50 protein-coding genes, 1 tRNA gene and 1 pseudogene (1 of these 52 running past the window's edge) are annotated in these 57055 nt (G+C 71.3%); 39 read left to right on the top strand and 13 right to left on the bottom strand.

From position 1 onward, the window contains the following. Positions 1-351, top strand: the final stretch of a protein-coding gene (locus ACIPM1_RS30035; protein WP_402439894.1) for a transposase. 417 nt of this gene lie to the left of the window's left edge; the window shows 351 of its 768 coding nt (coding positions 418-768); its start codon lies off the left edge, out of view; its stop codon occupies positions 349-351. Positions 352-448: 97 nt separating this feature from the next. Here the strand turns inward: ACIPM1_RS30035 and ACIPM1_RS30030 are convergent, their stop codons facing one another. After that, complete coding sequence (locus ACIPM1_RS30030; protein ID WP_402439891.1) at positions 449-1750, bottom strand: hypothetical protein; 1302 nt, start codon at positions 1748-1750, stop codon at positions 449-451. Between the two features lie 296 nt (positions 1751-2046). Between ACIPM1_RS30030 and ACIPM1_RS30025 the strand changes: the two genes are divergently transcribed. Together ACIPM1_RS30025 and ACIPM1_RS30020 are read left to right on the top strand one after the other, a co-directional pair. Then, positions 2047-2760 (top strand): hypothetical protein, encoded by a 714-nt coding sequence (locus tag ACIPM1_RS30025; protein WP_402439888.1) that lies wholly within the window; start codon positions 2047-2049, stop codon positions 2758-2760. Positions 2761-2832: 72 nt separating this feature from the next. Next, a complete protein-coding gene (locus ACIPM1_RS30020; RefSeq protein WP_402439885.1) occupies positions 2833-3777 on the top strand; it encodes an ISAs1 family transposase in 945 nt (314 codons plus the stop codon). Positions 3778-4184: 407 nt separating this feature from the next. Here the strand turns inward: ACIPM1_RS30020 and ACIPM1_RS30015 are convergent. Next, a tRNA-Arg gene (locus ACIPM1_RS30015) sits at positions 4185-4256 on the bottom strand. Between the two features lie 132 nt (positions 4257-4388). Here ACIPM1_RS30015 and ACIPM1_RS30010 point away from each other — a divergent pair. The 25 genes and pseudogenes from ACIPM1_RS30010 to ACIPM1_RS29890 all read left to right on the top strand — a co-directional run. Further along, positions 4389-4877 (top strand): annotated as a pseudogene (locus ACIPM1_RS30010) (response regulator); the annotation flags it as partial. A gap of 541 nt (positions 4878-5418) precedes the next feature. Beyond that, a complete protein-coding gene (gene nrtL / locus ACIPM1_RS30005; protein ID WP_402439883.1) occupies positions 5419-6621 on the top strand; it encodes an ArgS-related anticodon-binding protein NrtL in 1203 nt (400 codons plus the stop codon). 18 nt (positions 6622-6639) lie between these two features. Further along, positions 6640-8031, top strand: coding sequence for a diaminopimelate decarboxylase (gene lysA, locus ACIPM1_RS30000; protein WP_402439880.1), 1392 nt, complete (start codon positions 6640-6642; stop codon positions 8029-8031). Between the two features lie 421 nt (positions 8032-8452). Then, the gene (locus ACIPM1_RS29995; RefSeq protein WP_356191974.1) at positions 8453-9745 is read left to right on the top strand and encodes a homoserine dehydrogenase; all 1293 of its coding nucleotides are present in this window, start codon (positions 8453-8455) and stop codon (positions 9743-9745) included. A 6-nt stretch (positions 9746-9751) separates the two neighbouring features. Next, the gene (thrC, locus tag ACIPM1_RS29990; protein WP_356191976.1) at positions 9752-10810 is read left to right on the top strand and encodes a threonine synthase; all 1059 of its coding nucleotides are present in this window, start codon (positions 9752-9754) and stop codon (positions 10808-10810) included. 494 nt (positions 10811-11304) lie between these two features. Further along, the gene (gene thrB, locus ACIPM1_RS29985) at positions 11305-12234 is read left to right on the top strand and encodes a homoserine kinase (RefSeq protein WP_356191978.1); all 930 of its coding nucleotides are present in this window, start codon (positions 11305-11307) and stop codon (positions 12232-12234) included. Positions 12235-12643: 409 nt separating this feature from the next. After that, positions 12644-14665, top strand: coding sequence for a transcription termination factor Rho (gene rho, locus ACIPM1_RS29980; protein WP_402439876.1), 2022 nt, complete (start codon positions 12644-12646; stop codon positions 14663-14665). Positions 14666-15153: 488 nt separating this feature from the next. After that, a complete protein-coding gene (locus ACIPM1_RS29975; protein WP_402439874.1) occupies positions 15154-16290 on the top strand; it encodes an LCP family protein in 1137 nt (378 codons plus the stop codon). A gap of 150 nt (positions 16291-16440) precedes the next feature. Further along, positions 16441-16662: a 50S ribosomal protein L31 gene (gene rpmE / locus ACIPM1_RS29970; protein WP_040248322.1), complete on the top strand. Its 222-nt coding sequence runs from the start codon at positions 16441-16443 to the stop codon at positions 16660-16662. A gap of 110 nt (positions 16663-16772) precedes the next feature. Then, entirely contained in the window at positions 16773-17840 is a 1068-nt protein-coding gene (prfA, locus tag ACIPM1_RS29965; protein WP_402439871.1) for a peptide chain release factor 1, read from the top strand. 106 nt (positions 17841-17946) lie between these two features. Continuing rightward, the gene (prmC, locus tag ACIPM1_RS29960; protein WP_402439869.1) at positions 17947-18786 is read left to right on the top strand and encodes a peptide chain release factor N(5)-glutamine methyltransferase; all 840 of its coding nucleotides are present in this window, start codon (positions 17947-17949) and stop codon (positions 18784-18786) included. A 52-nt stretch (positions 18787-18838) separates the two neighbouring features. Continuing rightward, positions 18839-19486: an L-threonylcarbamoyladenylate synthase gene (locus ACIPM1_RS29955; protein WP_356191991.1), complete on the top strand. Its 648-nt coding sequence runs from the start codon at positions 18839-18841 to the stop codon at positions 19484-19486. 52 nt (positions 19487-19538) lie between these two features. Beyond that, a complete protein-coding gene (locus ACIPM1_RS29950; RefSeq protein ID WP_402439866.1) occupies positions 19539-20222 on the top strand; it encodes a protein-tyrosine-phosphatase in 684 nt (227 codons plus the stop codon). A gap of 69 nt (positions 20223-20291) precedes the next feature. Then, complete coding sequence (gene glyA / locus ACIPM1_RS29945; RefSeq protein ID WP_402439864.1) at positions 20292-21530, top strand: serine hydroxymethyltransferase; 1239 nt, start codon at positions 20292-20294, stop codon at positions 21528-21530. A gap of 129 nt (positions 21531-21659) precedes the next feature. Continuing rightward, a complete protein-coding gene (locus ACIPM1_RS29940; RefSeq protein ID WP_402439862.1) occupies positions 21660-23033 on the top strand; it encodes an MraY family glycosyltransferase in 1374 nt (457 codons plus the stop codon). Positions 23034-23335: 302 nt separating this feature from the next. Then, complete coding sequence (locus ACIPM1_RS29935; protein WP_402439860.1) at positions 23336-23773, top strand: hypothetical protein; 438 nt, start codon at positions 23336-23338, stop codon at positions 23771-23773. 273 nt (positions 23774-24046) lie between these two features. Further along, entirely contained in the window at positions 24047-24817 is a 771-nt protein-coding gene (atpB, locus tag ACIPM1_RS29930) for a F0F1 ATP synthase subunit A (protein ID WP_402439858.1), read from the top strand. A gap of 77 nt (positions 24818-24894) precedes the next feature. Next, positions 24895-25131: an ATP synthase F0 subunit C gene (gene atpE, locus ACIPM1_RS29925; protein WP_159535807.1), complete on the top strand. Its 237-nt coding sequence runs from the start codon at positions 24895-24897 to the stop codon at positions 25129-25131. Between the two features lie 39 nt (positions 25132-25170). Beyond that, the gene (locus ACIPM1_RS29920; RefSeq protein WP_356192005.1) at positions 25171-25719 is read left to right on the top strand and encodes a F0F1 ATP synthase subunit B; all 549 of its coding nucleotides are present in this window, start codon (positions 25171-25173) and stop codon (positions 25717-25719) included. Then, positions 25716-26531 (top strand): F0F1 ATP synthase subunit delta, encoded by an 816-nt coding sequence (locus tag ACIPM1_RS29915; RefSeq protein ID WP_402439855.1) that lies wholly within the window; start codon positions 25716-25718, stop codon positions 26529-26531. Before ACIPM1_RS29920 ends, ACIPM1_RS29915 begins: the two co-directional genes overlap by 4 nt. A gap of 132 nt (positions 26532-26663) precedes the next feature. Next, complete coding sequence (gene atpA, locus ACIPM1_RS29910; RefSeq protein WP_356192010.1) at positions 26664-28256, top strand: F0F1 ATP synthase subunit alpha; 1593 nt, start codon at positions 26664-26666, stop codon at positions 28254-28256. A gap of 21 nt (positions 28257-28277) precedes the next feature. Continuing rightward, positions 28278-29195 carry a F0F1 ATP synthase subunit gamma gene (locus ACIPM1_RS29905; protein WP_402439853.1) on the top strand — a complete coding sequence of 306 codons (918 nt, stop codon included), beginning with the start codon at positions 28278-28280 and terminating at the stop codon, positions 29193-29195. Continuing rightward, positions 29196-30632, top strand: coding sequence for a F0F1 ATP synthase subunit beta (gene atpD, locus ACIPM1_RS29900; protein WP_402439851.1), 1437 nt, complete (start codon positions 29196-29198; stop codon positions 30630-30632). A 143-nt stretch (positions 30633-30775) separates the two neighbouring features. Beyond that, complete coding sequence (locus tag ACIPM1_RS29895; protein WP_356192017.1) at positions 30776-31153, top strand: F0F1 ATP synthase subunit epsilon; 378 nt, start codon at positions 30776-30778, stop codon at positions 31151-31153. A gap of 129 nt (positions 31154-31282) precedes the next feature. Further along, complete coding sequence (locus ACIPM1_RS29890; protein ID WP_402439849.1) at positions 31283-31729, top strand: DUF2550 domain-containing protein; 447 nt, start codon at positions 31283-31285, stop codon at positions 31727-31729. A 30-nt stretch (positions 31730-31759) separates the two neighbouring features. Here the strand turns inward: ACIPM1_RS29890 and ACIPM1_RS29885 are convergent, their stop codons facing one another. Then, entirely contained in the window at positions 31760-33583 is a 1824-nt protein-coding gene (locus ACIPM1_RS29885; protein WP_402439847.1) for a glycosyl hydrolase family 18 protein, read from the bottom strand. Positions 33584-33784: 201 nt separating this feature from the next. On the opposite strand from ACIPM1_RS29885, the gene ACIPM1_RS29880 reads away from it, so the two are divergent. The 4 genes from ACIPM1_RS29880 (at position 33785) to ACIPM1_RS29865 (ending at position 36688) form a co-directional block, all read left to right on the top strand. Next, entirely contained in the window at positions 33785-34480 is a 696-nt protein-coding gene (locus ACIPM1_RS29880) for a response regulator transcription factor (RefSeq protein ID WP_402439845.1), read from the top strand. Further along, on the top strand, positions 34477-35940 hold the full coding sequence (locus tag ACIPM1_RS29875) for an ATP-binding protein (RefSeq protein ID WP_402439843.1): 1464 nt from the start codon (positions 34477-34479) through the stop codon (positions 35938-35940). Before ACIPM1_RS29880 ends, ACIPM1_RS29875 begins: the two co-directional genes overlap by 4 nt. 65 nt (positions 35941-36005) lie before the next feature. Continuing rightward, complete coding sequence (locus tag ACIPM1_RS29870; protein ID WP_402439841.1) at positions 36006-36419, top strand: hypothetical protein; 414 nt, start codon at positions 36006-36008, stop codon at positions 36417-36419. Further along, positions 36419-36688 (top strand): hypothetical protein, encoded by a 270-nt coding sequence (locus tag ACIPM1_RS29865; RefSeq protein ID WP_402439839.1) that lies wholly within the window; start codon positions 36419-36421, stop codon positions 36686-36688. Before ACIPM1_RS29870 ends, ACIPM1_RS29865 begins: the two co-directional genes overlap by 1 nt. A 39-nt stretch (positions 36689-36727) precedes the next feature. Here ACIPM1_RS29865 and ACIPM1_RS29860 read toward each other — a convergent pair whose 3' ends face one another. After that, positions 36728-37300, bottom strand: coding sequence for a cob(I)yrinic acid a,c-diamide adenosyltransferase (locus ACIPM1_RS29860; protein WP_402439837.1), 573 nt, complete (start codon positions 37298-37300; stop codon positions 36728-36730). A gap of 238 nt (positions 37301-37538) precedes the next feature. Between ACIPM1_RS29860 and ACIPM1_RS29855 the strand changes: the two genes are divergently transcribed. From ACIPM1_RS29855 to ACIPM1_RS29845, 3 genes are all read left to right on the top strand, one after another. Then, positions 37539-38387 carry a 3-hydroxyacyl-CoA dehydrogenase family protein gene (locus tag ACIPM1_RS29855; RefSeq protein ID WP_356192027.1) on the top strand — a complete coding sequence of 283 codons (849 nt, stop codon included), beginning with the start codon at positions 37539-37541 and terminating at the stop codon, positions 38385-38387. Between the two features lie 148 nt (positions 38388-38535). Further along, positions 38536-38859, top strand: a complete 324-nt coding sequence (locus ACIPM1_RS29850; RefSeq protein ID WP_030596935.1) for an STAS domain-containing protein — start codon at positions 38536-38538, stop codon at positions 38857-38859. A gap of 312 nt (positions 38860-39171) precedes the next feature. Then, a complete protein-coding gene (locus ACIPM1_RS29845) occupies positions 39172-41799 on the top strand; it encodes an ATP-binding protein (protein WP_402439834.1) in 2628 nt (875 codons plus the stop codon). A 177-nt stretch (positions 41800-41976) separates the two neighbouring features. Here ACIPM1_RS29845 and nucS read toward each other — a convergent pair whose 3' ends face one another. Beyond that, a complete protein-coding gene (gene nucS, locus ACIPM1_RS29840) occupies positions 41977-42648 on the bottom strand; it encodes an endonuclease NucS (RefSeq protein ID WP_402439832.1) in 672 nt (223 codons plus the stop codon). A gap of 301 nt (positions 42649-42949) precedes the next feature. Between nucS and ACIPM1_RS29835 the strand changes: the two genes are divergently transcribed. Then, positions 42950-43342 carry an SCO5389 family protein gene (locus tag ACIPM1_RS29835; protein WP_356195164.1) on the top strand — a complete coding sequence of 131 codons (393 nt, stop codon included), beginning with the start codon at positions 42950-42952 and terminating at the stop codon, positions 43340-43342. Positions 43343-43426: 84 nt separating this feature from the next. Here the strand turns inward: ACIPM1_RS29835 and ACIPM1_RS29830 are convergent, their stop codons facing one another. Next, entirely contained in the window at positions 43427-44455 is a 1029-nt protein-coding gene (locus tag ACIPM1_RS29830; protein WP_402439830.1) for an LLM class flavin-dependent oxidoreductase, read from the bottom strand. 232 nt (positions 44456-44687) lie between these two features. On the opposite strand from ACIPM1_RS29830, the gene ACIPM1_RS29825 reads away from it, so the two are divergent. Beyond that, positions 44688-45029 (top strand): ATP/GTP-binding protein, encoded by a 342-nt coding sequence (locus tag ACIPM1_RS29825; RefSeq protein ID WP_402439828.1) that lies wholly within the window; start codon positions 44688-44690, stop codon positions 45027-45029. 8 nt (positions 45030-45037) lie between these two features. On the opposite strand, the gene ACIPM1_RS29820 is transcribed toward ACIPM1_RS29825, so the two are convergent. The 7 genes from ACIPM1_RS29820 to mce form a co-directional block, all read right to left on the bottom strand. Then, positions 45038-45907, bottom strand: coding sequence for an ABC transporter permease (locus ACIPM1_RS29820; protein ID WP_402439826.1), 870 nt, complete (start codon positions 45905-45907; stop codon positions 45038-45040). Further along, positions 45904-47031 (bottom strand): ABC transporter ATP-binding protein, encoded by a 1128-nt coding sequence (locus tag ACIPM1_RS29815; protein ID WP_402439824.1) that lies wholly within the window; start codon positions 47029-47031, stop codon positions 45904-45906. The genes ACIPM1_RS29820 and ACIPM1_RS29815 overlap by 4 nt, the downstream gene beginning before the upstream one ends. A 125-nt stretch (positions 47032-47156) precedes the next feature. Next, on the bottom strand, positions 47157-47927 hold the full coding sequence (locus ACIPM1_RS29810; protein ID WP_402439822.1) for an ABC transporter permease subunit: 771 nt from the start codon (positions 47925-47927) through the stop codon (positions 47157-47159). Positions 47928-47930: 3 nt separating this feature from the next. Further along, complete coding sequence (locus ACIPM1_RS29805; RefSeq protein ID WP_402439820.1) at positions 47931-48881, bottom strand: ABC transporter ATP-binding protein; 951 nt, start codon at positions 48879-48881, stop codon at positions 47931-47933. Positions 48882-48966: 85 nt separating this feature from the next. Continuing rightward, entirely contained in the window at positions 48967-49902 is a 936-nt protein-coding gene (locus ACIPM1_RS29800; RefSeq protein ID WP_402439818.1) for a cellulose-binding protein, read from the bottom strand. 183 nt (positions 49903-50085) lie between these two features. After that, positions 50086-53934 (bottom strand): polarized growth protein Scy, encoded by a 3849-nt coding sequence (gene scy, locus ACIPM1_RS29795; protein WP_402439816.1) that lies wholly within the window; start codon positions 53932-53934, stop codon positions 50086-50088. A gap of 210 nt (positions 53935-54144) precedes the next feature. Then, entirely contained in the window at positions 54145-54585 is a 441-nt protein-coding gene (gene mce, locus ACIPM1_RS29790; RefSeq protein WP_356195143.1) for a methylmalonyl-CoA epimerase, read from the bottom strand. A 148-nt stretch (positions 54586-54733) separates the two neighbouring features. Between mce and ACIPM1_RS29785 the strand changes: the two genes are divergently transcribed. Both ACIPM1_RS29785 and meaB read left to right on the top strand, forming a co-directional pair. Further along, complete coding sequence (locus tag ACIPM1_RS29785; RefSeq protein WP_402439814.1) at positions 54734-55933, top strand: acetyl-CoA C-acetyltransferase; 1200 nt, start codon at positions 54734-54736, stop codon at positions 55931-55933. 33 nt (positions 55934-55966) lie between these two features. Beyond that, positions 55967-56923 (top strand): methylmalonyl Co-A mutase-associated GTPase MeaB, encoded by a 957-nt coding sequence (gene meaB / locus ACIPM1_RS29780; protein ID WP_356195169.1) that lies wholly within the window; start codon positions 55967-55969, stop codon positions 56921-56923. Positions 56924-57055 lie beyond the last annotated feature (132 nt).

The following is a 57055-nucleotide window of genomic DNA, read 5'->3' as shown; positions in this document are numbered from 1 at the left end:
ACCCGGCTGGTGGTCGTGGTCGGCCGGCCGCTGCGGGGGAACCGGAACGACTGCCGGGCCTGGGCCGAGTCCGGCGCCAAGGCCGCCGTCGGGAGCACCACCACGATCGCCGACGGCGGCTATCCGGGCACCGGCCTGGTCATCCCGCACCGCCGCCGCAAGGGCAAGGAACTCCCGGCATGGAAGCAGGCCCACAACAGGAGCCACAAGCGGGTGAGAGCCCGCGTCGAGCACGCCTTCGCCCGCATGAAGACCTGGAAGATCCTGCGCGATTGCCGCCTACGCGGTGACGGCGTCCACCACGCGATATCCGGCATCGCCCACATGCACAACCTCATGCTCGCCGAGTAGGCGCCCGGTCGTCGCGACGGCAGGGACGGCCCCGACCGCGAGAACGATCATTTACGGGACAGCCCTTAGTCTCGTGCTCCGAATGGGCATGTACTCCTTACCCCGCCTGGACAACTGCATGGACTTTGGGGGCGAGCCATGCCCATTCGGAGTGATTCTTGATCTTTTCAAATACTACTGTCGGTGCTTTGGCCTCTCGGAGCATGCATAGAATGAACAGCCAATACACAGACTCGGCAAGGACGTACTTCTGTGCTCCACCCTGGTCGGGACGCCTTCCGTAATGATGGCCAATATCATCACGATTTGACTTGATGACCTGTGACCACTTTTCGACATCGCCCACTAGGTCAATGAACTTCTCACCCGCGAGTTCTCGACAGTGCTTCAGTGCGCCGGGCAGTTTGACGCCCTTATAGTTTATCCGGTCCCGCGCGAACGCCTCGATTGCGGCTACGCGACTGAAGATTCTGTCCTCCATGAACAGGCCTTCTCGGTACTTGCTGGCCATCACCCTGCCAAGCGTGGAGCGATGACGCTTGGCGGCTGTCATCCAGTCCGCGAGACCTTTGATGCCTCCGAGGTCATCGAAGGTGAAGAGCATTTCATGGGGGTGGATGACCCCCGGCTTCTTGCTCGTGTAGCGAGCCATCCAGTCTGCGTAGAAGTCAATGCGGTCCCGATACTCTGAGCCTGCGACGTTCAATACGATGTCGGGGTGGAGGAATCGGACGCTGTCGTACTCCGCCGTGCGGCCGGTGGCGATGCTGATGAGATCTTGAGCGTCGCTCATGTGTGCCAGCGCGTCCGAGGTGGAAACTTTCCCGGGGAATGTCAGATTGATCTCACGCCATTCTACGATCTTTTGTTCCGTTCCGGTGTGGGGTTCTTCTGTCACGCCGTGGTGAATATTTACGGTAATTCCGCTTGTGAGGGTTGCGGACATCTTGGGTTGGAGAGTGGCACGCAGGATTGCGACGGGCTTCCCGTTCTTTCCGTCTCCTAGCTCGTTCGGGGGGATGTAGTCGCTGCGCACCCCTCGATTTCCGATCCATTGGGTGAGGTAGCGAGGTCGTGTAGTAACCTGATCGCAGTCGGGTTCTTCGTTGTCGGTGTACCAAGCGCCTCTGAAGATCTGTTGAACCCGTATCTTCTCTGCCTCACCGTTTCTCAGGAATGACCGGAAACAGTCCTCTAAGGTGAACGACTTTCCATCCGCTAGCCCGTGGATGCGTGGATAAATGCCGTCCTCGCCGATGCGTGAATCAAGGGCTCCGATCAGGTGCAGTTCTGCCCCGTGCGTTTCGGAGTTCTTGAGAGTGCCGGGTACCTTGCTCCCCTTGTTGTCAGGGAGCCACCACTGCCCGCGCACTTCGAATTCATCCGTGTCCTCTGTCATCAATCTGGCCTCTCGTGCTCGTTACCTGGGGTGGCGAGTGAGCGTAGAGAGGCGCAGAGGACAGGGCAAGCAGATTGACGGCGGAGACGGTTCCGCGGTGCGGACGCGGCAGACGACGCGAGGGGGCGTGTCCAGGGCTTCGGCATAGTCGGCGGGCGTCCGTTTCGTGATCACTTGAGATGACGAGAGGGAGAGCGGGCGGTTCCTGCTCATGTCCGTTGCGCCTCGGAGCCCTTGCGTCTCCCCCCGCATCGTCGGGTGGAGCGAGCCGACTGTGCTAGGAGATGATCCCGTGCGTGGCTGAAGAGGCAGATACAGATGCGGACGACGCTTGTGCATGGGCTGAGCGACTGGGTTGGGCGTTCGGGCTTATAGCGGAGGATCCGGCTGCGAGAGGTGCAGCGCTCGTCCATCTGGCGGAGGCCCAGAGGAAGGTCACGGACGCGCTCGCCCGGTCCAACGAGATGTGGCTGCTGACGCGGCCCCTGGGAGCGGACGAGCAGTGCCGGGAGCCGGCCTTTCTGCAGGCGCGCCGGAGGCATCAGCAAGCCCAGAGGCGTTCGTTGCCTGATGGGGTGTGGGGTGGTCCTGTGGGCGGGGATCTGGCGGCGTGGCCGGGGCTGCCCTATGTGTTGCTCTTCCTGGAGTGGGAGGCGAGGTACCCGCTGGAGTGGACGCAGCATGCGAAGGCGTGGGGTACGAAGCAGAGCCTGATCCGGGAGGTGGCCCGTGTTCGCCAGGAGGAGGCGGTCAAGGCGAAGCTCACTGACCTGGTCGAGATCGTCGTCCACCGGGCGTATCGCTGCAAGGATCGCGAATACGTGCGGGTTGCCCGGGCTGTCGACAGCGCTGACCTGCGGGGCAGGCTCGATCGGGCAGCCGATTCGGACAGTCCGTGGGCCCGGTGCCACGCCGGGTATGTGCTCTGGCTCCTTGACCGCCCTGACCTGCTGAACACCCGTCGTGTCTGGCAGACCTGGGTGGCAGGCGAGGCTGCGGCGTTGCTGTGACCCGGGGGACGATGCGGGGAAGGTTCCCGTGATCATGGAGTGCTCTACGCCCCGTGACCTGCCTGGAAGACCGTGCCTGCCGACGCATCATCCCTGATTCCGCCTGCCCTTGACCGGCTCCGCGAGCAGGCCGACGTCGGGCCTGGGGAGGTGCTCGGCCTGCTGGAGCGGCTGGCTCAGGTGCCGGATCCGCGCGATCCGCGCGGCGTGCGCCATGCCCTGGCCGTCGTGCTCACGCTGACCGCGTGCGCGGTGCTGACCGGCGCGACCTCGCTGCTGGCGGTCGGCGAGTGGATCGCGGACGCGCCGCCGCACGTGCTGGAGCGACTCGGCGTGCGCCCCGATCCAGTACTGCCCCGGAGGCTGGTGCCTTCGGAGGCGACGGTCCGCCGGCTGCTCGCCCGCATCGACGGTGACGCCCTGGACCGGGCGGTGGGCGGATGGCTTGCCGACCGCCGGCCCGAGAGCACCGGGCTGCGCGGACTGTCCGTGGACGGCAAGTCCCTGCGCGGTGCGGCGAAGGCCCAGGGGCGGAGGATCCACCTGCTCGCCGCGGTGGAGCACACCACCGGGCTGGTCCTGGCCCAGCTCGACGTCGGCGAGAAGACCGGTGAGGTCACACGCTTCCAGCCGCTGCTGGACACCGTCGCCGACCTGGCCGCAACCGTGGTCACCAGCGACGCGCTCCATACGCAACGCGAGCACGCCGCCTACCTCCTGGGCCGCGGGGCCCATTACATCGCGATCGTCAAGGGCAACCGGAAGAAGCTGTGCAAGCAGCTGAAGTCCCTTCCCTGGAAGGACATCCCGTTCCAGGGCCGCACCCGGGGCGCCGGCCACGGCCGCGCGGAGACCCGCCGGATCAAGGTCGCCACCGTGAACAACTTGCTCTTCCCCGGCGCCCGCCAGGCTGCCCAGATCAAGCGCCGCCGCACCGACCGCAAGACTGGCAAGACCACCATCACGACCGTTTACACGGTGACCAGCCTGACTGCCGAGCAGGCCACCCCCGTCTAACTCGCGAGACTGATCCGCGACCACTGGAAGATCGAGGCCCTGCACCACGTCCGCGACACCACCTTCGCCGAGGACGCCTCCCAGCTGCGGACCGGCAACGCACCCCGCGCGATGGCGACCTGGCGCAACCTCGCCGTCGGCGCCCTCCGGCTGAGCGGCGTCAAGAACATCGCTGCCGGCCTCCGTCGCAACGCACGCGACGCCCGCCGACCACTCGCACTCCTCGGCCTCGCATGATCACAAAACGGGCGCCCGCCGACTACGCCGAAGCCCTGGGGGCGTGTCGGAGGTGTGTCGCGAACGCTGAGAGACAACGAGAGAGGGCGGGAGTCAGTGAGACTGACTCCCGCCCTCTTCTGTCGGCATCCGCCCTGGTCAGCGCTTGATCCTTGCTGATCCTCGGCGAGTGCCCCCGGCAGGATTCGAACCTGCGCACACGGCTCCGGAGGCCGTTGCTCTATCCCCTGAGCTACGGGGGCGTGTCGGGTGCGCTGTGTGCGCGGCGACGGGTAGAACACTACCAGCTCCGTGGGGGTGGTCATGAACGTTTTCCGCTCTGCTCACCTCGGGGGTGTGTCGGTGCGGGGTGGGGTCCCTCGCGGGGGTTGGAAGTGGGGAAAAGCCGGACGCGGTGGCCGGTCCGGACCTACTCTCGAGTTGTGCCAGACGCTTCGGGGCGGGTGCTTGTTGTGGACGACAACAAGGTCATCCGGCAGCTGATCAGGGTCAATCTCGAGCTGGAGGGGCTCGAGGTCGTGACCGCGGCGGATGGTGCCGAGTGCCTTGATCTCGTGCATCAGGTGCGGCCCGATGTCGTCACCCTCGATGTCGTCATGCCGCGACTCGACGGGCTCCGTACCGCCGCTCGGCTCCGTGCCGATCCGCGGACGCGGGATCTCCCGCTCGCCATCGTCAGCGCCTGTACGCAGTCGGAGGTCGAGGCCGGTCTCGACGTCGGGATCGACGCCTTTCTCGCCAAGCCCTTCGAGCCTTCCGAACTTGTGCGGACCGTTTGGGAGTTGATCGGGCGGCGGGGGAGGGGGATCAGTGCGGCTCCCCACGGGGGGTCTGGGGCTGCGGTGGGTGCCGTGGGTGCTGGTGCCGGTGGGACTTCTGGGGAGTTCGTTTCCGGCGAGTTCGTTTCTGGCGAGTTCGTTACCGGTGCCCGTCCTCTCCACCCCGCTCCCCTCGACTCCGGTGACTGCCATGAGGGGGAGGGCTCACACGGCACCTGCGACACCCATGACAGTCAAGAGGGCCACGACAGTCATGAGGCCCCGCACGCTCAGCAGGCCGGGCCCGTCGTCGGCGGCTGACGCTCCGCCGGGCCGGTCGGCCGCCGGCTGGTCGTCGGGCGCTTCGGCGGTGGCGCCCTCTCGGCGTCCCATACCGCCGCTCGCCCCGCGTCAACGTTCGTCCCCACCCGACCCACCTTCTCCCCGGGGCGACGTTCGTCCCGCGCCCACCCCGTCCCACAGCAACCCTTGCCCCGGCCGCCCTCGTCCCACATCACCGCCTGCCCCGGGCCGCCCCGCCCCCTCCGCACTCCACCCCCTCCGCGAACCGCCCCACGTCCACATAGCGGACCCTCGGCCAAATCGGCTCGCATACCCACCCCCCTCCTCCCCTACGCTTGTCCCCGTGACCCCCGTCGAGCTCTCCCGTACCGTGCTGGGCGCGGTGCGTCGTGCTGTCGAGGACGGGGAGCTGCGGGTGGCCGTGCCGGAGCGGGCCCTCGTGACCGTTCCCGGGCCCGGCGGGTGCGGTGACTACGCCACCAACGTCGCCCTTCAGCTCGCCCGCCCGGCCGGAGAGCCGCCCCTGCGGGTCGCCGAGATCCTCCGGACCCGCCTCGTCGGCCTCGACGGCATCACCGACGTGACCGTCACCGGGCCCGGGTTCCTCAACATCAGTCTGCGGAGCTCCGCGTCCACGCGGCTCGTCGAGGAGATCCTGCGGCGCGGGCCCCGGTACGGACACGCCGACCAGCTCACCGGGCAGCTGTACCAGCTCCACTGTCCCCAGGACGTACGCGCCGTCGTCGTCACGGACGTGGTCGCGCGGCTGCTTCGTTCGCAGGGCGCCCTGCTGCGGAGCAGTTGCGAGGGCCCGCCGCTGCCGGCGTGGGAGGCCGTGCTCGGGGTCGATCTGGATCTCTGGAGGCGGAGCGGTGACCCGCCCTCCCCTCTCGACGTCAACATCCGTCCCGTTCCAGCACCCGCCGACCCCGTTCCCCTCGGGCGGGACGCCGGGCGGTGGGCGCTGCTCCATCCCGGAGCCCACGACCGGCCGCGCATCGGCGACCAGCACCTCGTCCAGCGTGAGAGCAACCCTCTCTTCCGCGTCCGGTACGCCTGTGCCCGCACCCGGGCCCTCAGCCGCAACGCCGCCGACCTCGGCTTCTCCTCCCAGCCCGGCCCGCTGGTCTCTCGGGCGACGACCGACGGAACCGCCTTCGAGCCGCCGGCTTCGTCCACCAGCGACACCACCTCCGACGCCGACGTCGCCACCTTCCGCACCACCTCCGACGCCGACGTCGCCACCTTCCGCACCCCCTCCGAGCCCACCGCCGTCCCAGCGGCCGCCGCGGTTCTTCTCACCGCCCTCGCCGACCATCCCCGGGTCCTGGCCCAGGCGGCGGCGCACCGGGCGCCCGACCGGCTCGCCCGGCATCTCGTGAGCGTCGCGGACGCCGTGCTGCCGTTCCTGCCCGGCGTGCTGCCGCTGGGGGAGGAGAAACCCTCGGCCGCCCACCGTGCCCGGCTCGCGCTTGCCGAAGCCGCCGGGGCGGTGCTCGCCGGTGGCCTGTCCCTGTTCGGCATCGACGCACCCGAACATCTCTGAGAGAGCGCACTACACGTCATGAGCCGTTCCGCACACCCCGCCGGGCCCCGTCACGCCGATGTCCTGCCCGAGGGCCACTACTCCGCCCCGCCGGCCGACCTCAACGCCCTCGACCCCAAGGTGTGGGCCCAGACCGTCGCCCGTGACGAGGACGGGGTCGCGACCGTCGGCGGCGTTCCCGTCACCCGCCTGGCCGAGGAGTTCGGTACGCCCGCCTACTTCCTCGACGAGGCCGACTTCCGGGCCCGGGCGCGTGCCTGGCGCACCGCCTTCGGCCACGACGCCGACGTCTTCTACGCGGGCAAGGCGTTCCTGTCCCGCGCGGTGGTGCGGTGGCTGGACGAGGAGGGGCTCAACCTGGACGTCTGCTCCGGCGGCGAACTCGCCACCGCCCTCTCCGCCGGCATGGACCCCGACCGCATCGCCTACCACGGCAACAACAAGTCCGAGCAGGAGATCCGGCGCGCGATCGAGGTCGGCGTCGGCCGGATCGTCCTCGACTCCTTCCAGGAGATCGTGCGGGTCGCGCACATCGCGCAGTCCCTCGGCAAGCGCCAGCGGGTGCAGATCCGGGTCACGGTCGGCGTCGAGGCGCACACCCACGAGTTCATCGCCACGGCCCACGAGGACCAGAAGTTCGGCATTCCGCTCGCCGGCGGCCGTGCCGCCGAGGCGGTGAGCCGCGCCCTCCAGCTCGACGGGCTCGAACTGATCGGCATCCACAGCCACATCGGATCGCAGATCTTCGACACCTCGGGGTTCGAGGTGGCGGCCCACCGGGTCGTGGGGCTGCTGAAGGACATCCGGGACGAGCACGGCATCGAGCTGCCCGAGATCGACCTCGGCGGCGGCCTCGGCATCGCCTACACCAGCGACGACGATCCGCGCGAGCCGCACGAGATCGCGAAGGCGCTCAACGAGATCGTCTCCCGCGAGTGCGACGCGGCCCGGCTGCGCACCCCCCGCATCTCCGTCGAGCCCGGCCGCGCCATCGTCGGCCCGACCGCCTTCACGCTCTACGAGGTCGGCACCATCAAGCCGCTCGAGGGCCTGCGCACCTACGTCTCCGTCGACGGCGGGATGTCCGACAACATCCGGACCGCGCTGTACGACGCCGCCTACAGCGTCGCCCTGGTCTCGCGTTCCTCCGACGCCGAGCCCATGCTCGTCCGGGTCGTCGGCAAGCACTGCGAGAGCGGCGACATCGTCGTGCGGGACGCGTTCCTGCCCGCCGACCTGGCGCCGGGCGACCTCATCGCCGTACCCGCCACCGGGGCGTACTGCCGTTCCATGGCGAGCAACTACAACCACGTGCCGCGTCCGCCGGTCGTCGCCGTCTCCGACGGTGCGGCCAGGGTGATCGTCCGCCGCGAGACGGAGGAGGACGTGCTGCGTCTCGACGTCGGGTGACGGCCCCGGTGGCGGCTCCGTTCGGTGCGGGCCCCGCTCGGATGGGGACACCGCCCGGGTAAGGCCCCGCTCGGGTGGAGGCCCCGCTGGGGTGGGGACACCGCCCGGGTAAGGCCCCGCTCGGGTGGAGGCCCCGCTGGGGTGGGGACACCGCCCGGGTAAGGCCCCGCTCGGGCGGGTCCAGCCGGTAGACGCTCCGGGACGGAGACGAAGACGGAGACCATGACGAAGGCGAAGACGAAGGCGAAGACGGAGACCGGGAAACCGAAGAATTTCCCGTTCGGGAAGGTCCCGGAAGATCTCCTGTCGAGCGACCCTGCGAAAATGAAATAAACGTCTCACGATCCGGACAAAAGATAGAAACTCCGGTCCGGTGAGTGAGACTGGTCCAACCGTAGACGGTGAGAGGAAACGAGGTCGGATGATGCGTACGCGTCCGCTGAAGGTGGCGCTGCTGGGCTGTGGGGTTGTCGGCTCAGAGGTGGCGCGCATCATGACGACGCACGCCGACGACCTCGCCGCCCGTATCGGGGCCCCCGTGGAGCTCGCGGGGGTCGCCGTGCGCCGGCCCTCCAAGGTGCGCGAGGGAATCGACCCGGACCTCATCACCACCGACGCCACCGCCCTCGTCAAACGCGGCGACATCGACGTCGTGGTCGAGGTGATCGGCGGCATCGAGCCCGCCCGGACCCTCATCACCACCGCCTTCGAGCACGGCGCCTCCGTCGTCTCCGCCAACAAGGCCCTGCTCGCCCAGGACGGGGCCGCCCTGCACGCGGCGGCGCAGGAGCACGGCAAGGACCTCTACTACGAGGCCGCCGTCGCCGGCGCCATCCCGCTGATCCGGCCGCTGCGCGAGTCCCTCGCCGGCGACAAGGTGAACCGGGTGCTCGGCATCGTCAACGGCACCACCAACTTCATCCTCGACAAGATGGACTCCACGGGCGCCGGGTACCAGGAGGCCCTCGACGAGGCCACCGCCCTCGGCTACGCGGAGGCGGACCCCACCGCCGACGTCGAGGCCTTCGACGCCGCCGCCAAGGCCGCCATCCTGGCCGGGATCGCCTTCCACACGCGCGTCCGGCTCGACGACGTCTACCGCGAGGGCATGACCGAGGTCACCACCGCCGACTTCGCCTCCGCCAGGGAGATGGGCTGCACCATCAAGCTGCTCGCCATCTGCGAGCGGGCGCGGGACGGCGCCTCCGTCACCGCGCGCGTGCATCCCGCGATGATCCCGCTCAGCCACCCGCTGGCCTCCGTGCGCGGCGCCTACAACGCGGTGTTCGTCGAGTCGGACGCCGCCGGGCAGCTGATGTTCTACGGGCCCGGCGCCGGTGGTTCGCCCACCGCCTCCGCCGTGCTCGGCGACCTCGTCGCCGTCTGCCGCAACCGGCTCAGCGGCGCGACCGGCCCCGGCGACTCCGCGTACGCGGCCCTGCCCGTCTCGCCCATGGGCGACGCGGTCACGCGCTACCACATCAGCCTCGACGTCGCCGACAAACCGGGCGTCCTCGCCCAGGTCGCCACCGTGTTCGCCGAGCACGGCGTGTCCATCGACACGGTCCGCCAGCAGGGCAAGGACGGCGAGGCCTCCCTCGTCGTCGTCACCCACCGTGCGTCCGACGCCTCCCTGAACGGGACCGTCGAGGCGCTGCGCAGCCTCGACACCGTGCGGGGTGTCGCCAGCATCATGCGGGTTGAAGGAGAGTAACCAGCAATGACCCACCAGTGGCGCGGAATCATCGAGGAGTACCGGGACCGGCTGCCGGTGTCCGACAGCACGCCGGTCGTGACGCTCCGTGAAGGCGGTACGCCCCTCGTCCCCGCTCAGGTGCTCTCCGAGCGCACCGGCTGCGAGGTCCACCTCAAGGTCGAGGGCGCCAACCCGACCGGCTCCTTCAAGGACCGGGGCATGACCATGGCCATCAGCCGGGCGAAGGAGGAGGGGGCGAAGGCCGTCATCTGCGCCTCCACCGGCAACACCTCCGCCTCCGCCGCCGCGTACGCGGTACGGGCCGGCATGGTCTCCGCCGTCCTCGTCCCGCAGGGCAAGATCGCGCTCGGCAAGATGGGCCAGGCCCTCGTGCACGGCGCCAAGATCCTCCAGGTCGACGGCAACTTCGACGACTGCCTCACGCTGGCCCGCTCCCTCAGCGACAACTACCCCGTCGCGCTGGTCAATTCGGTCAACCCGGTACGCATCGAGGGCCAGAAGACGGCCGCCTTCGAGATCGTCGACATGCTCGGCGACGCGCCCGACATCCACGTCCTGCCGGTCGGCAACGCGGGCAACATCACCGCCTACTGGAAGGGCTACCGGGAGTACGCCGCCGACGGGGTGTCGCAGCGCACGCCGCGGATGTGGGGCTTCCAGGCCTCCGGCAGCGCCCCGATCGTGCGCGGCGAGGTGGTCAAGGACCCCGCGACCATCGCCACCGCGATCCGGATCGGCAACCCGGCCTCGTGGACGTACGCCCTCGCGGCGCGCGACGAGTCGGGCGGCCTCATCGACGAGGTGACGGACCGTGAGATCCTGCGCGCCTACCGCCTGTTGGCGGCCCAGGAGGGCGTCTTCGTCGAGCCGGCGTCCGCCGCGTCCGTGGCCGGCCTGCTGAAGGCCGCCGAGCAGGGCAAGGTCGACCCGGGCCAGCGCATCGTGTGCACCGTCACCGGGAACGGCCTGAAGGACCCCGACTGGGCCGTCGCCGGCGCCCCGCAGCCGGTCACCGTCCCGGTCGACGCGGCGACGGCGGCCGAGCGCCTGGGTCTCGCCTGACCCGCGTGGTCCGGTCCGTCCGGAAACGTTCCCTCCGGCCCCCGCGGGCCGGAAACGCCCCGTCCGGACGGCCGGGCCTGAACGCCCGGTCAGTACGCCCCGCTCGCCCCGGCCGGTGCGGCCGACCGCGCGGCCGGTGCGTGCCGCCGGTCCGCACGGCCGCTCCGCACGGGCGTGTACGACCGGTCCGCGCTGGTCCGTGCGGGTCCGCGCGCCCGGTGCCGCCCGGTCGCGCGACCCCGGGAGGTCCGGGCGCGTCCTCGTCCGGGGACGCCCCGGCAGGGGTGCACGGGGGGCTTACGACACGCATCGTGCGCCTCCTGTGCGCCCTATGTCGCCACAGAACCTTCCTTCGATAGGCTGTACTCAACCCGCCCGCCGCATATGCCCTCACAGGGCGCGCGGCCCCGCGCCGTTTGTGCGGTCCGAGGGTCCCCACACTCCCGTATCCATCGAATTCCATTCGACCGCAGCTCAAGGAGAGTCATCGAGCGATGGCCGGTCCAGCGTTCCGCGCCGCCGCCGTCCGGGTGCGCGTCCCCGCCACCAGCGCCAACCTCGGCCCGGGCTTCGACGCCCTCGGCCTCGCGCTGGGGCTCTACGACGACGTGGTCGTCCGGGTGGCCGACTCCGGGCTGCACATCGACATCGCGGGCGAGGGCAGCGAGACGCTGCCCCGCGACGAGCGGCACCTGCTCGTACGCTCCCTGCGCACCGCCTTCGACGTCCTCGGCGGGCAGCCGCGCGGCCTGGAGATCGTCTGCGCCAACCGCATCCCGCACGGCCGCGGCCTCGGCTCCTCCTCCGCCGCCATCTGCGCCGGCATCGTCGCCGCCCGCGCGGTGACGATAGGCGGCGAGGCCAGGCTCGACGACGCGGCCCTGCTCGAACTGGCCACCGAGATCGAGGGACACCCCGACAACGTCGCGGCCTGTCTGCTGGGCGGGTTCACTCTGTCCTGGATGGAGGGGGGAGCGGCCCGCGCCATCAGGATGGAGCCCTCCGATTCCATCGTTCCGGTGGTTTTCGTGCCCGGGAAGCCGGTGCTGACCGAGACCGCGCGCGGCCTGCTGCCGCGCACCGTGCCGCACGTCGACGCGGCCGTCAACGCGGGCCGCGCGGCGCTGCTCGTCGAGGCCCTCACCCACCGCCCCGAACTGCTGCTCCCGGCCACCGAGGACCGCCTCCACCAGGAGTACCGCGCCCCGGCCATGCCGGAGAGCGCGGCGCTGGTGGAGCGGCTGCGGGCGGACGGCATCCCCGCGGTGATCTCCGGCGCCGGGCCCACGGTCATGGCGCTGGCCGACGCGGACACCGCCGACAAGGTGGAGCGTCTCGCGGGCGCGGACTGGGCCGCCAACCGGCTGAACCTCGACCTGCAGGGAGCGGGCGTGCTGCCGCTCACCGCTGCCGGCATGGATTGAAAAACGGGCGCTTGCCGGATTTCGAGAGGGGGAATGTTTGTTGGATCCGGTAGTGTTAACCTCAAGTCTGCACCCGACCCCACCATGGCGAGGTGCTTCGTGTCCCCGTCCGGGACAGACATTCTTCCGGGAGCCCCCCAAGCCGCACTGTGTGGTGTACGTCGTACCTGGGCAGTACGTCGTACGGCGACACTGAGCGGTCCGCCGGGCACGCTCCGGAATCGGTGCGACCGCGCCACGTGACACTGGGTGCCACGGCTCGTCGGGGAAGCGCCATCACCTGAAATCTCTTCCGCCGCTTTGGCGGACCACCGCCCCGGCACGGTCCATACAGCAAGGACCTAAGCCGGACAGCACAACCGGTCGCCGAGCCAGACAGGCCGACGTCCGCTCCAGGGAAGGACCCTTCGTGAGCGACACCACCGATCTGATGGGCGCACGTGTCGAGGAGACCGCTGCCGCGCCCTCCACGGACGCCTCCGCGCCTGCCGGTGCCGGCTCCCGGCGGCGCCGCGGTACCGGCCTCGAGGGCATGGTGCTGGCCGAGCTGCAGCAGGTCGCATCCGGCCTCGGCATCAGGGGCACCGCGCGGATGCGCAAGAGCCAGCTGATCGAGGTCATCAAGGAGGCGCAGGCGGGTGGGGGCGCCGCCCCCGCGAAGGCCACTGCCCCCGCCGCGGACGGCGAGACCAAGCCGAAGCGCCGGGCCACCTCCCGCACCCGTACGGGCGACGAGGCCGCCGCGGAGAAGAAGAGCGCGGCCGAGGCGCCCGCCGACAAGGCCGTGGCCCAGCAGCAGATCGAGATCCCCGGCCAGCCGGCCGGGGGGCCCTCCCGCGCGAGCGAGGCCGAGCGCGGGGGAGACGACACGCAGGGCGAGCGCCGCCGGCGCCGCGCCACCGCCGAGGCGGGCAGCCCGGCGGGCGGCGCCGAGACCGTCGCCGCCGAGGCCAAGGCCGAGACGTCCGCGCAGCAGGGCGAGGCCAAGGGCGACGCCGGTGAGGCCGGTGGCGAGGGCCGCCGCCGCGACCGCCGTGAGCGCGGCCGTGAGCGTGACCGCGACCGTGAGCGTGACCGTGACCGCGACCGCCGCGGCAAGGGCGACGACCAGCAGGGCCAGGGCGGCCAGCGCCAGCAGGGCCAGCAGCAGGGCGGCGGCCGTCAGGACCGCGGCGGACAGCAGGACGATGACGACTTCGAGGGCGGCCGCCGGGGCCGTCGCGGCCGCTACCGCGACCGCCGTGGCCGCCGTGGCCGCGACGAGGTCCAGGAGCCGCAGATCACCGAGGACGACGTGCTGATCCCCGTCGCGGGCATCCTCGACATCCTCGACAACTACGCCTTCATCCGCACCTCCGGCTACCTGCCGGGCCCGAACGACGTGTACGTCTCCCTGGCCCAGGTCCGCAAGAACGGCCTGCGCAAGGGCGACCACATCACCGGCGCGGTCCGCCAGCCGAAGGAGGGCGAGCGCCGCGAGAAGTTCAACGCGCTGGTCCGTCTCGACTCCGTCAACGGCATGGCGCCCGAACACGGCCGCGGCCGCCCGGAGTTCAACAAGCTGACCCCGCTCTACCCGCAGGACCGCCTCCGCCTGGAGACGGACCCGGGCGTGCTGACCACCCGGATCATCGACCTGGTGTCGCCGATCGGCAAGGGCCAGCGCGGTCTGATCGTGGCCCCGCCGAAGACCGGTAAGACCATGATCATGCAGGCGGTCGCCAACGCGATCACCCACAACAACCCCGAGTGCCACCTGATGGTCGTCCTCGTCGACGAGCGTCCGGAAGAGGTCACCGACATGCAGCGGTCGGTCAAGGGCGAGGTCATCTCCTCGACCTTCGACCGCCCGGCCGAGGACCACACCACGGTCGCCGAACTCGCCATCGAGCGCGCCAAGCGCCTCGTCGAGCTCGGCCACGACGTGGTCGTCCTGCTCGACTCGATCACCCGCCTGGGCCGCGCGTACAACCTCGCCGCCCCGGCCTCCGGCCGCATCCTGTCCGGTGGTGTCGACTCGACCGCCCTGTACCCGCCGAAGCGCTTCTTCGGTGCGGCCCGCAACATCGAGGACGGCGGCTCGCTGACCATCCTCGCCACCGCCCTGGTGGACACCGGGTCCCGCATGGACGAGGTGATCTTCGAGGAGTTCAAGGGCACCGGCAACATGGAGCTCAAGCTCGACCGGAAGCTCGCCGACAAGCGCATCTTCCCGGCGGTGGACGTCGACGCGTCCGGCACCCGCAAGGAGGAGATCCTGCTCGGCAACGAGGAGCTCGCCGTCGTCTGGAAGCTGCGCCGGGTGCTGCACGCGCTCGACCAGCAGCAGGCGATCGAGCTGCTGCTCGACAAGATGAAGCAGACCAAGTCGAACGTCGAGTTCCTGATGCAGATCCAGAAGACGACCCCGGCGCCGGGCAACGGCGACTGACGCTCGCGCTTCACCGGCATCGTCCGCGAGGGCCGCTCCCACTGTGGGGGCGGCCCTTCGCCGTGCTGTGAGTGCCGTGGAGCGTGCCAGAGCGCCGTGCGGCGGCCCGGGAGAACCGTGCGGCGGCCGGGAGGACCGTGCGGCGGCCCGGGAGCGGCTTCCCGTGCGAGGCGGCGTGCCGCGCGGACGGGCGGCGGCGCCGGCCGTGCGCGACCTCTGCCACAGGCGGTGCGTCCGCCCCCGGCACCGAGCGGTTTCGGCCACCCCGGCGAAGCCGCAGGTGGGCCCCGGAGGGCGCGCGGCGGCGGCTGCGCGGCGGGCGTACCTCCGGACATGGCGGGCAGGGTGCGTTGTGCAACCCTTTCCCGAGTTCCCCCGTCTGACCGTACGAGCGACGATGGTGCGGTACGCCCGCGCGTCCGTCGGGGGACCGGGCCTGTCCCTGGAAGCAGGGGGTAAGAGGCCGTACACGAGAGTCTGAGGAGCACATGTCCGCCGAGAGCACGCCGGACCCCGCCATATCCGGGGACACCGGTTCCGCGAGCCCGTCCAGCCCCGCCGGGGGCCGTCGCAAGCCCCCCAGGGGGCGGCGCAAGGCCCTGCTGGTCACGGCCTGGACCGCCGCGGGCATCGTCGTGCTCGGCGGTACGGGCGCCGGGTACGTCTACTTCAAGCTCAACGGCAACATCAAGAGCGTCGACATCAACCAGGCCCTCGGCGGCGACCGGCCGGCCAAGGTCGACAACGGCTCCGAGAACATCCTGGTCCTCGGCTCGGACACCCGCGCCGGCGGCAACAGGAAGCTGGGCGGCGGCGTCGACGACGGCAGCGCCCGCTCCGACACGGCGATGATCGTGCACGTGTACAAGGGCCACAAGAAGGCCAGCGTGGTCTCCATCCCGCGCGACACCCTCGTCGACCGCCCCGAGTGCACCGACGCCCACGGCGACACGCACCCCGCCGCGCGGGGCGTGATGTTCAACGAGGCGTACTCCACCGGCGGCGCCACCTGCGCCGTGAAGTCCGTCGAGTCGCTGACCGGCGTCCGGATGGACCACTACCTGGAGGTCGATTTCCGGGGCTTCCAGAAGCTCATCGACGAACTCGGCGGCGTACGGGTCACCACCAGCAAGAACATCGACGACCGGGAGAGCCACCTCAAGCTCGCGGCCGGCACCCACTCCCTCGACGGGCGGCAGGCGCTCGCCCTGGTGCGCACCCGGCACGGCGTCGGCGACGGCTCCGACCTCGGCCGCATCCAGCTCCAGCAGTCCTTCGTGAAGGCCCTGGTCGAGCAGGTCGGGCACATCGGCCTGTTCTCCGACCCGAAGAGGCTCTACGACCTCGCCGACACCGCCACCAAGTCCGTCACCACCGACTCCGACCTCGGATCGGTGAACTCCCTGATGTCCTTCGCCGAGAGCCTCAAGCGCATCCAGTCCTCGGACATGCACATGGTCACGATGCCGGTGCAGTACGACCGCGCGAACGCCAACCGGGTCCTCATCGACAAGCCCAAGGCGGAGCAGGTGTGGGAGGCGCTCAGGAACGACCGGCCGATCCCGGAGAGCGCCACGAAGAACACCGCCACGGGCGAGGCCAAGGGCGTCGTGAGCGCGTCCTAGTTCCGGCCCGGACGCGCGCGGGAATATCTCGCCGCGCCCCCCGGTTTTGGGTGATGGCGCCAGTCCTGGCAGACTGGTACGTCGGCTCCGGTTCACGCTTCCGCATCCCCGCGGCTGCGACCCGGCGCCCTCCCGATCCTAGGAGACACCTTGAAGCGCGACATCCACCCCGAGTACGTCGAGACGCAGGTCAGCTGCACCTGCGGCGCGTCGTTCACCACCCGCAGCACGATCAACAGCGGCACCATCCGCGCCGAGGTCTGCTCCGAGTGCCACCCGTTCTACACGGGCAAGCAGAAGATCCTCGACACCGGTGGCCGTGTGGCCCGCTTCGAGGCCCGCTTCGGCAAGGCTGCCGGCTCCAAGAAGTAGCGAGCCCCAGACCGCCGGTCCACGGCCGCGCCCCCACCGCGGGGGCGCGCCGGGACCGGCGTTTTTGGTCCGCCTTCCCCTCACCCGCAGCGCAGTACAGGAGCCCCAAGATGTTCGAGGCCGTCGAGGAACTCGTCGCCGAGCACGCCGACCTGGAGAAGAAGCTCGCCGACCCGTCGGTCCACGCCGACCAGGCGAACGCGCGCAAGCTCAACAAGCGCTACGCCGAGCTCACCCCGATCGTCGCCACGTACCGCTCCTGGAAGCAGACCGGCGACGACATCGAGACCGCGCGCGAACTCGCCGCCGACGACCCCGACTTCGCCGCCGAGGTCAAGGAGCTGGAGCGGCACCGCGAGGAGCTGACCGAGAAGCTGCGCCTGCTGCTCGTCCCGCGCGACCCCAGCGACGACAAGGACGTCATCCTGGAGATCAAGGCGGGCGCGGGCGGCGACGAGTCCGCCCTGTTCGCCGGCGACCTGCTGCGGATGTACCTGCGCTACGCCGAGCGCGTCGGCTGGAAGACCGAGATCATCGACGCCACCGAGTCCGAGCTCGGCGGGTACAAGGACGTCCAGGTCGCGGTGAAGGCCCGCGGGCAGATCGAGCCCGGCCAGGGCGTCTGGGCCCGGCTGAAGTACGAGGGCGGGGTGCACCGCGTGCAGCGCGTGCCCGCCACCGAGTCGCAGGGCCGCATCCACACCTCCGCCGCGGGCGTCCTCGTCACCCCCGAGGCCGAGGAGGTCGACGTCGAGATCAACCCGAACGACCTGCGGATCGACGTCTACCGGTCCTCCGGCCCCGGCGGCCAGTCCGTGAACACCACCGACTCCGCGGTGCGCATCACGCACCTGCCCACCGGAGTCGTCGCCTCCTGCCAGAACGAGAAGAGCCAGCTCCAGAACAAGGAGCAGGCGATGCGTATCCTGCGCTCCAGGCTGCTCGCCGCGGCGCAGGAGGAGGCGGAGAAGGAGGCCGCGGACGCCCGCCGCAGCCAGGTCCGCACCGTCGACCGCTCCGAGAAGATCCGCACCTACAACTTCCCGGAGAACCGCATCTCCGACCACCGCGTCGGCTTCAAGGCGTACAACCTGGACCAGGTCCTGGACGGCGACCTCGCCGCGGTGATCCAGGCCTGCGTCGACGCGGACTCGGCGGCCAAGCTCGCCGCCGCGTAGGGCGCGGGCCCGCCCGGGCCGCGCAGCGCTCACCAGAGGAAGTACCGAGGACCGGAGGACCAGCGTGCAGCAAGAATTTGGGGGGCGACCCCCAAGCCCCCGCAGCGTGCTGCTCGCAGAGGTGGCCCAGGCCACCCAGCGGCTGGCCGACGCCGGCGTGCCCTCGCCGCGCACCGACGCGGAGGAGCTCGCCGCGTTCGTGCACGGTGTCAAACGGGGCGAGCTGCACACCGTCAAGGACGCCGACTTCGACGCCCGTTACTGGGAGGTCGTCGCGCGCCGCGAGCAGCGCGAGCCGCTCCAGCACATCACCGGGCGCGCCTACTTCCGCTACCTCGAGCTCGAGGTCGGCCCCGGGGTGTTCGTCCCGCGGCCGGAGACCGAGTCCGTGGTCGGCTGGGCCATAGACGCCGTGCGCGCCATGGACGTGGTCGAGCCGTGCATCGTCGACCTGTGCACCGGCTCGGGCGCCATCGCGCTCGCCCTCGCCCAGGAGGTGCCCCGCTCCCGCGTGCACGCCGTGGAGCTCAGCGAGGACGCGCTGCGCTGGACCCGCAGGAACATGGAGGGCTCCCGCGTCGACCTGCGCCAGGGCGACGCGCTGACCGCCTTCCCCGACCTCGACGGCCAGGTCGACCTGGTCATCTCCAACCCGCCGTACGTCCCGCTCACCGAATGGGAGTACGTCGCCCCGGAGGCCCGCGACTACGACCCCGAACTCGCGTTGTTCTCCGGGGAGGACGGTCTCGACCTGATCCGCGGCATCGAGCGCACCGCGCACCGGCTGCTGCGCCCCGGCGGTGTCGTCGTGATCGAGCACGCCGACACCCAGGGCGGCCAGGTGCCGTGGATCTTCACCGAGGAGCGGGGCTGGGCCGACGCGGCCGACCACCCCGACCTCAACAACCGGCCGCGGTTCGCCACCGCCCGCAAGGCGATGCCGTGACCCCCACCAGCACTTCGACCCAGCAGTACGTGTACGAGGAGGCCCGCTGACAATGGCACGGCGATACGACACCAATGACGCGACCGACCGCGTGACGGGTCTGCGCGAGGCCGCGTCCGCCGTCCGCCGGGGCGAACTCGTGGTGCTGCCGACCGACACCGTGTACGGCATCGGCGCCGACGCGTTCTCCTCCGAGGCCGTGGCCGACCTGCTCGCCGCCAAGGGCCGGGGCCGCAACATGCCCACCCCCGTCCTCATCGGCTCCCCGAACACGCTGCACGGCCTCGTCACGGACTTCTCCGAGATGGCGTGGGAGCTCGTGGACGCGTTCTGGCCGGGCGCGCTGACCCTGGTCGCCCGGCACCAGCCGTCCCTGCAGTGGGACCTCGGGGACACCCGCGGCACGGTCGCCGTGCGGATGCCGCTGCACCCCGTCGCCATCGAACTGCTCACCGAGGTCGGCCCGATGGCCGTCTCCTCCGCCAACCTCACCGGCCACCCCGCGCCGGAGACCTGCGACGCCGCCCAGGACATGCTCGGCGACTCCGTCTCCGTCTACCTCGACGGCGGCCCGACCCCCGGCAACGTCCCGTCCTCCATCGTCGACGTCACCGGCCGGGTGCCGGTGCTGCTGCGCGAGGGCGCCCTGTCGCCGGAGGAGCTGCGGAAGGTCGTACCCGACCTCGAGGTGGCGAATTGACGCCGCCCGACTCCCCCCGGCTCTCGGCCGCGCTCGAGCAGGGGGTACCCCCATGCGTGGCATAGGGAACGGGGACGAGACGCGGGGCCCGGTGGAGCCGGGTCTTCCGCGCGACGCCTTCCGCATCCTCCACGTCAGCACCGGAAACGTGTGCCGCTCGCCCATCACCGAGCGGCTGACCCGCCATTTCCTGGCGGACCGGCTCGGCGACCCTCCGCCCGGCTCCGCCGGACGGCGCCTCGGCGGCGAGCTGATCGTGGAGAGCGCCGGCACCTGGGGCCACGAGGGCGCGCCCATGGAGGCCAACGCGGAGACCGTGCTGGCCGACTTCGGCGCGGACGCCACCGGCTTCACCGGCCGGGAGCTGCTCGACGAGCACGTCATCCGCGCCGACCTGGTCCTCACCGCGACCCGCGACCACCGCGCCCAGGTCATCTCCATGGGCCACTCGGCAGGCCTGCGCACCTTCACGCTGAAGGAGTTCACCCGCCTGGTGAAGGCGATAGACCCGGCGACGCTCCCCCCGCTGGAGGACGGCGTGGTCGAACGCGCCCGCGCCCTGGTGCGCGCGGCCGCCGCGCTGCGCGGGTGGCTGCTGGCCCCCACCGCCGAGGCGGACGAGGTGTACGACCCGTACGGGGCGCCGCTGCCCTTCTTCCGCTCGATCGGCGACGAGATACACCAGGCGCTGGACCCCGTCGTCACGGCGCTGACCGGCGTACCCACACGGGCGTAGCAGCCGCGCGCCCCACCCGCCCCGGGCCTACATTGGACGTACGTCACCGTCGACCGCCCGGAGCCCACCATGTCGGTCACCCCCGCGCTAGAGGCCGATGTCCTGCGGCGGCAGGACCCCGAAGTGGCCGACATCCTGCTCGGGGAGCTCCGGCGGCAGTCGACGACGCTCCAGCTGATCGCGGCCGAGAACTTCACCTCGCCGGCGGTGCTCGCCGCGCTCGGCTCGCCGCTCGCCAACAAGTACGCCGAGGGCTATCCGGGCGCCCGCTTCCACGGCGGCTGCGAGATCGTCGACATGGCCGAGCGTCTCGCCGTGGAGCGGGCGCGGCAGCTGTTCGGCGCCGAGCACGCCAACGTGCAGCCGCACTCGGGTTCCTCGGCGGTGCTCGCCGCGTACGCCGCGCTGCTGCGCCCGGGCGACACCGTGCTCGCCCTCGGCCTGCCCTACGGCGGTCACCTCACGCACGGCTCGCCCGCGAACTTCTCGGGCCGCTGGTTCGACTTCGTCGGCTACGGGGTGGACGCGGAGACCGGGCTGATGGACCACCTCCAGGTGCGCACGCTCGCCCGGACGCACCGGCCCAAGGCGATCGTGTGCGGCTCCATCGCCTACCCGCGCCACCTCGACCACGCGTTCTTCCGCGAGGTGGCCGACGAGGTGGGCGCCTATCTCATCGCGGACGCGGCGCACCCGATCGGCCTGGTCGCCGGGGGAGCGGCGCCCAGTCCGGTGCCGTTCGCCGACGTGGTGTGCGCCACCACGCACAAGGTGCTGCGCGGGCCGCGCGGCGGGATGATCCTGTGCGGCGCCGAGCTGGCCGAGCGGGTCGACCGGGCGGTGTTCCCCTTCACCCAGGGCGGCGCGCAGATGCACGCCATCGCCGCTAAGGCCGTCGCGTTCGGCGAGGCGGCGACCCCGGCCTTCGCCGCCTACGCCCATCAGGTCGTCGCCAACGCGCGGGTCCTGGCCGCCCGGCTGGCCGCCGAGGGCCTGGTGGTGACCACGGGCGGCACCGACACCCATCTGATCACCGCCGACCCGGCGCCGCTCGGCTGCGACGGGCGCACCGCGCGCGGGCGGCTCGCCGCCGCCGGCATCGTCCTCGACTGCTGTGCGCTTCCCCACGCCGACGTCCGCGGGCTGCGGCTGGGCACGGCCGCGGTGACCTCGCAGGGCATGGGGCAGGCGGAGATGGAGTGGATCGCCGTGCTGGTCGCGAAGGTGCTGCGCGGTGAGGCGGACCCGGCGAGGGCGCGTGCGGACGTGCGCGAGCTCACCGGTAGATTTCCGCCGTATCCCGGCTGAGGCGGGGTAGGCGCGCCGTCGTGCACAGCCACGCGTGCAACCATCGTCGCTACCCGGAAGTCCCCATACATATGCCTGCGTCGCTAGGGTGTGGGGCTGAGATGGCCAGCGAGACCTGTGGGGAAGCCTGTGCGTGAATACCTGCTGACGCTCTGCATCACGGCCGCGGTGACCTACCTGCTGACAGGGCCGGTACGGAAGTTCGCGATCGTGGCGGGCGCGATGCCGGAGATCCGGGCACGTGACGTGCACCGGGAGCCCACTCCGCGGCTCGGCGGGATCGCGATGTTCTTCGGCATGTGCGCGGGCCTGCTGGTCGCCGACCACCTCACCAACCTCAACGAGGTCTTCGAGAAGTCGAACGAGCCGCGGGCGCTGCTGTCCGGGGCCGCGCTGATCTGGCTGATCGGCGTCCTGGACGACAAGTTCGAGATCGACGCCCTGATCAAGCTGGGCGGTCAGATGATCGCCGCCGGTGTGATGGTCATGCAGGGTCTGACGATCCTGTGGCTGCCCGTGCCGGGCGTCGGCACGGTCGCGCTGACCCAGTGGCAGGGCACGCTGCTGACCGTGGCGCTGGTCGTCATCACCATCAACGCGGTCAACTTCGTCGACGGACTCGACGGGCTGGCCTCGGGCATGGTGTGCATCGCGGCGGCCGCGTTCTTCATGTACACGTACCGCATCTGGTACTCCTACGGCATCGAGGCCGCCGCCCCGGCCACGCTGTTCGCCGCCGTCCTCATGGGCATGTGCCTGGGCTTCCTGCCGCACAACATGCATCCGGCGCGGATCTTCATGGGGGACTCCGGCTCGATGCTGATCGGCCTGGTGCTGGCGGCCGGCGCGATCTCGGTGACGGGTCAGGTCGATCCGGACCTGATGAACCTGTTCACCGGCTCCGAGCGCAACTCCGTGCACCAGATGGTGCCGGTCTACATCCCGCTGCTGATGCCGCTGACCATCATCGCCATCCCGGCCGCCGACCTGGTGCTGGCCATCCTGCGGCGCACCTGGCGCGGCCAGTCGCCGTTCGCCGCCGACCGCGGCCATCTGCACCACCGGCTGCTGGAGATCGGCCACTCGCACAGCCGGGCCGTGCTGATCATGTACTTCTGGGCGGCGCTGATCGGCTTCGGGGCCCTGACCTACTCGGTCAACTCGGCGTCCATGTGGATCGTGCTCGGGGTGGTGTTCCTCAGCGCGATCGGGCTGGGACTGCTCCTGCTGCCCCGCTTCACCCCGCGCGCCCCGCGCTGGGCCGAGCGCTTCGTGCCGCCGCGCTACCGCCACCGGCGGGCCACGGCGCCTGGCGCCTCGACCCCGGCCACCGTGTCCGCGGAGACCGCCGAGGCCGCGGCGCAGGGGGACGTGGGCCAGGATTCCGCATCCTCGGCACCCGTCACGCCCGCGGTGGCCGGTGTGACGGGAGTCAACGGAGCGACCGCGCTGGGTGCCCGTTCGCGGCTTCTGGACGGACGTACGGCCGGGTCCTCGCGCTGACGCCCAAGGTAAGAATCTGACTAAAGCGTTGCCATCTCGTGGGGGTGCGAATGCCCCCAATACCAGACATATCGACCCGGTTTCTGCACGTACGCGCGCGGTCACTCTCATGTGTGACAGCTCGCACACCCACCAGGTAAAGACCTCATCAAATAGTTTGTGATACGGTTCACGAGAACCCCCCGGACAGAGCCGAAGGACGCAAGTGCGCGACCCCTGGGCGTTGAGGTTCTCTCTCAGGTCCGGGACTACGCTCGTCCATGACGACACCCCGAACCCCCTGCGAAAGCGGAGTTGCCGCCATGCCTGCCAATGACGTCCGGAGCCTGCTGCCGATCGCCGTGCCCACGGCGGCCGTCGGCGTGGTCGCGGTCGCCGTCAGCGGTGTGGTGGCCGGCGGCAGGGGAGCGGTCGGGGCGGCGGTGGGCGTGCTGCTGGCCGTCCTGTTCATGGGCGTCGGCCTGTACGTGCTGCAGTGGACCGCGAAAACGCTTCCGCAGCTCTTCCAGGCCATGGGCCTCATGCTCTACGTCGCCCAGCTCCTGCTTCTCATGATCTTCGTGGCCCTCTTCCGGCACACCTCGCTCTTCGACCCGAAGGCGTTCGCGATCTCCTTGGTCGTGGCGACCGTCGTGTGGATGGCGGCGCAGGCCCGTGCGCACATGAAGGCCAAGATCTTCTACGTCGAACCCGAGTCCGGGAAGAGCGAGAGGCCCGAGAAGACGGGGCACTCTTCGTGAGGGGTAGGGCCGGGATAAAGACGTGCGAGATCTCCTGCTATCGTCCGGTGCCAACTGCGGCATCGCGGGCGCGGGCATCTGAGCTGACGCCTGCCACTACGCGAGGCTCGATGCCCCCCAGCCGCCCCCACATCCGTAACACCAGTCCGGTGCCGACCCGCGGCTGCGCGCCGCGCCGACACAACGAGGTTGCCGTACCTATGCGTCACGCCGAAGGAGCCCGCGGTGAGTGCTGACCAGACCCAGCTCGCCTTCGACTGGAGTTGTCGGATCATGTCCGACAACGGGTGTGGCTTCCCGGCTCCGGGCCTGCACTCGTTCCTCTTCGCGCCGATCGCCACGGTCGGCGGCTTCGAGTTCAACAAGGTGATGCTGCTCTCGCTCATCACCACCGTCATCGTCGTCGGCTTCTTCTGGGCGGCCTTCGGCAAGGCGAAGCTGGTGCCGGGCAAGCTGCAGATGGTCGGCGAGGCCGGCTACGACTTCGTGCGCCGCGGCATCGTCTACGAGACGCTGGGCAAGCGCGAGGGCGAGAAGTACGTCCCGCTGATGGTCTCGCTCTTCTTCTTCATCTGGATCATGAACGTCTGGTCCGTGATCCCGGTCGCCCAGTTCCCGGTGTCGTCGATCATCGCGTTCCCCGCCGTGCTGGCCGCGATCGTCTACATCACGTGGCTGTCGCTCACCTTCAAGAAGCACGGCTTCGCGGGCGGGTTCAAGAACCTCACCGGTTACGACAAGTCGCTCGGTGCGGTGCTGCCGCTCGTCGTGGTCATCGAGTTCTTCTCGAACGTCCTCGTCCGGCCCTTCACGCACGCGGTCCGACTCTTCGCCAACATGTTCGCCGGTCACCTGCTCCTGGTGATGTTCACCGTCGCCAGCTGGTACCTGCTGAACAGCTACATGGTCCCCGGCGCTGCCGTCTCCTTCGTGATGACCATCGTCATGATCATGTTCGAGCTCTTCGTCCAGGCCGTCCAGGCGTACGTGTTCGTGCTGCTGGCCTGCTCCTACGTTCAGGGCGCTCTCGCCGAGCACCACTGAGCAGCACCGTCCGCCCCACCCCACCAGTCGTCCGGTGGCCAACCCCCACCGGTCCGTGAAAGAGAAGGAAAATCAGCATGGCTGCCACTGAGACCCTCGCCGCCGTCTCCGGTTCCCTCGGCTCCATCGGTTACGGCCTCGCGGCCATCGGCCCCGGCATCGGTATCGGCATCATCTTCGGCAACGGCACCCAGGCGCTGGCCCGTCAGCCCGAGGCGGCCGGTCTGATCCGTGCCAACCAGATCCTCGGCTTCGCCTTCTGTGAGGCGCTCGCCCTCATCGGCATCGTTATGCCGTTCGTGTTCGGTCAGTAATCACCTGCTTACCGGCACGTATCGACGAAAGGCACTGATGTGATCGCCAACCTGGTTCAGCTGGCGGCTGAGGAGAAGCAGAATCCCCTCATCCCGCCCGGCCCCGAACTGCTCGTCGGCACCATCGCCTTCGCCATCGTGTTCTTCTTCTTCTGGAAGAAGCTGCTTCCGAACATCAACAAGGTTCTGGAGGAGCGCCGCGCGGCGATCGAAGGCGGTATCGAAGAGGCCGAGGCCATGAAGGTCGAGGCCCAGAGCGTTCTGGAGCAGTACAAGGCCCAGCTCGCCGAGGCCCGGCACGAGGCCGCGCGTCTGCGCCAGGAGGCGCAGGAGCAGGGCGCCGCGCTCATCGCCGAGATGCGGGCCGAGGGCCAGCGGCAGCGCGAGGAGATCGTCGCCGCCGGTCACGCCCAGATCGAGGCCGACCGCAAGGCCGCCTCGTCCGCGCTCCGCCAGGACGTCGGCAAGCTCGCCACCGACCTGGCCGGCAAGCTCGTCGGCGAGTCCCTCGAGGACCACGCCCGCCAGAGCCGCGTGATCGACCGCTTCCTCGACGACCTCGAGGAGAAGGCCGAGGCCGCGCGATGAACGGAGCGAGCCGCGAGGCCCTGGCAGCCGCACGCGAGCGTCTCGACGCGCTGACCGACTCCACGTCCGTGGACGCGGCGCGGCTCGCGGACGAGCTGGCGGCCGTCACCGCGCTGCTCGACCGCGAGCCCGGCCTGCGTCGGGTCCTCACCGACCCGGCGCAGCCCGGCGAGGCCAAGGCCGAGCTGGTCCAGCGCCTGCTCGGCGGCCAGGTCGGCGGCACCACCGCCGACGTCGTGGCCGGCATGGTGCGGTCCCGCTGGTCGCAGCCGCGCGACCTGGTGGACGCGCTGGAGGAGCTGGCGAACACCGCCGACCTCACCGCCGCCCAGCGGACCGGCGCGCTCGACGACGTCGAGGACGAGCTGTTCCGCTTCGGCCGGATCGTCTCCTCGAGCACCGAGCTGCGTGCGGCGCTGACCGACCGTGCCGCGGGCACCTCGGCCAAGACCGCGCTGCTGCACCGCCTTCTCGGCGGCCGGGCCGCGGTGACCACCGAGCGTCTGGTGACGCGCCTCGTCACCGCGCCGCGGGGACGTAGCCTGGAAGCGGGACTGGAGTCCCTGTCCAAGCTCGCCGCCGATCGCCGGGACCGTATGGTCGCCGTCGTCACCTCGGCGGTACCGCTGAGCGACACGCAGAAGCGGCGCCTCGGCGCGGCCCTCGCGAAGCTCTACGGCCGCCAGATGCACCTGAACCTGGACGTGGACCCCGAGGTCCTCGGCGGCATCAGGGTGCAGGTCGGCGACGAGGTCATCAACGGCTCTCTCGCGGACCGGCTCGACGAGGCCGCCCGCCGCATGGCGAGCTAGCAGCAACTCAACACACAAGACGTACACGACGGCCCTGGTTGGGCCGTGCAGAGGATTCACCTCTTATTGGGGGGAGTCCCCATACCCCCCCAAGTGAAACTTCGGGCCCAACAAGGAGAGCAGGGAACCCAGATGGCGGAGCTCACGATCCGGCCGGAGGAGATCCGGGACGCGCTGGAGAACTTCGTCCAGTCGTACAAGCCGGACGCGGCCTCGCGCGAGGAGGTCGGTACGGTCACCCTTGCCGGCGACGGCATCGCGAAGGTCGAGGGCCTGCCCTCGGCCATGGCCAACGAACTGCTGAAGTTCGAGGACGGCACCCTCGGCCTCGCCCTCAACCTCGAGGAGCGCGAGATCGGTGCCATCGTCCTCGGTGAGTTCAGCGGCATCGAGGAGGGCCAGCCGGTCACCCGCACCGGCGAGGTCCTGTCCGTCGCCGTGGGCGAGGGCTACCTCGGCCGCGTGGTCGACCCCCTCGGCAACCCGATCGACGGCCTCGGCGAGATCGAGACGTCCGGTCGCCGCGCCCTCGAGCTGCAGGCCCCCACGGTCATGCAGCGCAAGTCGGTGCACGAGCCGATGGAGACCGGCTACAAGGCCGTCGACGCCATGACCCCGATCGGCCGTGGTCAGCGTCAGCTGATCATCGGCGACCGCCAGACCGGCAAGACCGCCCTGGCCGTCGACACGATCATCAACCAGCGCGACAACTGGCGCACCGGCGACCCGAACAAGCAGGTCCGCTGCATCTACGTCGCCATCGGCCAGAAGGGCTCGACCATCGCGTCGGTCCGCCGCGCGCTGGAGGAGAACGGCGCGCTGGAGTACACGACCATCGTCGCCGCCCCGGCGTCCGACCCGGCCGGCTTCAAGTACCTGGCGCCGTACACGGGTTCGGCCATCGGCCAGCAGTGGATGTACGAGGGCAAGCACGTCCTCATCATCTTCGACGACCTCTCGAAGCAGGCCGACGCCTACCGCGCCGTGTCCCTGCTGCTGCGCCGCCCGCCGGGCCGCGAGGCCTACCCCGGTGACGTCTTCTACCTGCACTCCCGTCTGCTGGAGCGCTGCGCGAAGCTCTCCGACGACATGGGTGCCGGTTCGATGACCGGTCTGCCGATCGTCGAGACCAAGGCCAACGACGTCTCGGCGTTCATCCCGACCAACGTCATCTCCATCACCGACGGCCAGTGCTTCCTGGAGTCGGACCTGTTCAACGCCGGTCAGCGCCCCGCGCTGAACGTCGGTATCTCCGTCTCCCGAGTCGGTGGTTCCGCCCAGCACAAGGCGATGCGCCAGGTGTCCGGCCGTCTCCGCGTGGACCTCGCCCAGTTCCGCGAGCTGGAGGCGTTCGCCGCCTTCGGTTCCGACCTGGACGCCGCGTCGAAGGCGCAGCTGGAGCGCGGTCAGCGCATGGTCGAGCTGCTCAAGCAGAACCAGTACCAGCCGATGGCCACCGAGGACCAGGTCGTCTCCATCTGGGCCGGCACCAACGGCCGTATGGACGACGTGCCGGTCGCCGACATCCGCCGCTTCGAGAAGGAGCTGCTGGAGTACCTGCACCGCAAGGAGCAGGGCCTCATGACCTCCATCAAGGAGGGCGCGAAGATGTCCGACGACACGATCCAGGCCATCGACGACGCGGTCGCCGCGTTCAAGAAGCAGTTCGAGACCTCCGACGGCAAGCTGCTCGGCGAGGACGCTCCGGCCGCTGCCGCCAAGTGACGTAAGGAAGGGACCTGACTCATGGGAGCCCAGCTCCGGGTCTACAAGCGTCGCATCCGATCCGTCACCGCGACCAAGAAGATCACCAAGGCGATGGAGATGATCGCCGCCTCGCGCGTCGTCAAGGCGCAGCGCAAGGTGGCGGCCTCCACGCCGTACGCGCAGGAACTGACCCGCGCGGTCACGGCGGTCGGCACCGGTTCGAACACCAAGCACCCGCTGACCACGGAGGCGGAGAACCCGACCCGTGCCGCGGTCCTGCTCCTCACGAGCGACCGCGGTCTGGCCGGGGCCTTCAACTCCAACGCCATCAAGGCGGCGGAGCAGCTGACCGAGCGCCTGGAGCGTGAGGGCAAGCAGGTCGACACCTACATCGTCGGCCGGCGCGGTGTCGCCCACTACAACTTCCGTGAGCGCAAGATCTCGGAGTCGTGGACGGGCTTCACTGACGAGCCCTCGTACGCGGACGCCAAGACGGTGGCGGCGCCGCTGATCGAGGCCATCGAGAAGGAGACGGCGGACGGCGGCGTGGACGAACTCCACATCGTCTACACCGAGTTCGTCTCGATGATGACGCAGACGGCGATCGACTCCCGGCTGCTTCCGCTGCGCCTCGACGAGGTCGCCGCGCAGGCCGCGCCCAAGGGCGAGATCCTGCCGCTGTACGACTTCGAGCCCTCGGCGGAGGACGTCCTCGACGCCTTGCTGCCCCGCTACGTGGAGAGCCGTATCTACAACGCGCTTCTCCAGTCGGCCGCTTCGAAGCACGCCGCAACGCGGCGCGCGATGAAGTCGGCCACCGACAACGCGGGCGAGCTGATCAACACGCTCTCCCGTCTTGCCAACGCGGCCCGCCAGGCCGAAATCACCCAGGAAATCAGCGAGATCGTCGGTGGCGCGAGCGCCCTGGCCGACGCGACCGCGGGGAGTGACCGATAAATGACCACCACTGTTGAGACCGCGGCGGCCACGGGCCGCGTCGCCCGGGTCATCGGCCCGGTCGTCGACGTGGAGTTCCCCGTCGACGCGATGCCGGAGATCTACAACGCGCTGCACGTCGAGGTCGCCGACCCGGCCAACGCGGGCGAGAAGAAGATCCTGACCCTGGAGGTCGCCCAGCACCTGGGTGACGGCCTGGTCCGCACCATCTCCATGCAGCCCACCGACGGCCTGGTCCGCCAGGCTCCGGTGACCGACACCGGCACGGGCATCACCGTCCCGGTCGGCGACTTCACCAAGGGCAAGGTGTTCAACACCCTCGGTGAGGTGCTGAACGTCGACGAGCAGTACGAGGGCGAGCGCTGGACCATCCACCGCAAGGCGCCGAACTTCGACGAGCTCGAGTCGAAGACCGAGATGTTCGAGACCGGCGTCAAGGTCATCGACCTGCTGACCCCGTACGTCAAGGGCGGCAAGATCGGTCTGTTCGGCGGCGCCGGCGTCGGCAAGACGGTGCTCATCCAGGAGATGATCTACCGCGTCGCCAACAACCACGACGGTGTCTCCGTGTTCGCCGGTGTCGGCGAGCGCACCCGTGAGGGCAACGACCTCATCGAGGAGATGTCCGACTCGGGCGTCATCGACAAGACCGCGCTGGTCTTCGGCCAGATGGACGAGCCCCCGGGCACCCGTCTGCGTGTCGCGCTGGCCGGCCTGACCATGGCCGAGTACTTCCGCGACGTCCAGAAGCAGGACGTGCTGTTCTTCATCGACAACATCTTCCGCTTCACGCAGGCCGGTTCCGAGGTCTCCACCCTGCTCGGCCGTATGCCGTCCGCGGTGGGCTACCAGCCGAACCTGGCCGACGAGATGGGTCTCCTCCAGGAGCGCATCACCTCGACCCGCGGTCACTCGATCACCTCGATGCAGGCGATCTACGTCCCCGCCGACGACCTGACCGACCCGGCCCCGGCGACCACCTTCGCCCACCTCGACGCGACGACGGTTCTGTCCCGTCCGATCTCCGAGAAGGGCATCTACCCGGCCGTGGACCCGCTGGACTCCACGTCCCGGATCCTGGACCCGCGCTACATCGCGCAGGACCACTACAACGCGGCCATGCGCGTGAAGAACATCCTGCAGAAGTACAAGGACCTGCAGGACATCATCGCGATCCTCGGTATCGACGAGCTCGGCGAGGAGGACAAGCTCGTCGTCCACCGTGCCCGTCGCGTGGAGCGCTTCCTGTCCCAGAACACCCACGTCGCCAAGCAGTTCACCGGCGTGGACGGTTCGGACGTGCCGCTGGAGGAGTCGATCGCCGCGTTCAACGCGATCTGCGACGGCGAGTACGACCACTTCCCCGAGCAGGCGTTCTTCATGTGCGGTGGTCTCGAGGACCTGAAGAACAACGCCAAGGAGCTGGGCGTCTCCTGACGCTCTCTCCGGAGCCCTGAGCTCACCGTGAGCCCTGTGCTCACACCGAAGGGGGCGGGCGCGTCCCGCCCCCTTCCGCACGCCCCCTAGAATTGACCCCAACACCCGGCACAACCGCCGGGTGGTGACCCGAGGAGCCTCCCTTGGCTGCTGAGCTGCACGTCGAGCTGGTCGCCGCCGACCGCCAGGTCTGGTCCGGCGAGGCCACCCTGGTCGTCGCGCGCACCACGTCCGGCGACATCGGCGTCATGCCCGGTCACCAGCCGCTGCTCGGTGTGCTGGAGTCGGGCCCGGTGACCATCCGTACGAGTGAGGGTGGGACCGTCGTCGCCGCGGTGCACGGCGGTTTCATCTCGTTCGCGGACGACAAGCTGTCCCTGCTGGCCGAGATCGCCGAGTTGTCGGACGAGATCGACGTCCAGCGCGCGGAGCGGGCGCTCGAGCGCGCGAAGGCCGAGGCCGACGCCTCCGCCGAGCGCCGCGCGGACGTGCGGCTGCGGGCGGCGACGTCAGAACGCTGACCCAGCACGCCATGTGCTGACGTCACTCAGCCGCGGCTGGTACCGGAGCGATCCGGTACCAGCCGCGGCTGTGGCCGATGTGGGTGTTTTTTCCGTTCCATTACCTAGGAGACGAGGAGGTCGGTGCCGATGATCCTCGCTCTGACTGTGTGCGGGCTCGTGGTCGTGCTCGTGGTGGTGGGACTGTTCGTCTTCGGCCTGCGACGCAGACTCATCCAGCGCTCGGGCGGCACCTTCGACTGCAGCCTGCGCTGGGACGTGTCCGAGAAGCCCGACGCCGGTGGCAAGGGCTGGAGTTACGGCGTGGCCCGCTACAGCGGCGACCGCGTGTCGTGGTTCCGGGTCTTCTCCTACGCCCTCCGTCCGCGCCGCGTCCTGGAACGCTCCGCGATCGAGGTGGCCGGCCGCCGGCTTCCCGAGGGCGAGGAGGAGCTCGCCCTGCTCTCCGACGCCGTGATCCTCGCCTGCCTGCACCGCGGGACACGTCTCGAACTCGCCATGAGCGAGGACGCGCTGACCGGTTTCCTCGCGTGGCTGGAGGCAGCGCCGCCCGGACAACGAGTGAACGTGGCGTAACCCCGTTCACTCGTCGGCGCAGGGAACCCTCTACGACAGACCGCTGTCGATGGCGCTCACCAGCTCACCGTTGCCGGTGTCGCCGCTGAACTCCCAGAAGAACGCGCCGCCCAGCCCCTGGGTCCTGGCCCACGCCATCTTGGTGGCGATGGTGGCCGGGGTGTCGTAGGACCACCAGTTGCCGCCGCAGTGCGCGTACGCCGTGCCCGCGACCGTGCCGGTGGCCGGGCAGGACGTCTTGAGGACCTTGTAGTCCTCGATGCCCTGCTCGTAGGTGCCGGCCGCCGGGCCCGTGGCCGTGCCGCCCGGGGCGTCCTGGGTGACGCCGGTCCAGCCGCGGCCGTAGAAGCCGATGCCGAGGAGCAGCTTGCCCGCCGGTACGCCCTTCGCCCGGAACTTGGCCATCGCGTCGGCGGTGGTGAAGCCCGCCTTGGGGATGCCCGCGTACGAGGTGAGCGGGGAGTGCGGGGCGGTCGGGCCCTTGGCGTCCCACGCGCCGAAGAAGTCGTACGTCATCACGTTGTACCAGTCGACGTACTGGGCGGCGCCGGCGTAGTCGGCGGCGTCGATCTTGCCGCCGTCGGAGCCGTCGGCGGTGGTGGCCGCGGTGACCAGGGCGGAGGAGCCGAACTTGGCGCGCAGCGCGGACATCACGTTCCTGAAGGCCGCCGCCCCGCTGGTGTCGCAGGTGAGGCCGCAGGCGTTGGGGTACTCCCAGTCGATGTCGATGCCGTCGAACACGTCGGCCCAGCGCGGGTCCTCGACGAGGTCGTAGCAGGACTGGGCGAAGGCGGCCGGGTTCTTGGCCGCGTCCGCGAAGCCGCCGGACCAGGTCCAGCCGCCGAAGGACCACAGCACCTTCAGATTCGGGTACTTGGCCTTCAGCTCGCGCAGCTGGTTGAAGTTGCCGCGCAACGGCTGGTCCCAGGTGTCGGCCACGCCGCTCACCGACTGGTCGGCGGGGAACGCCTTGTCGTAGTCGGCGTAGGAGTCGCCGATCGCGCACTTGCCGCCGGTGACGTTGCCGAAGGCGTAGTTGATGTGCGTGATCTTCGACGCCGAGCCCGACGTCACCAGGTTCTTGACGTTGTAGTTGCGGCCGTAGATGCCCCACTCGGTGAAGTAGCCGAGCTTGACCTTGCCTCCGGCGGGCGGGGGATTGGTGCCGCCACCGGTGGTGTGCACGGCGACCGCGGCGCTGACCGGCCCGGTCTGGTCGGCGGTGTCGCGGGCCTGGACGGTGTAGGAGTAGTCGGTGCCCGCGGTCAGGCCGGTGTCGCCGTACGAGGTCGTCGTCACGGTGGCGACCTTCGTGCCGTCGCGCAGGACGTCGTAGTTCTTGACGCCCTTGTCGTCGGTGGCCGCTGGCCAGGAGAGCTTCACCGAGGTGTCGGTGACGTCGGAGGCGGTCGGGGTGCCGGGGGCGGAGGGGGCCGCGTCGCCGGGGACGGTGGTGCCGTCGCAGCTGTCGCCGTTGAGCCGGCAGTTGGAGGGCGATCCGGAGCCGGCGCCGTTGAAGCCGAAGGAGACGGAGGCGCCGGGGGCGATGGAGCCGTTGTAGGACTTGTTCCGGGCGGTCCAGTGGGTGCCGGAGGAGGTGACGTCCGCGTCCCAGGCGGAGGTGACGGACGTGCCGGCGGGGAAGTCCCACTCGACGGTCCACGAACTGATGGTGCCGGTACCGGTGTTCTTGACGGTCCACTGGCCGCCGAAGCCGGTGCCCCAGTCGCTGCTCTTGGTGTAGGTGGCGGTGGCGGTCGCGGCCGCCTGGGCGGGGGCCGCGAGGCCGACCAGTCCGGCCAGCGGGAGCAGCAGGCTCGCGAGCCCTGCCGCGGCTCTGTGTCCGAAGCGCATGGTGCGCCTCCTTGGTGGGGAGTGGGTGGGGGCATGACTGAGCCATCAGGCCCGCAGTGCCGCGAGAATAGAAAGGTCTGGACCATAGGTCAATAGGTCTGGACCACTACCCTGGTGGCGGGCCTGATCACCAACTCCTGTTCCGCGGCGCCCGCTTGGCGGAACGGGGGCGTACCCTCACCAGGCGACGAGGGAGGGCGCATGGGTGGGGGGACACGTCCCGGAGCGGTACTGGTCGTCGACGACGACGCGGCGATCCGCCGCTCGCTGGAGCGCGGGCTGCGGCTGAGCGGCTTCGCGGTGCGCACCGCGGCCGGCGGGACCGAGGCGCTCGCCGCCATCGGCGAGGCCCCGCCGGACGTGCTCGTCCTGGACGTGTCGATGCCGGGCATGAGCGGTATCGAGCTGTGCGCCCGGCTTCGCGACGACGGCCAGGACCTGCCCGTGCTCATGCTCTCCGCGCTCGACGAGACCGCCGATCGCATCGCCGGACTCCAGGCGGGCGGCGACGACTACCTGGTCAAGCCGTTCGCCCTGCAGGAACTGGTGCTGCGGCTCCAGGCGCTGCTGCGCCGCCGGCCGCCCACCGGCCGGGAGGTGCTGCGCGTGGCGTCCCTGGTGATCGATCCGGCGGCCCGCACCGCCGAACGGGACGGCCGCCCCCTGGAGCTGACCCGGCGCGAGTTCGAACTCCTGGAGGTCCTCGCCCGCAACGCCGGATTGGTCCTCACCCGCGACCAGCTCCTGGAACGGGTCTGGGGCTACGACTTCGAGGTGCGCACCGACACCGTCGACACCTTCGTGAGCTATCTGCGGCGCAAGCTGGAGGCGGACGGGCGTCCTCGGCTGGTGCACACGGTGCGCGGGGTGGGCTTCGTTCTGCGGGACACGCCGTGAGGCTCTCCACCCGCGTCGGCCTCACGGTGGGCTGCACCGTCCCGCTCCTGGTGCTGGCCTCCGGCTGGCTGCTGTTGCACCTGGTCGCCCGCGACCTGCGGAGCGCACAGGACGAGCATCTGCGGCAGCGGGCCGCCGCCGTCGCCCAGGACGCCCGCGCCCTGCTGCGGGCCACGGCGAGCGGCCGCCCCAGGGTCGCCGACAGCAGGGAGCGGCAATTGTTCAGCGCCGCCCTCGACGTGGGCGTACGCGTCGTCGGACCGGACGCCACCTTCAGCGGCGGACCCCAGCCCGGCACCTCGGTACGCCTGCCCGACCGGGCCGCGGGACCGGTCACCGTCCGCTCCGGCGGCCGCGAATGGCGGGCGCTGTCCCGGCCGTTGCGGGGACCGGCCGTCGCGGGCACCCTGTGGGTGTTCTCCCCGGAAACCGCCGACCGCGCCCAACTCCGCTCCGTGCGGCACCGGGTGGCCTTCACCGCACTGCTCGCCGCGCCGCTGTCCGGCCTGATCGCCTGGGGCATGGCCACCGGCGCGAGCGCGCCCCTGCGTCGGCTCACCCGCCGTACCGCCGGACTCGACCCGCGCACCTCCGCCGCCCGCCTCGGCCACCGGCCGACCGGTGTGACCGAGGTCGACGAACTTGCCGCCACCCTGCGCACCGTCCTCGCCCGCTACGACGAACAGGCCGCCCGTACCGCCGAGGCCCTCGACACGGCCCGCTCCTTCTCCGCGGCCGCCGCCCACGAACTGCGCACCCCGCTGATGAGCATGGGAACCAACCTCGACATCCTCGCCGACCATCCGCGGCTGCCCGAACCGGACCGCACCGAGGTCCTCACCGACCTGCGCCACGAGCACGCCCGGCTGCTCGGCCTGCTGGTGATGCTGCGCGAACTGGGGCGCGGGGACCTGGTGGAGGCGGAGGCGTTCGGGAGCGTCGACGTCTCCGAGGCCGCCGACGCTGCCGTGGCCGAGGCACGGCGCCGCGCCCCGGACGCCGGGATCACCCTGGCCGCCCCGCCCGGCCTGACCGTGCACGGCTGGGAACAGGGCCTGCGGCTGCTGCTGGACAACCTGCTCGGCAACGCCCTCACCCATGGCCGCGATCCGCACGGCCGGGCCCGGGTCGCGGTCGACGTGCGCGGCACGGGGGACCAGGTAGTGATCACGGTGGACGACCACGGCCCCGGCGTACCCGCCGACTTCCGCGCCCGGATCTTCGAACGGTTTCGGCGCGGTCCGGACAGCGCGGGCTCCGGACTCGGGCTCACCCTCGTCGCCCAGCAGGCGGCGCTGCACCGGGGGAGCGTCACCGTGACGGACAGGCCCGGCGGCACCGGGACCCGCTTCGAGGTACGGCTGCCCTCGGGCAGCGGTGCGCTGCCCGGCCGGCGGGACTGGCTGATCGGTACAGCCGGGGCGAACCGGTCACAGAGTTTCCCCAAAGACCGTCCCTAGCCTCCGACGTGACGAACGGGCGGGCCGACGGCGGGCCGCCCGGCAACGCAACGGAGGACGGACAGATGCACGCACCACGACGGATGCGCACGCTGCTCACCGGGCTCGCGGTGACGGCGGTCCTGGCGGGCACCACCGCGGCGGCCGCCGCCGACGGCAGTCCCACGCCCGCGCCCACCGGCGACGGGGCGCAGGCGCTGTGCAAGCGGGTGCCCAGGCTGGACCGGCGAATCGACCGGGCCCTGAAGCGGCTCGACGCCGGAGCCGGCACGCGCGGCTCAGTGGCCCGCCTGCAGAAGCGCGTCGACAACGCGAAGACGGCCGGCCACACGGAGATCGCCACCTATCTCCAGGACCGCCTGGACTTCCGCACGTCGTTGCGGACCAACCTGGAAAAGCGGCAGAAGGACCTGACCGCGGTGAAGACGTGGTGCCGGGCGAACGGCGAGGACACCGGAACAGGCAAGGCGGCGGGCTGATGCGCGCCCGGCTGCGCGCCCGGCGGGCGGCGGCCGCAGCGGCTGCCCTGCTCGCGGCCCTCACCGCCGGATGCGCTCGTCACGCCGCCACCGGGCCCGCGGCGGGTCCGTCCACCGCTCCCGCGGCGACCACCGCGACGGGCACGCCCTCGGCGCCCGCCTCCGCCGGCGCGCCTCCGGGCTACGCCGACATGGAGAAGAAGGTGGACACCGCCGAGTCCGCGGTGGCGGCGGCGGACTCGGACGCGACGAGCGACGCGGACCGCTGACCCCGGGACCGTTCCGGGCCACGACCGGGCGGGGCGAGCTCAGCGCTCCCCGCCCGGCACCCACAGCACGTCCCCGGTGTCCTTGTTCGCCGTGCGCGCGAGGATGAACAGCAGGTCGGACAGACGGTTGAGGTAGGTCGCCGTCAGCGGGTTCATCACCTCGCCGTGCGCCTCCAGCGCTGCCCAGGTGGAGCGCTCCGCGCGGCGGACGACGGTGCACGCCTGGTGGAGCAGGGCCGCGCCGGGGGTGCCGCCGGGGAGGATGAAGGAGCGCAGCTTCTCCAGCCGCTCGTTGAAGCGGTCGCAGTCCGCCTCCAGGCGGTCGACGTAGAACTGCTCGACCCGCAGCGGCGGGAACTCGGGGTTCTCCACCACGGGCGTCGACAGGTCCGCGCCCACGTCGAACAGATCGTTCTGCACGCGGGTGAGGACCTTGACGACCTCCTCGTCGAGCGCGCCGAGCGCGATCGCCGTGCCGATCACCGCGTTCGCCTCGTTGGCGTCGGCGTACGCGGCGATTCGCAGATCGGTCTTGGCGACCCGGCTCATGTCGCCGAGAGCGGTCGTGCCCTTGTCGCCTGTCCTGGTGTAGATGCGCGTCAGATTGACCATGTGACCAGCGTAGACGCCCCCCTCGCGGATGCCTCCCGGCACCGGCTCCCCGGCGTATTTGAGCGGCCGCAACACGCGGGCCAGTGCGGACGATTGGGACGTGACGGGTGTCTCAGGCCCTGAGACAGTGACACGCATTACTTACGGTCCTCAAGGCAGCCGGTGAGCGCTAATGTCCGCCGAGAGGCTACGTAAACAGCCTGTAAGCGCTCGCGCAGTCGTTCAAAGGGGAGTCGGAGTGGCACGGAAGCTCGCCGTCATCGGGGCCGGTCTCATGGGGTCCGGCATCGCCCAGGTCTCCGCGCAGGCGGGCTGGGACGTCGTCCTGCGGGACGTGACCGACGAGGCGCTCAGGCGCGGCACCGACGGCATCAAGGCCTCGTACGACAAGTTCGTGAGCAAGGGCAAGATGGAGGCGCACGACGCCGACACCGCCCTCGCCCGCATCACGGCGACCACCGACCTGGACGCGGCCGCCGACGCCGACGTCGTCGTCGAGGCCGTCTTCGAGAAGCTCGAGATCAAGCACGAGATCTTCCGCGCCCTCGACAAGATCGTGCGGCCGGACGCCGTGCTCGCCTCCAACACCTCCGCCATCCCGATCACCAAGATCGCGGCGGCCACCGAGCACCCGGAGCGGGTCGTCGGCGTGCACTTCTTCTCGCCGGTGCCGATGATGCAGCTCGTCGAACTCGTCCGCGGCTACAAGACCAGCGACGAAACCCTGGCCACCGCACGGGAGTTCGCCGAGTCGGTCGGCAAGACCTGCATCGTCGTCAACAGGGACGTGGCCGGCTTCGTGACGACCCGTCTGATCTCGGCCCTCGTCGTCGAGGCGACGAAGCTGTACGAGTCGGGCGTCGCCACCGCCGAGGACATCGACCTGGCCTGCCGGCTCGGCTTCGGGCACGCCATGGGCCCGCTCGCCACCGCGGACCTCACCGGCGTCGACATCCTGCTGCACGCCACCGGCAACATCTACACCGAGACCCAGGACGAGAAGTTCGCTCCGCCGGAGCTGATGCGCCGGATGGTTGACGCCGGTGACATCGGGCGCAAGAGCGGGCAGGGCTTCTACAAGCACTGAGACCGCCCCAGACTCCGCCGTCTCACCCTTCAGGGTGAATTCGGTATCGGTTCGCTTACAAGCAGCAACCGCACTGCCACGGAAGCAGTCAGACGTTGCACAGCCACCGTCATGGAGCAGCCAGCCACCGCACTCTCGGGGAGCGCATATGTACATCAGGGGCGACCACGCCGAGCTGGTCGTCGGGGGGCGCCTCGACGTCCGCAGCGCGGCGGACGCCCGTACGGTCCTGCACTCGGCCGTCGACGACGGCGTCGGAGACCTGGTGCTCGATCTGTCCGAGCTGGACTCCTGGGACGCCACCGGGCTCGGCGTGATCATGGGTGCCCACCGGCGGGCCGGCCGCTGCGGCCGGCGGCTGGTGCTGCGGAGGGTCCCGCCGCAGATGCAGCGCCTGCTGGTGGCCACCCGGCTGCACCGGATCCTGGCCATCGAGGGCGGTATCGGTGTGGAGTCCCTGCCCCGCGTGTGAACCGGGCGCCGTCGCGTGTGCAGGTCCCGTGAGGGTCGCCGCGCGAGGCGCTCGCACGGGTGTGAACCGGGCGACGGGGGAGACCCGGGCGCAGGTCAGCGAAACGTACGTGACGTGCAATCCTCACGAGACCGTGACGTCTCGGACCGCGCGGTACCCCGGGCTGTCGTAGATACTGTGCCAAGGTTTAGGGTTCGGCTGCCCGCGCCTAGCAACCCTCGAGCGGGCCCGGACCAGAAGCGACAGCGCGGTGTGCGAAAACGGCCGGGAGGGCTTGCAGAGCACACGACGCTTTTGGGGGGCTTGGAACCTATGGACCCGATCACCCGGGGACCCGAGGGCATGGGCCACGACGGCGACGGCCACGCGCCGCGCCAGCGCCCGCCCAGGGAATCCCTCGCATCCGATTTCGGTCAGCACGCGCCACCCGCACAGGTGCGCACGGTGCGGCTCGTCACCGGCGACTTCCTGCTCACCGTCAACCCCGTAGACGGTAGCGAGATCGAGGCCTGTCCGCCCGGAGAACGCCCGAACCGGCCGCGGAAGTACACCTCCGCCGAGCGCGAGGAGATCGAGCGCGCGGCCAGGCCGCCCGTCCCGGCCGGCCCCACGCAGCCCCCGCTCGCCCTCCTGGAGCGCCAGGACGAGCGCGAGCAACTGGTCCGGCTGCTCGCCCGCGGCCGCTCCGTGCGCCTCACCGGCCCCGCAGGGTCCGGCCGCACCAGCCTCCTCGACCTCGTGGCCGACGACTGCGGGGACCTCGCCCCCGACGGCGTCGTCCGCCTCTCCGGCTTCCGCCGCACGGTGGGCGACCTGCTGGACGACCTGTTCTCCGCCGTCCACGACGCACCCCTGCAGCGGCCCGGCCGCGACGAACTGCTCGACTGCGTCCGCGAGATCGGCGCGGTCGTCGTCGTCGACGACGTCGAGTTCGGCGGCGCCGCGCTGGACGAGCTCTTCGAGGCCACCCCCGAGTGCGCCTTCCTGCTCGGCGCCACCCCGGACGTGCCCGCGCCGTCCGCCGAAGCGGCCGTCGAGGAGGTCGTCCTCGGCGGACTCGACCGGGCGGGCGGCGTCGAGCTGCTGGAGCGCGCCGTCGGCCGCGTGCTCACCGAGGAGGAGTCGAACTGGGCGGGTGACCTCTGGTTCGAGTCCGAGGGCCTGCCGCTGCGCTTCGTCCAGGCCGGCGCCCTGCTGCGCCAGCACGACCAGCTGCGGGCCGCCACGAACGCCGTCGACGAGTTCGGCGTCTTCGAGGACGCTCCGCCCGCCGACGCCCCGGTCGACGGCGGCGACGGCGACGACGTGCCGCTGCCCTCGGTCGGGCAGGCCGCCGCGGCCGCCCCGCTGCTCGCCGCCCGGCTGAGCGCCTCGGCCCGCGCCACGCTGCGGTTCGCCGTCGCGCTCGGCGGCGAGGTGCCGCACCAGGCGCACCTGCCCGCGCTGGTCGGCGACACCCACGCGGACGCCGCGCTCGGGGAGCTCGCGCGCTGCGGCCTGGTCTCCCCGGTCGGCTCCCGCTACCGGCTCGCCGCCGGGGTGCTGACCCAGCTGGAGGCCGCCGGGTACGCCGACGACATCGAGGAGCAGGCCCTCGCCGCCGCCCGCCACTACGCCTGGTGGGCCGGACACCCCTCCGTCGCCCCCGAGCGGGTGTCCGCCGAGGCGGACGCCGTGCTCGCCGCGCTGGGCGTCCTGGTGCCGGTGACCTCCCCGAGGCCCTCGGCCTCCTTCGAGGAGACCGGGTCCCCGTCGGCCGGATCCCCCTCGGCCGACGAGGACGAGCCGAGCATCGCCGTACGACTGGCCCGCACGGCCGCGCCCGCGTTCGCCGCGGGGCTGCACTGGAGTGCCTGGGAGCGGGCGCTGCGCGCCGGTGCCGAGGCCTCCCGGCTCGCCGGAGAGGTCGCCGAACAGGCCTATTTCCACCACGAGTTGGGAGTCCTCGCGCTCTGCGAGGGCCGGCTGGACCGGGCCCGGGCCGAGCTGGAGGCCTCCATCGGGCTGCGCGGCGCCCTCGCCGACAAGCGCGGCACGGTCGCCGGCCGCCGCGCCCTCGCCCTGGTCGCCGACCGCTCCGGTACGGCGCTGGGTCTGCCCTTGCTGGGCCTGGCCGCGACGGCGGGCGAGGAGGTGTCCGACGCGCGCTCCGAGGAGTCGGCGTCGCCTGCCGGCGGTGTCCCCGCGCCCTTCCCGGCGCTCCAGCCGCCCCGCGACGACGCGTCGCTGGTGACGTTCCGCTCGCCGTCGCCGGGCGGGTCCTCCTCGTACGCCGCGGCCGCGCCGGGCGCGACGAAGGGCGGGACGGGCGTCAAGGGCGTCGCCCGGCGCAACCTGGTGGCGGTCGGTGCGGGCGCGCTGCTCGCCGCCGTCCTCGGCACCGTGGTGACGCTCGGCGCCACCTCCCACAACGACGCCAACGACCCCTCCGGCAAGGTCGACGTCAACCCGTCGGTCAGTCAGGGCGTGGACGACGGGGGCCTGGGCGCCGCCACGCCTGCGCAGGGCGACGCCGGCAACGCGGACACGGGTACGGCGACCAGCCGCCCGACGGATCCGGGCCCCGACGGCTCATACGGCACGACCGACGACCCGGCCCCGCCGGCCGGGCGGGCCCGCCCGTCGGACGACCCGACCGGGACGCGGAAGCCGGGCGGCGGTGCGTCGGCCTCCCCGTCGAAGTCCTCGGCCCCGGGGTCGTCGACGTCCCCCAAGCCGAGCACGTCGACGTCGAAGTCCCCGAAGCCGAGCACGTCGCCGTCCACGAGCACCTCGCCGTCGCCGTCGCCGAGCCAGTCGTCCACGACCAGCCCGTCGACGACGAACTCGGCCGGCGGGCCGGCGTCCTCGAGCGCCCCGGCCACGTCCAGCTCATCGGTGGGTGCCCCCGAGGGCAGTGCCGCCGTCTCCCCGAGCGGTTCGGGCGACGCGGTGATCTGACGTCCGCGCTCCAGCACCCGCATCGGGGTCCGGGTCCGTGCACGGACCCGGACCCCGATGCCGTGGGACGGACCCGACTTCGGTGCCGTGGGACGGCCCCGGCCCCGGCCCCGGGCCCGGGCCCGGGCCCGGCGCCGTGCGGCGGGCCGGCCCCAGGGCCGTAGAGCGGCGGCCCGCTCAGAAAAGGCGCAGCTTGTCGTCCTCGATGCCCCGCAGCGCGTCGTAGTCCAGGACCTGGCAGCCGATGCCGCGGTCGGTCGCCAGGACGCGGGCCTGCGGCTTGATCTCCTGCGCGGCGAAGACTCCGCGGACCGGGGCCAGATGCGGGTCGCGGTTCAACAACTCCAGATAGCGGGTGAGCTGCTCCACGCCGTCGATCTCACCGCGTCGCTTGATCTCCACCGCGACGGTCTGCCCGTCGGCGTCCCGGCACAGGATGTCGACCGGGCCGATGGCCGTCATGTACTCGCGGCGGATCAGCGTGTAGCCCTCGCCGAGGGTCTCGATGCGGTCGGCGAGCAGCTCCTGCAGGTGCGCTTCCACGCCGTCCTTGATCAGCCCGGGGTCCACGCCGAGTTCGTGCGAGGAGTCGTGGAGGACTTCCTCCATCGTGATGATGAGCTTCTCGCCCGCTTTGTTGACGACGGTCCAGACGCCGTCCTCGGCGTCCACGCCCTCCTTCAGCGTGCAGGGAGGCGACATCCAGTTCAGGGGCTTGTAGGCGCGGTCGTCCGCGTGGATCGAGACGCTGCCGTCCGCCTTCACCAGGATCAGACGGGGCGCTGACGGCAGGTGGGCGGTGAGCCGGCCCGCGTAGTCGACGGAGCATCGGGCAATGACGAGACGCATGGTCGGCAACGCTACTCGACCGGGGGCGGTGCGCGCGAAGCACCCGGTCCTCCGCGCCCCGCGGGCGGCCGGGGCGGCCCTCGGGGTCGCCCCTTTTTTCCCTGGATAACCCGTGTTCACTCGTGGCCGATTGTGTGCCCAACCGGCCTGGCCTGTACGTGCATTCGCCTGGTGGGCCCCCGCTCTGTTGCCTACCGTAGTGAACGGGAGGTCGCGATATGTGTACACAACGTGTTCGGTATTGCGCACTCCCTTATCTGTCCGGCAACCCCTGTTGTTCGGGGGTGCGAGAGGAGAACCCATGTCGCTCGACGTCTCACCGGCCCTACTCGAACAGGCCGAGCGAGGCGAGGTCGACGAAGCTGCCTTCGTCGACTGCGTCCGGACCTCCCTGCCCTACGCATGGGAGATGATCAGCTCCCTGGTGGCCCAGCTGAAGGTGGACGGCGCGGTGTTCGCCGACAACCAGACGCCCCCGCCGGACGAGCAGGCACGCGGTCAGCTGCTGCGTGCGCTCGCGAGTGACGCCATACGCGGTGCGCTGCAGCGGCACTTCGGTGTGCGGCTGGCCTTCCAGAACTGCCACCGGGTGGCGGTGTTCCCGCTGGACGCCTCGGCCGACGAGACGCTGAACCGCTTCACGTCGGTGCGCAGCCAGCTGCTCAACCAGTCGCCGGAATTCCGGGACTGCTGACGCAGTAGGTCGCCTGCTTGCCGCTCCTTCCGCGGGAGGTGCATGGAGTGACGGGGCGGCAAGCCATCCCGCGACGCGACCCGCTCAGCCCAGGTGGGGCAGTACCTCGGCGCCGAGCCGCCGTACGTTCTCCTCCGTGGCCGCCAGGTCGCCGGAGCCCTCGACGAGCAGGGCGAAGCGGGAGATTCCGGTCCGCTCGGAGGTCGCCGCGAGTCGGTCCGCGCACAGCCGTGGGGTGCCCACCGGGTGCAGCCCGCAGAGGAGTTCGGTGTACGCCAGCGGGTCGCGCATCCGGCGGGAGCGGCCGTCCACCGTGACATGGGCGTCCAGCCCCTGCCTCAGCCAGCCGGGCATCGCCTTCGTCAGCGTCTCCACCGCGTCGGTGCGCCGGTCCGCGATCTGGCAGACGCCTGCCGAGACATGGGCGGCGCCCCGGACCTCGTCCGCCGGCCGCCCCGCTTCCCGCGCGCACCGCTGCCACAGGGCGACCATCTCGGCCTTCTCCTCGTCGCCGACGTGCATGCCGAGCAGCATCGGCAGCCCGCGCTCGGCGGCCAGCCGGACGCTCGCGGGGGAGGTGCAGGCGACCACGACCTCGGGGCCCGCCACCTCGGTGAGGGCCTCCGAGGGGCGGGGGACCACGGGGACCTCACGGAAGGTGAATCGTTCCCCCGAGGCGGACACGGTGGACTCGCGCAGCCAGCGCACCAGCAGATCGAGTGATTCCGGGAACCCATCCTCGTACGCCCGCAGGCCCGTCCCGAAGACCTCCAGGTCCACCCACGGGCCGCCGCGTCCCACCCCCAGCGAGAACCGGCCGCCGCTCGTCACGTGCAGCAGCGCGGCCTGTTCGCCGAGCGCGACCGGGTGGGCGGTGGGCAGCACACTGACCGCCGTGCCCACCCGCAGACGGCGGGTGCGGCCGAGCAGCAGCGCGGCCAGGGTGACGGCGGACGGACACGTGCCGTAGGGCACGAAGTGGTGCTCGGCCAGCCAGACCGAGTCGAGCCCGGCCTCCTCGGCGACCTCGGCGGAGCGGACCGCCCGGTGCAGCGCCTCCCCCTGGCCCTGGCCCGGGAACTGGGCCGCCAACACGAAACTTCCTACGCGCATCGCATTTCCTGCTTCCTCGGCTCCGACACGGAGCTCCCCCACCCGGCATAACCGGTCGACACGTGCCGAGGACACGGCCTGGCGAAGAGATATGCGGATTGTCTGCGGAATGGGCCGCCCAGGAAGGGGAGATGCGGGAGATCGGCGCCCTCGGCGCCGTACGCGTACCCCTCCGGGCGCCGCGTAGGCTGGACGGGACCCGTGCTCCCCGTACCGCTCCGAGAGGTGTCCTGTGTCCCCGCGTCGCAACCGATCCAAGGGGTACGGCTCGTCCGGCTCGTCCGGCCGGAGCGCCGAGGACGACCCGGTGGGCCGCTACGGCGGCTGGCAGTCCTCGGAGAGCTGGCAGGGCGAGGAGTGGAGCGTGCGGCATGTGGCGGGCGCGAGCGCGCAGGGCAAGACCTACCGCTGCCCGGGCTGCGACCAGCTGATCGCCTCCGGCGTTCCGCACGTGGTGGCCTGGCCCGAACACGCGGGCGTGGACGACCGCCGGCACTGGCACAAGGCCTGCTGGAACGCGAAGGACCGCCGCACCACACGGGTGCGGCGGTCCCGTAACGCGCCGCGGTTCTGAGCTACGGGTCAGACGTCCCGCTTCTGCAGCAGCGCCCAGGCGCCGGCGAAGGCGACGGCCGTCACGGCCGTGATGATCCACAGCGGGTCCAGGCCGGTGGGGCCCGAGCCGTTCAGGGATTCGCCGTACAGGACGCTGAGCTGACTCGGGATCGAGTACTCCAGCAGGAACTTCTGCAGGTCCCGCAGGGAGTCCGCGAACAGGAACATCGCGATGACCAGCGGGGCCAGCAGCAGACCGATCATGATCGTGATGGCGCCGGCCGAGTGCCGGACGATCGAGCCGATCAACAGCGACAGCAGCCCGAGCAGCGCGACGTACAGGCCGATGCCGACCGTTCCTTTCAGCCACTGTGCCGCGGTGGGATGGGCCAGGCCGTTGCTCGCCAGCATCGACGTCTGGAGCAGGCCGACGAGCGCGGCGGAGACCGTGGTGACCACGAAGGCGACGCCGAAGAACACGATCGCCTTCGCCAGCAGCACCCGGGTGCGGCTGGGGCAGGCCGTCATGGTCGTGCGGATCATCCCGGTGCCGTACTCCGAGGCGGTGGTCAGCACGCCGAGTGTGATCATGCAGATGCTGCCGGTCAGGACTCCGCCGATGCCCAGGCCGAGGGGCGCCTCCCCTCCCAGGTGCGCGTCCGAGGCGGCGACGATGACCGCGAAGAGCAGGCCGAGGCCGATCATGAGGACCACGAACACCCCGAGCGTCCACATGGTGGAGCGCACCGATTTGATCTTGGTCCACTCCGAGGCGACGGCGTGCCCGAGGTGCGTGGGCACGACCGGGATCGGCGAGGTGTAACCGGGCGGGGGAGGAACGGCCGCCTGCTGCCAGGCGGGCCCGGCCTGCGGCGTCGGGGTCTGGGGCGAGCTCATCGGGCGTCCTCGGGCTTGGTCGGGTCGGCGGGAGCGTCGTGGGGACCGGCCGCCGGCGCGCCGGCCTGCTCCTGCGGCGGCGCGAACGGCTGTCCTCCCTGCCGGGGCGGCGGCGGGGCGTACCAGCCGGGCTGGCCCTGTCCCGGCACCGGCATCGGCGGCTCGGCGCCGGGCGGCAGCGGCTGCATCAGCCCCGCCTTCTGGTCGATGGTGGAGCGGTAGTCGACGGCCGCCTGCGTCATCCGCATGTACGCCTCCTCCAGGGAGGCCTGATGCGGCGACAGCTCCCACAGCCGTACGTCGCTGTCGTGCGCGATGTCGCTGATGCGGGGCAGCGGCAGTCCCGTGACCCGCAGCGCGCCGTCCTGCTCCGGCAGGACGTGCCCGCCCGCCTCGGTCAGCGCCGAGGTCAGCTTCTCCCGCTGCTGCGGCTCGGCGTCGGGGGTGCGCACCCGCGCGAAGCCCGCGGAGTTGGCGGAGATGAACTCCCGCACGCTCATGTCGGCGAGCAGCTGCCCGCGTCCGATGACGATGAGGTGGTCGGCGGTCAGCGCCATCTCGCTCATGAGGTGACTGGAGACGAACACGGTCCGTCCCTCGGCCGCCAGCGACTTCATCAGATTCCGCACCCACAGGATGCCCTCGGGGTCGAGACCGTTCACCGGCTCGTCGAACAGCAGCACCTGCGGATCGCCCAGCAGGGCCGCGGCGATGCCGAGCCGCTGGCCCATGCCGAGGGAGAAGCCCTTGGACCGCTTTCCGGCCACGTCCTGCAGCCCGACCACGCCCAGCACCTCGTCGACGCGCCGGGCCGGGATGCCCGAGAGCTGGGCCAGGGACAGCAGGTGGTTGCGGGCGGACCGGCCGCCGTGCACGGCCTTGGCGTCCAGCAGGGCGCCGACCTGGCGGGGGGCGTTGGGCAGGTCGCGGTAGGGGTGACCGCCGATCGTCACCGTGCCCGCGGTGGGGTTGTCCAGGCCGAGGACCATCCGCATGGTCGTCGACTTGCCCGAGCCGTTCGGCCCCAGGAAGCCGGTGACGGCACCGGGCCTCACCTGGAAGGAGAGGTTGTACACGGCGGTCTTGTCGCCATAGCGCTTGGTCAGGCCGACTGCCTCGATCATGCTCCGCACCCATCGGAAGGTTCAGGACAGCGGGGCCACGCCCCCGTAAGGGTTAGGAGGATATCGGGGAGCCCGCGGTTCCCCTCAAGGACGAGTAAAAAGCACCGGGGTGAACAGGCCAGGACCTAGGCGTCCCGCTTCCGCAGCAGCGCGTAGGCGCCGGCGAGGGACGCGGCCACCCACAGCACCATGATGCCGAGGCCGCCCCAGGGCCCGTACGGGGTGTCGTCGCCGGCCGGGGGGACCACCTGGAGGATCCGGCTGCCCGCCTGGTCCGGCAGGAACTGGCCGACCTTCTTCGTCGCCGACACGTTCCCGAGGATGTTGGAGACGAGGAAGAAGAACGGCATCAGGATGCCCAGCGACAGCATCGGCGAGCGCAGCATCGCGGCGACCCCCATCGAGAACACCGCGATCAGGGTCATGTAGAGGCCGCCGCCGATCACCGCCCGCAGCACCCCGGGGTCTCCCAGCGACGTCCGCAGCGGGCCGAGAACCGTCTGCCCGAGGAAGAACGCGGCGAAGCTGGTGGCCATCCCGACCACCAGCGCGAGGCCGGCGGCGACCGCCACCTTGCTGAAGAGGAAGGTCCCGCGCCGCGGCACGGCGGCCAGCGACGGGCGGATCGTGCCGGTGCTGTACTCGTTGGACACCACCAGCACCCCGAACACGATCATCGCGAGCTGCCCGAGCGTCATGCCCGCGAAGCTGACGTAGGTCGGGTCGAGGACGGTCCGGTCCCGCGGGCCCATCCGGCCGGACTCGTTCTTCGACAGGGCCGAGATCAGCATGCCGAGGGCGACGGTGACGACCACGGCCAGGGACAGCGTCCACACCGTGGAGGCCACCGACCGGATCTTCGTCCACTCGGACCGGATCACCTGGGTCGCCGCCATGCCTCAGCCCTCCGTCTGCCAGTCGCCGCCCCACGCAGGGCCGGGTGTCTCCGCGTGCGCGTGGTACTCCACCGATCCGGCGGTGAGCCGCATGAACGCCTCCTCCAGCGAGGACTGCCGAACACTCAGCTCGTGCAGCACGACGTGGTGCCGCGCGGCCAGCTCGCCGATGTGCTCCGGCTTGCCGCCGTCCACCTCCAGCAGGCCGCCCCCGGTCTCGACCGCCGTGATCCCGGCCCCGTGCAGAGCGTCCAGCAGCCGCTCGCGCTCCGGGGTGCGGATGCGCACGAAGGAGTGGGAGTTGCGCTCGATGAACTCGGACATGGAGGTGTCGGCCAGCAGCCGTCCCTGCCCGATGACGACCAGGTGGTCGGCGGTCAGCGCCATCTCGCTCATCAGATGGGAGGAGACGAAGACCGTACGGCCCTGGGCGGCCAGCGATCTCATCAGGCCGCGGATCCAGTGGATGCCCTCGGGATCCAGGCCGTTGACCGGCTCGTCGAACATGAGGATGCGCGGGTCGCCGAGGAGCGCCCCGGCGATGCCGAGCCGCTGGCTCATGCCGAGCGAGAAGCCCTTCGCCTTCTTCCGCGCGACCGCGGTGAGGCCGACCGTGTCGAGCACCTCGTGCACCCGGGCGGTGGGGATGCCATTGCTCTGGGCGAGGCACAGCAGATGGTGGAAGGCGGTGCGCCCGCCGTGCACGGACTTGGCGTCGAGCAGGGCGCCGATGGACGTCAGCGGATCCCGCAGCCGGTGGTAGGGCCGGCCGTCGATGCGGACGTCCCCGGCCGTCGGGTGGTCCAGGCCCAGGATCATCCGCATGGTGGTGGACTTCCCGGCGCCGTTGGGGCCGAGGAAGCCCGTGACGGTGCCCGGCCGGACGGTGAAGGTGAGGTCGTCGACCGCCAGTTTCCCGCCGTACCGCTTGGTCAGCCCGTCGAGCTCGATCATGCGGCCACGCTAGAACGGCACGAAGCCCCCCGCCACTTCAGTGGCGGGGGGCTCCGCGAAGTTCAGCCCGCTGTGCGGGACGGTGTCACCGGGTCTGCTGGGCCGGGACGCCGCGGGAGATCGGCTCGTCCTCGGCGGGCGTGCCCGCGGCGGCCACCGCGGCACCCGTGAGGGTCGCCAGCATCTCGCGCACGTTCGTCAGCTGGGCGTTGATGGAGTCGCGGCGGTTGGTCAGCGCGGCGAGCTCACGCTCGGACTCGGAACGGATCCGGTCGGCCTTGGCGTTGGCGTCGGCCACGATGTCCTCGGCCTGGCGCTGGGCGGTCTCCACCGTCTGGCGGGCGCGGCGCTCGGCGTCCGTGCGCAGCTTCTCGGCCTCCAGGCGCAGCTGCTCGGCGCGGTGCTCGATCTCCGCGAGCCGCTTCTCGGCCTTGGCCTGACGGGAGGCCAGGTCGCGCTCGGACTGCTCGCGGCGCTTGGCGAGGTTCGTCTCGAAGTCGGCGGCGGCCTGCGCGGCCTTGGCGCGGGTCTCCTCGAAGAGGGCGTCCGCCTCCTCGCGCTTGGACTGCGCGTCCTTCTGGGCGTCGCTGCGCAGCTGGGCGGCCTCGCCCTTGGCCTTCTCGACGATCCGGACGCCCTCGTCCTCGGCTTTGGCCTTGCGCTCCGCGGCGAACGACTCCGCGTCGTTGCGCACCTGCTGGGCCGCCGACTCGGCGAGCTCACGGTGCTGCTCGGCCGCGCGCCGGGCCTCGTCCCGCAGGTCCTTCGCCTCCTCCTCGGCGAGGCGGAGGATCTTCTCGACCCGCGCGCCGAGACCCGCGTACGACGGCTCGGCGTCGGTGACCTGGGCCTGGGCGTTCTGCGTTTCGAGGTGGAGCTCCTCGATGCGCTTCTCCAGAGCGGTGATGCGGGCGAGTGCGCTGTCACGGTCGGAGACGAGCTTGGAGATGCGTTCGTCCACCTGAGCGCGGTCGTACCCACGCCGCACAAGCTCGAAGCCGTAGGGGGAAGTGTCGCTCATGGGGTTCCTGTCGAATGAGACCGGTGAGGTGATAGGTGGAATCCTAGGCGCCTTAGCGGCGTGTCATCGAGCGGATACGCGTTTGATCTGGAGAATGACACCTCTTTTGGGTGGCTGACCGCCGGACGGCTTGCGCGAGAACCGGTCAAAGGGCCCCAGAAGACACGCAAACCACCACCGGCGCTAGTTCTCCGACGACTTGCCACCCGATCGTGGGGCGCCCACCGCGGCTCCCGCCTTGACACCGCTGTCCTTGCCACCCGCCGGGGCCTCGAAAGACTCCAACGCCTCCAGGACGTCCTGGACACGGGAGATCTCGGTATTGATGTCCTCGCGGCGCCGCACCAGGATCTCCAGCTCGCGCTTGCCCTCCTCGACCGTGCGCCGCGCCTCGCGGATCGCCTCGGCCTTGAGCTCCTCGGCCTCCTTCACGAGCGCCGACTTCTTCTGCTCGGCCTCCTTGAGCAGGCCCTCGGCCTTCTTGACCGCGGCGATACGCACCTTGCCCGCCTCGGAGTTGGCCTCCGAGACGATCTCCCTGGCCTTCGCCTGCGCCTTGGCCAGCTGCTCCTCGGCGGCCTTGATGAGCGCGTCGCACCGGTCGCCGGCCGACTTCATCGTCTCGGCGGACTCGCGGCGGGCGCGCTCGTGCAACTCCTCGATCTCGGTGGTGAGGCGGTCGCGCAGCTCCTCCGCGCGCTCCCGGATGGCGGTGGCGTCCCGCCGGGCGCCGACGAGCAGTTCGTCCGCGTCCGTACGGGCCTTCTCCACCAGCCCGTTACCCTCGACGGTCGCCTCGGACAGGATCCGGTCGGCCTCCTTGCGGGCCGCGCCCACCATGGTGTCCGCCTGGGACTCCGCGTCCGCCTTGGTCTTCACCGCGCTCTGCTGGGCCTCGGTGAGCAGCTTGTCGGCCTCGGCCGTGGTCTCGGTGATGAGCGTGTCGACCTGCTCGGCCGCCTCCGAACGCCGCTTGTTGGCGTCCTTGCGGGCCTCGTCCAGCGTCCGCTCCGCCTCCTCGCGGGCCGCCGCCACCAGCCGTTCGGCCTCGGCCTCCGCGTCGGCCCTGACCCGCCCGGACTCGGCACGGACCCGCTCGGCGTGCGTCCGCGCGGAGCCGACGGTCTCCGCGGCCTCGGCGCGCAGCCGCTCCGCGTCCCCGGTGGCGTCCGCGATCAGCTTCTCGGCCCGGGCGATCGCATCGGCACGCACCCGGTCGGCCTCCGCCACGGTCTCCGTCTGGAGCCGCTCGGCCTCGCCCCGCGCCTCGGAGATCAGCGTGTCCGCCTGCGTCGCCGCGTCCGACCGCATCCGGTTGGCGTCGTCGCGGGCCTCCGCGCGGGTGCGCGTGGCGTCCTGCTCGGCCTGCGCGAGGGTGTCGGAGGCCTCGGTGCGCAGCCGCCGGGCGTGCTCGGAGACGTCCGCGCGGATCCGCTCCGCCTCGGCGAGCGCCTCGGACACGGTGTGCTCCGCGAGCGCCTTGGCGGCCGCGGTCTCCTCGTGCGCCTCGCGCCGCAGCCGGCCCGCGTCCTCGCCGGCCCGCTCCCGCTCCGCGTAGGCGTCGGCGCGGACCCGGTCGGCCTCCTCCTCGGCCTCCCGCCGGGTGCGGTCCGCCGCGTGCTCGGCGGCGGAGCGCAGACCGGTGATCTCCTCCTGCGCCTGCTCGTGCAGCCCGGCGACGGAGTCCCGCACCTGCTGCGCGTGCTGCTCGGCGGCGGACACCATCTCGCCGGCGCGCCGGTCGGCCTCCTCCACCAGACGGGTGGCCTCGGCCTGCGCCTCCTCCACCCGCTTGCGCGCGGAGGCCAGCAGTTCCTCGCTCTGCTCGCGGGCCCGCTCCCGCTCCTGGTCGGCCTCCTGCCGCGCCGCGCCGAGCAGTTCCTCGGCCTCGCGGCGGCGCCGGGCGGCCTCCTCCTGCGCGGCGGCCAGCGTCTCGGACGCCTCGGCGCCCAGGCGCTCGGCGGCGGCCTGCGCCTCCGCGCGGACCCGGTCGGCGGTGTCCTGGGCCTCGGCCTTGAGCCGCTCGGCCTCGGCGGCGGCCTCCGAGCGCAGGCGCACGGCGACGGCCTCGCCCTCGGCTCGGGAGGCGGAGGCGTCGGAGGCGGCCTCGGTGCGCAGCCGGGCGGCCTCCTCCTCCGCCTGCTGCCGGAGCGTGCGGATGCGCTCGGCGGCCTCGCCGCGCAGCCGGTCGGCCTCCTCGGCGGCCTCGCGGCGGATCCGCGCGGCCTCCTCACGGGCGTCGGTCAGCGCCTGCTCGGCGGCGGCGAGCCGCTGCTCGGCCTCGGTGTGCAGCCGGGTCAGTTCCCGGGAGGCCTCGCCCTGCCGGGCGGTCAGGGCCCGCTCGGTCTCCTCGCGCAGCTCGCCCGCGGCCCGCTCGGCTTCGTCACGGATGGACTCGGCCTGCTCGGTCGCCTCGGCGCGCAGCCGCTCGGCCTCCTTGCGGGTGCGCTCCAGGGTCTCCTCGGCCTGACGGCGCAGGGTGGTGGCCCGCTCGATGGCCTCGGTGCGGACCTTCTCGCTGTCGGTCTGGGCGGTGCCGCGCAGCTCGTCGGCGTCGGCCTTGGCCTTCGCCAGCAGCTCCTCGGCGGACTTGGCCGCCTCCTCGATCTGCTGGACCGCCTCGCGCCGGGCCTCGGCGCGGATCCGCTCGCCCTCGGCGACCGCGTCGGCGCGCAGCTGCTCGGCGTCGCCGCGCAGCCGGCGGGCCTCCTCCTGCAGCTCGACCGTCTTGGCGCGGTACTCCTTGGTGTCGTCCTTGGCCGCGCCCTTCAGCTGCGCGGCGATGTCGTGCGCCTCGGCGCGCAGCCGGTCCGCCTCGGCCTCGGCCTCGGTGCGGATCCGCTCGGCCTCCTCGGCGGCGGCCTTGGTGGTGTTCTTGGCCTCCTCCGAGGCCTTGTTGAGGACGTCCTCGGCGGTCTTGGCCGCCTTGGACAGCTGGGTGGCGCTCTCCTCGGCGGTGATCGTGCGGGCCTTCTCGGCGGCCGCCGCGACGATCTTCTCGGCCTCGGCGCGGGCGTCGGCGACCAGCTGCTCGGCGTCGGAGCGGGTGTTCTCCGCCTCCTTGGTGGCCTCCTCGACCAGCCGGGCGACCTGCTCCTTCGCGGTCCGGGTGCGCTGCTCGTTGGCCGACTCGGCGGCGGACAGGGCCTTGGCCGCGGCCTCCTTGGCCTCGGCGACCAGCTTCTCGGACTCGCTGCGCGCCTCGCGCAGTGCCTGCTCCGCCTCGGCCATCCGCTGCTCGGCGGTCCGGCTCAGCTCGGCGGCCTGACGGCGGGCGGCGTCCGACTCGGTGGCGGTGGAGGAGCGCAGCTGCTCGGCGTGGTCGGTGGCCTCCTGGGCCTGCGTGGAGGCGGCGTTGAGCAGTCGCTCGGCGTCCGTGCGGGCGCGGCGCAGGATCTGCTCGGCCTCCGCGCGGGCCGCCTCGGCGTCGCTCTGCAGCCGCTGGCGGGCCTCGGAGGCGAGCCGCTCGGCCTCGGCACGGGCGGCGGCCATCGCCTGCTCGGCCTCGGCGCGGGACTCGTCGAGGAGGCGGCGGGCCTGCTGCTCGGTGCGGGAGCGCAGCTGCTCGGCCCACGCCACGTTCTCGTTGACGTGCGACTCGACGGTCTGCCGGCGCTCGGCGAGCTCCTGGTCGAGCTGCTGGCGGCGGGTGACCGCCTCCTGGTGCAGCTCCGCCTGGAGCCGGGCCGCGTTCTCGGCGTGTTCCTGGAGGATGCGCTGGGTCTGCGCCCGGGCCTGGCTCAGCTCGCGCTCGGCGTCGGCGCGGATCTGGTCGGCCTGCATCTGCGCGTTCCGCAGCAGCTGCTCGGCCTGGTAGCCGATGTCCGCGCTGTCGTAGGCGGGCCGGGTCATGATGGTGCGCCGCGCCTCGTGCAGCTTGGCGCGCAGCACCTCGACCTGGTAGCCGAGGTCCTCGGCGTGCTGGATCGCCTTTTCCCGCCCGGTCTTCAGCCGCTCCATCTCGGCCTCGAACCGAGAGAGGTGGTCGACGTCAGCCGCCGGCTCTCGCTCCTGGCGTTCGTAGCCCCGCACTGCGCGGTCCCATCCGTCCCCTGGTCGCAAGCTTCTCCAAACGAGCTCCGTCCATCCGCCGAACGGGGCCCCCGGGGAATGGTGTCAGATCAACGGCGGAGCACGGGCTGCTGCCCCGACGCTCGTCCCCCGAAAACCGGACCCCGGAAAGCGGTCGTCCCTGTTTCGGGGACGACCGCCCCCAACCCTACCGGCCCTTATGTACGAGGGTCAGTGCTCAGCCGACTCAACAGGCGCCGAAGTGACCAGTTCTGTCAGGACGCCGTGGCAGTCCTTGGGGTGCAGGAAGGTGATCCGTGACCCCATGGAGCCGCGTCGGGGCTCCTCGTACAGAACGCGTACGCCCTTGTCGCGGATGTCCGCGGCGTCGGCGTCGACGTCCGCCGTGCCGAAGGCGATGTGGTGGACGCCCTCGCCGTTCTTGGCCAGCCACTTCGCGACGGTGGAGTCCTCGCGGGTCGGTTCGAGGAGCTGGAGGTAGGAGGCGCCGCCGTCGGACGTCTCGTTGATCTTGAGCATGGCCTCCCGCACGCCCTGCTCCTCGTTGACTTCGGTGTGGAACACCTCGAAGCCGTAGGTGGCACGGTAGAACTCGACGGTGGCGTCGAGGTCGTGGCAGGCGATCCCGATGTGGTCGATTCGCGTCAGCATGAATTCAGTGCAGCGCTCCGGAGGTGGTTACGCAACGTGCGCGCGATCACACCGGCGGCCCGATGACGGGGCGGACTACCCCTCAGTACATTCGAAGTAAACCCTCGTTCACTCCTCGGCTGTGCAGGCCGGTAAGGGGATCCAGCTCATGTCTTCTGGAACGAACAGCTCAGTGATCGTCGCGGGCGCGCGGACGCCCATGGGACGCCTGCTGGGCTCGCTCAAGTCCTTCTCCGGAGCCGACCTCGGCGGCTTCGCGATCAAGGCCGCCCTCGACCGTGCGGGGATCGGGGGCGACCAGGTCCAGTACGTCATCATGGGCCAGGTGCTGCAGGCCGGGGCGGGGCAGATCCCGGCGCGCCAGGCCGCGGTGAAGGCCGGCATCCCGATGAACGTCCCGGCGCTCACCATCAACAAGGTGTGCCTGTCCGGCCTCGACGCCATCGCGCTGGCCGACCAGCTGATCCGCGCGGGTGAGTTCGACATCGTCGTCGCGGGCGGCCAGGAGTCCATGACCAACGCGCCCCACCTGCTGCCGAAGTCCCGCGAGGGCTTCAAGTACGGCGCGGTCCAGATGCTGGACGCGATGGCGTACGACGGTCTGACCGACTCCTTCGAGAACGTCGCCATGGGCGAGTCGACGGAGAAGCACAACACGCGCCTGGGCATCGCCCGCCCGGAGCAGGACGAGATCGCCGCCCTGTCGCACCAGCGCGCCGCCGCCGCCCAGAAGAACGGCGTCTTCGAGGCCGAGATCACCCCGGTCGAGATCCCGCAGCGCAAGGGCGACCCGGTCCTGTTCAGCAAGGACGAGGGCATCCGCGGCGACACCACGGCGGAGAGCCTCGGCAAGCTGCGTCCGGCCTTCGCCAAGGACGGCACGATCACGGCCGGCTCCTCCTCGCAGATCTCGGACGGCGCGGCGGCCGTGGTCGTCATGAGCAAGGCCAAGGCGCAGGAGCTGGGCCTGGACTGGATCGCCGAGATCGGCGCCCACGGCAACGTGGCGGGCCCGGACAACTCCCTGCAGTCCCAGCCGTCCAACGCGATCCTGCACGCCCTGAAGAAGGAGGGCCTGGAGGTCGCCGACCTGGACCTGATCGAGATCAACGAGGCCTTCGCCGCCGTCGCCGTGCAGTCAATGAAGGACCTCGGCGTGTCCACGGAAAAGGTGAACGTCAACGGCGGCGCCATCGCCCTGGGTCACCCGATCGGCATGTCCGGCGCCCGTCTCGTGCTGCACCTGGCCCTGGAGCTGAAGCGCCGGGGTGGCGGCGTGGGCGCGGCCGCCCTGTGCGGTGGCGGCGGCCAGGGCGACGCCCTGATCGTCCGGGTCCCCAAGGCCTGATTCCCGTACGTCTTCCTCGTGATCGGAGTTGTGATGCAGGACGTCTCCTCTCTGGTGGCCCAGGCCAGGGAAGGCCGGCCGCGGGCCGTGGCCCGGCTGATCTCCCTGGTGGAGGGGGCGTCCCCGCAACTGAGGGAGGTCATGGCGGCGCTGGCGCCGCTCACCGGCAACGCCTACGTCGTCGGCCTGACCGGCTCGCCCGGCGTGGGCAAGTCGACCTCCACGTCGGCGCTGGTGACGGCGTACCGCAAGCAGGGCCGGCGGGTCGGCGTCCTGGCCGTCGACCCCTCGTCGCCGTTCTCCGGCGGCGCGCTGCTCGGCGACCGGGTGCGGATGTCGGAGCACGCCTCCGACCCCGGTGTGTACATCCGGTCCATGGCGACGCGCGGCCACCTCGGCGGCCTGGCCTGGGCCGCCCCGCAGGCGATCCGGGTGCTGGACGCGGCGGGCTGCGACGTGATCCTGGTCGAGACGGTCGGCGTCGGCCAGTCGGAGGTGGAGATCGCCTCCCAGGCGGACACCTCGGTGGTGCTGCTGGCCCCGGGCATGGGTGACGGCATCCAGGCGGCCAAGGCCGGCATCCTGGAGATCGGCGACGTGTACGTGGTCAACAAGGCGGACCGGGACGGCGCGGACGCGACCGCCCGGGAGCTGAACCACATGCTGGGCCTCGGGGAGGCCCGCGCCCCGGGCGACTGGCGCCCGCCCATCGTGAAGACGGTGGCGGCGCGCGGCGAGGGCGTCGACGAGGTCGTGGAGGCGCTGGAGAAGCACCGCGCCTGGATGGAGGAGCACGGGGTGCTGGCCGAGCGCCGGCTGGCCCGGGCGGCCCGCGAGGTGGAGACCATCGCGGTCACGGCCCTGCGCGAACGGATCGGCGACCTGCACGGCGACCGGCGGCTGAGCGCCCTGGCCGAGCGGATCGTCGCGGGCGACCTGGACCCGTACCGTGCGGCGGACGAGCTGGTGGCGGGTCTGACCGAGGCCTGAGGCGCTCCTCTCCGACGACGGCGGCGGCCCCCCCCCCCCCCCGGGCGCCCCCCCGCCCCCCCCGCCCGCCCCCGGCGGGGGGGCGGGGCGGGGGCCCCGCGCCCGCCCACGCTAGGGGCAGCCCCTCGATGA

This window comes from Streptomyces sp. NPDC086766 (assembly GCF_044746005.1).
Taxonomy (GTDB): domain Bacteria; phylum Actinomycetota; class Actinomycetes; order Streptomycetales; family Streptomycetaceae; genus Streptomyces.
This window is presented reverse-complemented; position numbering and strand designations above follow the sequence as displayed.

Excerpts from the sequence above, each read along its gene's own strand:
- atpA (WP_356192010.1), top strand. The coding sequence starts at position 26,664 with ATGGCGGAGCTCACGATCCGGCCGGAGGAGATCCGGGACGCGCTGGAG.
- ACIPM1_RS29915 (WP_402439855.1), top strand. The coding sequence starts at position 25,716 with ATGAACGGAGCGAGCCGCGAGGCCCTGGCAGCCGCACGCGAGCGTCTC.
- ACIPM1_RS29815 (WP_402439824.1), bottom strand. The coding sequence starts at position 47,031 with ATGATCGAGGCAGTCGGCCTGACCAAGCGCTATGGCGACAAGACCGCC.
- meaB (WP_356195169.1), top strand. The coding sequence starts at position 55,967 with ATGCAGGACGTCTCCTCTCTGGTGGCCCAGGCCAGGGAAGGCCGGCCG.
- thrC (WP_356191976.1), top strand. The coding sequence starts at position 9,752 with ATGACCCACCAGTGGCGCGGAATCATCGAGGAGTACCGGGACCGGCTG.
- ACIPM1_RS29800 (WP_402439818.1), bottom strand. The coding sequence starts at position 49,902 with ATGAGCGACACTTCCCCCTACGGCTTCGAGCTTGTGCGGCGTGGGTAC.
- ACIPM1_RS29845 (WP_402439834.1), top strand. The coding sequence starts at position 39,172 with ATGGACCCGATCACCCGGGGACCCGAGGGCATGGGCCACGACGGCGAC.
- ACIPM1_RS29890 (WP_402439849.1), top strand. The coding sequence starts at position 31,283 with ATGATCCTCGCTCTGACTGTGTGCGGGCTCGTGGTCGTGCTCGTGGTG.
- ACIPM1_RS29830 (WP_402439830.1), bottom strand. The coding sequence starts at position 44,455 with ATGCGCGTAGGAAGTTTCGTGTTGGCGGCCCAGTTCCCGGGCCAGGGC.
- ACIPM1_RS29950 (WP_402439866.1), top strand. The coding sequence starts at position 19,539 with ATGCGTGGCATAGGGAACGGGGACGAGACGCGGGGCCCGGTGGAGCCG.
- ACIPM1_RS29810 (WP_402439822.1), bottom strand. The coding sequence starts at position 47,927 with ATGGCGGCGACCCAGGTGATCCGGTCCGAGTGGACGAAGATCCGGTCG.
- atpE (WP_159535807.1), top strand. The coding sequence starts at position 24,895 with ATGGCTGCCACTGAGACCCTCGCCGCCGTCTCCGGTTCCCTCGGCTCC.
- ACIPM1_RS29880 (WP_402439845.1), top strand. The coding sequence starts at position 33,785 with ATGGGTGGGGGGACACGTCCCGGAGCGGTACTGGTCGTCGACGACGAC.
- ACIPM1_RS29805 (WP_402439820.1), bottom strand. The coding sequence starts at position 48,881 with ATGATCGAGCTCGACGGGCTGACCAAGCGGTACGGCGGGAAACTGGCG.
- ACIPM1_RS29905 (WP_402439853.1), top strand. The coding sequence starts at position 28,278 with ATGGGAGCCCAGCTCCGGGTCTACAAGCGTCGCATCCGATCCGTCACC.
- prfA (WP_402439871.1), top strand. The coding sequence starts at position 16,773 with ATGTTCGAGGCCGTCGAGGAACTCGTCGCCGAGCACGCCGACCTGGAG.
- ACIPM1_RS29955 (WP_356191991.1), top strand. The coding sequence starts at position 18,839 with ATGGCACGGCGATACGACACCAATGACGCGACCGACCGCGTGACGGGT.
- ACIPM1_RS30030 (WP_402439891.1), bottom strand. The coding sequence starts at position 1,750 with ATGACAGAGGACACGGATGAATTCGAAGTGCGCGGGCAGTGGTGGCTC.
- ACIPM1_RS29885 (WP_402439847.1), bottom strand. The coding sequence starts at position 33,583 with ATGCGCTTCGGACACAGAGCCGCGGCAGGGCTCGCGAGCCTGCTGCTC.
- ACIPM1_RS29975 (WP_402439874.1), top strand. The coding sequence starts at position 15,154 with ATGTCCGCCGAGAGCACGCCGGACCCCGCCATATCCGGGGACACCGGT.
- nucS (WP_402439832.1), bottom strand. The coding sequence starts at position 42,648 with ATGCGTCTCGTCATTGCCCGATGCTCCGTCGACTACGCGGGCCGGCTC.
- ACIPM1_RS29995 (WP_356191974.1), top strand. The coding sequence starts at position 8,453 with ATGATGCGTACGCGTCCGCTGAAGGTGGCGCTGCTGGGCTGTGGGGTT.
- glyA (WP_402439864.1), top strand. The coding sequence starts at position 20,292 with ATGTCGGTCACCCCCGCGCTAGAGGCCGATGTCCTGCGGCGGCAGGAC.
- ACIPM1_RS29820 (WP_402439826.1), bottom strand. The coding sequence starts at position 45,907 with ATGAGCTCGCCCCAGACCCCGACGCCGCAGGCCGGGCCCGCCTGGCAG.
- ACIPM1_RS29785 (WP_402439814.1), top strand. The coding sequence starts at position 54,734 with ATGTCTTCTGGAACGAACAGCTCAGTGATCGTCGCGGGCGCGCGGACG.
- ACIPM1_RS29835 (WP_356195164.1), top strand. The coding sequence starts at position 42,950 with ATGTCGCTCGACGTCTCACCGGCCCTACTCGAACAGGCCGAGCGAGGC.
- ACIPM1_RS29870 (WP_402439841.1), top strand. The coding sequence starts at position 36,006 with ATGCACGCACCACGACGGATGCGCACGCTGCTCACCGGGCTCGCGGTG.
- ACIPM1_RS29865 (WP_402439839.1), top strand. The coding sequence starts at position 36,419 with ATGCGCGCCCGGCTGCGCGCCCGGCGGGCGGCGGCCGCAGCGGCTGCC.
- ACIPM1_RS29850 (WP_030596935.1), top strand. The coding sequence starts at position 38,536 with ATGTACATCAGGGGCGACCACGCCGAGCTGGTCGTCGGGGGGCGCCTC.
- atpD (WP_402439851.1), top strand. The coding sequence starts at position 29,196 with ATGACCACCACTGTTGAGACCGCGGCGGCCACGGGCCGCGTCGCCCGG.
- atpB (WP_402439858.1), top strand. The coding sequence starts at position 24,047 with ATGTCCGACAACGGGTGTGGCTTCCCGGCTCCGGGCCTGCACTCGTTC.
- ACIPM1_RS29860 (WP_402439837.1), bottom strand. The coding sequence starts at position 37,300 with ATGGTCAATCTGACGCGCATCTACACCAGGACAGGCGACAAGGGCACG.
- mce (WP_356195143.1), bottom strand. The coding sequence starts at position 54,585 with ATGCTGACGCGAATCGACCACATCGGGATCGCCTGCCACGACCTCGAC.
- ACIPM1_RS29935 (WP_402439860.1), top strand. The coding sequence starts at position 23,336 with ATGCCTGCCAATGACGTCCGGAGCCTGCTGCCGATCGCCGTGCCCACG.
- thrB (WP_356191978.1), top strand. The coding sequence starts at position 11,305 with ATGGCCGGTCCAGCGTTCCGCGCCGCCGCCGTCCGGGTGCGCGTCCCC.
- lysA (WP_402439880.1), top strand. The coding sequence starts at position 6,640 with ATGAGCCGTTCCGCACACCCCGCCGGGCCCCGTCACGCCGATGTCCTG.